Origin of the sequence: Dactylosporangium sp. NPDC000244 (assembly GCF_040300725.1) — a bacterium.
Taxonomy (GTDB): domain Bacteria; phylum Actinomycetota; class Actinomycetes; order Mycobacteriales; family Micromonosporaceae; genus Dactylosporangium.
Map to the genome: position 1 here is coordinate 74,511 of NZ_JBEPEH010000028.1, position 56,261 is coordinate 130,771.

Sequence of the window (56,261 nt, forward strand, 5' to 3'; positions counted from 1 at the left end):
CAGCAGCGACATGCCCGACTGCGTCATCGTGGCGAACTGCCGCGCGAAGACGCTGAGGTCCTTCAGCGTCGTGCGGTCACCGAGGCCGGGGATGCGGATCTCCCGCTTCATCAGCGTGTCGGCGCTGGTGATGGCGAGCGGGGTGAGCCCCTGCTGGCGCAGCGCCTGAGCCGCGGCCAGCTCGTTGGACGCCTCGATCTTGCCCTTGGCGCGCTTCCCGGCGTGGTCGATCGACTGGTACTCGTACGTCTTCGTGGCAACCATGGGTCCGAACCCCTAACGCGCTTTCATTGACGGCCCGCCAGCCGGCGGAACTCCTCGGCCGAGTGGGACAGCTCCAGCGCCGCCTCGTAGGTGATGAGCTGCTGGCGGACCCGTTCGGCCAGGTGCTGGTCGAACGAGAGCATCCCGTCGTTGCCGCTGGACTGCATGAACGAGGGGATCTGGTGGTTCTTGCCCTCGCGGATGAGGTTGCGGATCGCGGGCGTGGCGAACATGATCTCGGTGACGATGGTGCGGCCCTGCCCGTCGGCCCGCGGCGCGAGCGCCTGCGTGACCACCCCCTGCAGGGCGTTGGACAGCTGCGCGCGGATCTGCTGCTGCTGGTGCGGCGGGAAGATGTCGATGACCCGGTCCACGGTCTGCGCCGCGCTCTGCGTGTGCAGGGTGGCCAGCACCAGGTGGCCCGTCTCGGCCGCGGTGAGCGCGGTCGAGGTGGTCTCGAGGTCGCGCAGCTCGCCGACGAGGATGATGTCGGGGTCCTGGCGCAGCGCGTGCTTGAGCGCGAGGGCGAAGGACTGGGTGTCGGCCCCGACCTCGCGCTGGTTGACCAGGCAGCGCTTGTGCTCGTGCAGGAACTCGATCGGGTCCTCGATGGTCACGATGTGCGAGGAGCGCGTGCGGTTGGCCAGGTCCAGGATCGCCGCGAGGGTGGTGGTCTTGCCCGAGCCCGTCGGGCCGGTCACCAGCACCAGCCCGCGGTGCAGGTGCGCGAAGCGGGCCACCTGCTCGGGCACGCCGAGCTGGTCCAGCGGCTTGATGTTGTGCGGGATGGCCCGGAAGGCCGCGCCGAACGAGCCGCGCTGGTTGTAGAGATTCACGCGGAAGCGCGAGACGCCCTCGATGGCGTAGGCGAAGTCCAGCTCCTGCACCTGCAGGAACTGGTGCCACTGCCCCTCGTTCGTGACCGCCGCCCGGGCCAGCATCGCGCAGTCCTCGGGGGTGAGGTCGTCGTAGCCGGGCAGGTACCGCAGCCCGCCGTTGATCCGCACGGTCGGCGGCGCGCCGACGGTGAGGTGCAGGTCGGAGCCGCCGACCCGGACCAGCGAGACGAGCATCGCGTCCAGAGAGGCCCGCTCGTCGGCGGTGGCGGTGCGAATCGGGATCGTCTGGGTCACGGGCGCTCCTCGCGGGTAAGGGACCTCACCAGCCCGATCGGCCGGAGCGGGGCGGAACTTAGACCGCCACCCGCACGACCTCGGGGATGGAGGTCTGCCCCTCGGCCGCCTTCGCCAGGCCGTCCACGCGCAGGTCGAGCAGGCCCTCGCGGTAGGCCACCGCCTGGATCTCGTGCGCCGAGGCGCGGTCGATCGCGAGCTTCTCGATGTCCGGCGTCACCGGCATGACCTCGTGCAGCGCGATCCGGCCGCGGTAGCCGGTGTTGGCGCACGAGCGGCAGCCGACCGGGCGCCACAGCGTCTCCGGCGTGCCGAGCAGGTCGTAGGGCCAGCGGGCGCCGATGAGCTCGGCCTCGTTCGGCGCGTACTCGCTCTTGCACCAGTCGCACAGCCGCCGCGCGAGCCGCTGGGCCAGCACGCAGTCCACCGACGAGCCGACCAGGAACGGCTCGATGCCCATCTCCACGAGCCGGGTGATCGCGCTCGGCGCGTCGTTCGTGTGCAGCGTCGAGAGCACCAGGTGGCCGGTGAGCGCCGCCTCGACCGCCAGCTGCGCGGTGGTGCGGTCGCGGACCTCGCCGATGAGCACCACGTCGGGGTCGGAGCGCAGGATGGCCGGCAGCACCGCCGCGAACGTCAGGCCCGCCTTGGTGTCCACCTGCACCTGGTTGACGCCCGGGAGACGGTACTCGACCGGGTCCTCGACCGTGATGATGTTGACGGTCGGCTTGGAGATCTCGGCCAGGGTCGCGTAGAGCGTCGTCGACTTGCCCGAGCCCGTCGGCCCGGTGACGAGCAGCATCCCGTGCGGCTTGTTGAACGAAATCGAGAAGCGCTCATAGTTGCCCTTGCTGAAGCCGAGCTTGGCCAGCTTCAGGTCCATCCCGCTCGTGTCGAGCACCCGCAGCACGATCTTCTCGCCCCACACGGTCGGCAGGGTCGCGGTGCGCAGGTCGACCGCGCGCTGGTTGATCTCGACGGTGATGCGGCCGTTCTGCGGCACCCGGCGCTCGGTGATGTCGACGTTCGACATGATCTTGAGTCGCGAGATCAGCGCCGACTGCACGTGCTTGGGCACCGTGTCGACCTCGTGCAGGACGCCGTCGATGCGGTACCGCACCCGCATGTTGTGCTCGCCCGGCTCCAGGTGCAGGTCCGAGGCGCGGTTGACGATCGCCTGCTCGAGCAGGGAGTTGACGTACCGCACGATCGGCGCGTCCTCGTTGACCGCGGTGAGGCTCGACACGGCCGGCGTGGCCTCGGCGGCCAGGCTCTCCGCGACCTCGCCGAGGTCGTTCTCCTCGCGCTTGAGCCGGTCGATGATCTTGCGCAGCTCGGAGCGCGCGACGACGACCGGGCGCACCAGGAGCCCCGTCGCGGCCCGGACGTCATCCAGGGCGAGCACGTCACCCGGGTCGGTGATGCCGACGGTGATCTCGGTGTCGTTCAGGGCGATGCCGAGCACCCGGTGCTTGAGCACCAGGGCCATCGGGATCTTGGTCACCGCGGCCGGGTCGATCGGGTGGCCGACCAGGTCGAGGGTCGCGATCCCGTAGGCGTCCGCGGACGCCTCGGTGAGCTGCTCCTCGGTGACGATGTGATCGTTGATGAGCACGGCGCGGATCGAACGGCCGGTGCGCTCGGCCTCCTCGGCCGCGCGGTCGACGGCCTGCGCGTCGGCTCCGCGTTCTTTCAGCGCGTCCAGAAGCGGCCTGAACGTCTGGTACATCTCACCCCCGGGTCACTGCGGGACTTATCGGCGGCAATCCGGGTGACTTTCGGGTTTCACCCCGGGCGCGTGGGCCGCTCTCGTTGACGGGTCCCGGCGCCGTCGTGAGGATGCTTCGCTGTGTCGGTTGCCGTCGTGGAAGAACCCAGAAGCGAATTGCCCGGCAATATCTCTATTTGGCGTGCGCGCTGGCTGCTGATGCGCTATGGCAGCCGCGCGCCGGGGGAGCCGCCGTTCCTCGGCGTGCCCGCCGGCGCCCAGACCGAGCTGCTGGCGCTGGTCGCCGAGGTCGCGGCCCGGGTCGGGGTGGCGCGGCCCGACGCCGTGCTGCTGACCGGCTTCGGGCTGATCCGCTCGTGGGCCAGTCGCCGGCGGCGCCTGCTGCTGGTGGGGCTGCCGCTGCTGCAGTGCCTGACGGTGGACGAGGTGCGGGCGCTGGTCGCGCACGAGCTCGCCGTCGTCAACCATCGCCGCGCCCACCTGGTCGTGCGGCTGCGCATGCTGCACGAGGAGACGGTCGACCCGCTCGCCATGGTTCCGTCGCCGCGGGCCGAGGCGATCGCGCGGGTCACCCGGGACTTCGCGGCCGCGCTGGAGCGCACGGCGGACCAGGCCGCCAGCTCCGCGTCCGGCCTGCACACCGCGGCCCGGGCCGTGGTCAAGGCCGACCTGGCCGCGTTCGAGTTCGCCGACCTGGCCTTCGACGTGGAGGAGCAGGTCTGGCAGCGCACCAGCGCCGGGGTGCAGGACCTGCACGCCGGCTGGCGGGAGGCGGTGCGGTCGGGCGCGGTGGTGGCCACGCTCGACGACGACACCCGCCTCGGGCTCATGGCCCGCCACCCGAGCCTGGCCGGGGCGATCGCGTCACTGTCCCCGGCGCACGTGGCCCTGCGGGTGGCCGACTCGCTGGAGCTGGGCCCGCTGCCGCCCGATCAGGAGCGCGAGCTCGCCCGGCACGTGCTGCGCCGCGACAACGGCCAGTGGGTCACCTTCGCCGCCGCGCCGGGCGCGGACCGGCCGGGCTGGCTGGACCGGCAGGCCCGGGCGGTCACCGAGCAGGTGGCCACGCTGCTGCGCCGCCCGCCGCTCGGGCCGGCCGAGGTCGTCGAGGTGCTGCTGACCCGGCTGGACGAGCTGGTGGCGGCGAACTGGTCGGCCCAGCCCGAGCCGCCCGCCGAGCCCGAGGAGCTCGACGGGACGCCCTCGGCCGTCGTCGTGGCGGAGGCGGCGCTGACGGCGCTCGGCTGGCGGCGGGTGCACCCCGCGGCCGCGGGCGTGCTGGTGAGCCCGGACGGCGAGCAGCACAACCTGACGCTGCTCGTCCGGGCCGCCCTCGACACGCCGGCGGCGCTGGCGGTACTGCTGGAGCTGCTGTCCCGCGATCAGCGCCCGACGTGATCGCGCCACGAGTGGGCGGGGGAGTAGCCGAGGACCTCCCGGGCGCGGCCGATCGCGAGCAGGGTCTCGTGGCCCTCCAGGGCCCTCGTGAGCGGCACGTCCGGGAACACCTCGCGCATGAGCTCGGCCGAGGGCCGGTCCATGATGGTGTCGGCGGCGGCGATGACGTACGACGTCGCGCCCTGCACCCCGGCGGTGAGCGCCAGCCGGCAGGCCGCGGCAACGTCCCGGGCGTCGACGTAGCCCCAGAGGTTCCACTTGCGCGCGTGCGGGTCGGCCCAGTAGCCGGGCACCGCCGCGTAGTCCTCGGGCACGTGCACGTTGGACAGCCGCAGCCCGACGAACGGGATGCCGCTCCAGCCCGAGATCTCCCGCGCGAGGGTCTCGCCCACGACCTTGGACAGCGCGTAGGTCGTGGTCGGCACCGGGAAGTGCTCCTCGTCGACCGGCGCGTAGCGGGGCGGGGTGTCGAAGGGCAGCCCGAGCGTGGTCTCGCTGGAGGACCACACCACCCGCCCGAGCCCGGCCGCCTGCGCCGCCAGGAACACGTTGGCGTTCATGGCGGTGTTGCGGTTGAACGTGACCGCGGGCGGATACATGCCCGGGGCCGGGATGTTGGCCAGGTGTACCACCGCGTCGGCGCCCTGCAGCGCCTCGAACGCCTGCCCGTAGTCGGTCAGGTCGGCCACCAGCAGCGGCACGCCCAGCTCGGGGACGCTCAGGTGGCCGGCCCGGCCCACGGCGTCGGTGGCGAGCACCTCGTGGCCGTGGGCGAGCAGGTCTTCGACGACGACTCGGCCGGTCTTGCCGCTGGCACCGGTGACGACGATCCGTGACATGCCCCGATTGTTACTTCGCGGCTCGCAGCGCCTTGAAGGCGGGGGCCAGCCGGGCCAGCTCGTCGAGGACGGCCTTGGCCGAGGCGTCCAGCGCCGGGTCGCTCACGAACGTCTTCTCGGCGGTCACGTGCACGCGGCTGGGCACCGCGACCTGCGCGTTGATCGCCATCATGCCGAGCATGCTCACCACCGGGCGCAGCGCGATGACGGCGCGGGTGCCGGCCGAGAGCCCGCCGTAGCTCACGAACGCCGCCGGCTTGTCGCGCCACTCGTGCACGAGGTAGTCGATCGCGTTCTTCAGCGGCGCGCTGAAGCTGTGGTTGTACTCCGGCATCACGAACACCACGGCGTCGGCCGCGTCGATCGTCGCGCTCCAGTCCTTGGTGTGCTGCTTGGTGTAGTTGCGCAGCGCCGGGTGGTTCGGCTCGTCGAGCAGGGGCAGGTTCAGCTCGGCGAGGTCGGAGACGTGCACGTCGAAGCCGTTGTGCTGCCCGGCCTCGGCGATGAACCAGTCGGCGACCACCCGGCCCACCCGTCCCGGGCGGGTGCTGGCGACGATGACCTCGAGGCGGGGGCGTGGCTGTGTTGTTGACATGTCATCATCGTGACACTGGTTAGGTGACACGTCAACGACTACACTGTGAGACGTGGCAGACACTGGCGTCCCCCGCTGGCTGGACGAGGACGAGTTCCGGGCCTGGATCGGGTACCGGCGGATGAAGGCGCTGCTCGACCTGCAGATCTCCCGTGAGCTCGCGGCCAACCAGGGGCTCTCCGAGCCCGACTACGACGTGCTGACCAGCCTGTCCGCCGCCGAGGACCGGCGCATCCGGCTCAGCGAGATGGCCGAGCGGATGCTGTGGTCCAAGAGCCGCCTCTCCCACCACGTGACCCGCATGCAGCAGCGCGGCCTGGTCACCCGCAAGGAGTGCCCCTCCGACGGCCGCGGCGCCTTCATCGTGCTCACCGACGCCGGGATGGCGACCCTGCGGGCGGCCGCGCCCGGGCACGTGGCCGCGGTCCGCGAGCACCTCATCGACCTGCTGACCGAGGAGCAGATCCGGGTCCTGGGCGAGGTCGCCGACACCGTCGTGGAGCACCTGCGCTCGCGCGTCTAACTGCTGCTGACCAGATCCGTGCGGGCCGCGAGGAACGTCTGCACGGTGTCGGAGCGCACGGCCTCGAGCAGGGCCAGGGTGGTGTCGTCGAGGGCCTCGGCCCCGGGCTGCTGCGCCGACTCGTGGAACGTGCCGTTGTTCGTCTTCACGGTGAGCAGGTTGTCGCCGCCGATGCCCTGCATCGCGAAGATCCAGTCCTGCAGGTCGATGCCGCCCGAGTCGATGGTCATGGACCGCCCGACCACGTCGAGGACCTGCTTGAGCTTCGCCGGGTCGGTGAGCGTGTCGCGGCTGGCGATCCCGCGGAACAGCGCCTTGATGAACTGCTGCTGGTGGCGCTGACGGTCGTAGTCGCTGTGCGGCAGCGTGTCGCGCTGGCGCACGTAGTCCAGCGCCTGCCACGGCTCCAGGTGCTGGTAGCCGACGTGGTAGGTCTGCGGGGTGACGCCGGGGACCGGGATGAGGTCGGTGCCGCCGGAGGCGTTGAACCGCTGGACGTAGGGGACCCTGGTCTCGCCCTTGGCGTCGTGCCCGATGTGCACCGAGCGGGTCTCCTGGTCGACGTACATGTCCACCCCGCCCAGCACCTGGACGACCTTGGTGAAGCCGGCGAAGTCGACGATCGCGGCGGCGTCGAAGGTGAGGCCCCAGTTCTCCTCGAGGGTCCGGGCCAGCAGTGTCATGCCGTACCTGCGCTGGTCGCGGCCGGTGAGCTTCAGGCCACCGACGGCGAACGCGGCGTTGATCTTGTCGTGGCCGCCGTAGTACTTCGACCGGCCGTTCGTGAACTCGGGGATCCGCACCCACGTGTCGCGGGGGATCGAGATGAGGTAGGCCGAGCGGTGGTCGGCCGGGATGTGCACGACGATGATCGAGTCGGACCGGACCGCCTCCGTGGGGTCCTGGTCCGGGCGGGTGTCGGTGCCGACCAGCAGGATGGTCTTCGCCCCGCTGATGGTGGCGTGGCGGCCCTCCTGTCCGGCCGGGGGGACGATGAGGTCGTCCTGCTGCACGTTGCCGGTGACGTAGCCGATCAGCAGGTCCTTGGCGACGACGGCGCTGCCGGCCAGCAGCATCAGGACCGCGCCGGTTACCAGCAGCGAGCGGGCCCATCGTGGGTCGCGGCGGGTGCGGCGCAGGCCGCTCGCGGGCTTGCGGGGACTCGGTCGTTCCTCGGTCGGGGGCTCCTCGAGTTGCAGCACGCGCTCGTCGGCTCCTGTCCGAGTTCGCCCCGGCGGTCGCCGCCGGCGGCTCGGTCAGCCGCCGACGGCGATCACCGCGGTCACGACGACGAGGACGAGCGCGGCAAGGAAGATCAACATGCCCTGCTCGGCGTCGAAGCGGGTCAGCTTGCGGGTCGTGGTGGGGGTGGGGGTGGTCATCGTCGCCTCCTGGCTGCGGTGGGGTGACTCCTACGCTACGAACACCGCGGACAGGTTTGCTCCCGGGAACGTGCCACTGACCTCGTGGAACGCTTCCTCGGGGTTTAACCGATCCACCCCGGGCGGGGTGACGGTGTCCGGCCGTCCTCGTTGACGTCCGCGATCAGCTCCGGGAACACCTTGCCCACCTTTCGCACCAGATAATCGCCGTAGGTGCCGGTAAATGCGCGCAGATCCTGGCCGTCCCACCGGCGGGGGCCGCCCGTCGCGGTGCGGCCCGGCAGCGGGGGGACCTCGGCGGTGAAGTCCGGGTCGAAGAAGAACGGAAACGACAGGCGCTCGTTGCCGCTGGTGTTGCGCACGCGGTGGGGCGTGGAGCGGTACCAGCCGCCGGTCATCCGGTCGAGCATGTCGCCGATGTTGCACACGAACGTCCCCGGGATCGGCGGCGCGTCGATCCAGCCGTCGTCCCCGTCCGGGCGCCGCACCTGCAGGCCGCCGTTGTCGTCCTGCAGCAGGAGCGTGAGCAGCCCGTAGTCGGTGTGCTCGCCGACGCCCCAGTCGGAGCTGCCGGGCGGGCTGGGCGGGTAGTGGAAGATGCGGAACAGCACCGTGGGGTCCGCGGTGTACCCGGTCGCGAAGTACTCCGCGTCCAGGCCGAGGCTCTGGGCCACTCCGCGCAGCACGGCTTGGGCGGTGCCCGTGAGCGCGTCGATGTAGCGCAGCACCGTCTCGCGCAGCTCGGGCACCCGGGCCGGGAACAGGTTCGCGCCGTGCAGCGGCAGCCGGGCCCGCACCTGGGGGGCGTCGGGGCCGAGCTCGGTGCCGAAGTACAGGCCCTCCTTGCGGTCCGGCACCCCGGAGGTGAGCTCGGCACCGACCGGGAAGAACCCGCGCCAGGCCCGGCCGCCGCGGGCCATGGCGATCTCGAGCTTCTCGGCCTCGGGGAGGGCGAAGAAGGTCCGCGCGGCCGCGTCGAGCCGCGCGATGAGGTCCGGGTCCACGCCGTGGCCGGACACGTAGAAGAAGCCGCTGGCCCGGCAGGCCGCCTCGATCTCGCGGGCGGCGTGATCGTCCCGGCCGTCGCGGGCCAGGCCGGTGATGTCGATGACCGGAAGTGTGTTCACCCGGTCGAGGCTAGGTGTCAACTCCGGTTGACGATCGGGAGTATCGTCAACTAGTGTTGACGCATGACGGAGGCCAATGACCTCGCGGAGGCGGCGGCAAGCGCCGACCCGCGCATCGGGCTGCGGGCGGCGGTCGCGCTGCGGCGCCTCGCCGACGCGCTCGAGGTGCTGCAGGTCGACAACGCGCGCCGGCAGGGCTGGTCGTGGCAGGAGATCGCCGACGCGCTGGACGTGACGCGCCAGGCGGTGCACAAGAAGCACGCCGGCCGGGCCGTGCCGAGGCAGGAGGGGTAGATGTTCGAGCGGTTCACCGACCGGGCCCGCACCGTGGTGCGCCTGGCCAAGACCGAGGCCGACGACCTGGGCCACCCGGTGATCGGCACCGAGCACCTGGTGCTGGCGCTGCTCGCCGAGGAGGGCGGGATCGCCCGCGGCGTGCTCGACGGGGCCGGGATCGTCCACGCCGAGGTGCGCGCGGCGGTCGAGGCCGGGGACGACGCGGCCGCGCTGCGCTCGATCGGCATCGACCTCGCCGCGGTGCGGGCCAGCGTCGAGCAGCGCTTCGGGCCGGGCGCCCTGGAGCGGGCCGAGCCGGCCGAGCGGGGCGGCTTCCTGTTCCGCCGCTCGAAGCTGCCGACCCGGTTCAACAACGGGGCGAAGAAGACCCTGGAGCTGTCGCTGCGGGTGGCGCTGTCGCTGAAGCACAACTACATCGGCACCGAGCACATCCTGCTCGGCGTGCTCAAGGAGGAGCGGGGGAGCGGGGGGCGGCTGCTGCGGGAGCGCGGGTTGTCCTACGACGGCGCCCTCGACCTCGTCCGGGCCGCCCTGCGTGACGCCGCATGACGGTGCTCACCACGCGCGCGCTGAACCGGGCGCTGCTGGCCCGGCAGCTGCTGCTGGAGCGGGCCGCGCTGGCGGTGCCGGACGCGCTGGAGCGGATGGGCGGGCTGCAGGCGCAGTATGCGCCCTCGATGTACATCGGCCTGTGGACCCGGGTCGCGGACCTGGAACGTTCGACGGTGACGCGCCTGCTGGAGGAGCGCGCGGTGGTCCAGGCCACCGTCCTGCGGGGGACGATCCACCTCGTGTCGCGGGCTGACTTCTGGCCCCTCGTGGAGGCCGTGCGGGAGACCCGCTACCCGGTCGATCCGAAGCTGCGGGACGACATCGCCGAGGCGGCCCGGCTCCTGGCCCGCGGCCCGCTGCGGCGCACCGATCTCGGGCCGGGCGTGCGCAAGTTCATCCACCTGTGGCTCGACCTGGTCCGGGTGCCGCCGTCGGGCACCTGGGCGCGGCGCCGGGCCGACGTCTACGGCCTGGCCGAGGACTGGATCGGCCCGTCCGCGATCGGCGAGGGCGAGGCCCGCGAGCACCTGGTGCGCCGCTACCTCGGCGCGTTCGGCCCCGCCCACCGCACCGAGATCGCGACCTGGGCCGGGCTGTCCGCCGACGCGATCACCGCCGTGCTCGGCCGGCTCGAGCTGCGCCGGTTCACCGACGAGCGGGGCCGCGAGCTGGTCGACCTGCCGGAGGCGCCGCTGCCCGATCCCGAGACCCCGGCACCGGTACGGTTCCTGCCGACCTGGGACGCCGCGCTGCTCGTGCACGCGCGGCGGACGCTGATCCTGCCGGAGGAGCACCGCTCGAAGATCTTCCATACGCGGATGCCCCAGTCGATCGGGACGTTCCTGGTCGACGGGCAGGTCGCGGGCACCTGGACGCTGTCCGGTTCCCGCGTCGTGTGGGATCCGTTCGTACCGCTGCCGGCCCGCGTCGCGCGCGAGGTGGAGGCCGAGGCCGAGCTACTGAGCGGCTTCCACGCCTGAGCGGTCCTGCATCTCCCACAGGTGGTCCAGCACGTGCCAGACGAAGCGGCGGGCGGCGTACCGGGCCGTCCACCCCTTCTCGGTGAGCGGCCCGCCGTCGCTGGGGGTGCCCAGGACCTCGATGACGGCGTCGCGCAGCCCGTCCAGCTCGGCCGGCTTGAGCTTGACGCCGATCTTGCGGGCGTACGCGGCCTCGGAGTCGTGCACGTGCCCGACCATCTTGTCCCGGTCGCGGCCGCCGCCCCGCGGGCCCTTGCGCAGCTCCTCGGGGGCCTCGGCGGAGTACGCGTCGAAGGCCTCCCACGCGGCGCGCAGCAGCTTGGTGTGGCGGGCCGCGACCGCCGCGGTGACCGCCCGGCCGTCAGCCTCGGGCCGGCCGTCGGGGGCGCCGAACTCGGTCGTCGCCGTGCCCGGCACCCGCTCGGCCACGCTGAGCCGCGGCGCCGCGGGGAACGTGAACCCGGCGGCGGTGGCGATGGGGGCGTAGCGGGCGCCGTACGCGCGCAGTGCCTCGATCGCGTCCTGCTCGCTCTTGCCGAACCGTCCCCAGCCGGGCCAGTCGAGGCTCCCGGCGAAGACCTTCTTCATGCCCGTCTCAAGGTAGATCTCGGCCATGCTGTGACCTTAAGCCGCTTTTCTCGTTGATGTACGGCCCCGTACCTAGGATGGTTCATATGCCTGAGCTTGTGAATCATCTTCGCGAGGCCCTGCTCGCCGGCGATGTCGAGACCACGCGCGACTCCAACCACGGCAACGCGGCCGCCTTCGCCGAGGGCCGCGAGGGCTATCTCTTCGGTCTCCCCCCGCTCAAGGCGTGGACCCTCGCCGAGGTCCTCGCGGTCATGGCCGAGCGGGTGGGCATCGACCCCGACCCCGAGCGTTCGACCGGCACCGACGTCATCGATCCGCACAAGACCGCCCGCGCGCTCGAGCGCATGCGGGACCGGCTGCGCCAGGCCGCGCAGCGACGGGAGCGCGTGATCGTCGCCACCGGGCACCCGGCCGGGATCATCGAGGTCCACCTGGCCGTCGCCGCGGCGCTGCGGGCGGCCGGGTGCGAGCTGCTCCAGCCGGCGCCGGGCGCGCCGTTCGCGTCGCCGGGGCACTACATGGGGCGGGAGCTGCCGCTGGCGGTGCGGTACATCGGCGGGGTCGCCGTCGCCGCCGAGCGCGGGATCGCGCTCTGGCACACCCACTCGCCGGACGGCATGCGGGCCATGCTGGCCGAGCTCGACCGGCTCGGCGAGGCGCCCCCGGACCTCGTCGTCGCCGATCACGGGTTCGCCGGGGCGGCCGCCGCGGCCGGGCTCGACGTGGTGTCGTTCGCCGACAGCAACGACCCGGCGCTGTTCATCGGCGAGGCCGAGGGCCGCGTCTCGGTGACCGTGCCCATCGACGACAACGTCCAGCCGTACCACTACTGGCCCGTGAGCGAGTTCCTGCTCGACGGGATCATCGGCGTAAAAGTATGACTCGGGTGCTATGAGGTAAATCGCCCGTGAATCTTGTGTGGGTTCCTTCCCGATGAAAGCATCGGTCACGGCCGATATTTATCGGCTCCGATATAGGGGAGGCTCACGTGAGACCCACCAAGACCTCATCCAGGCTGCTCGCGGCGATCGCCGCCGGTCTGGCCGCCGGTGCCGTGATCACGCCGTCCGCTGCCCTCGCGGCCGCCGACCAGACGGCGCTCGCCGCGAAGTCGACCGATGCCCTGGTCGCCCAGCTGGGCACCCGCACCGCGGGCTCCTACTACGACGCCGGCCTCGGCAAGATGGTCGTCACGGTCACCGACGCGTCGACCGCGGCGACCGTCGAGGCGAGCGGTGCCGTGGCGCGCAAGGTCACGCACAGCGGGGCGGAGCTGGCGAAGATCACCTCGACGCTCGACGCCAAGGCCTCGATCCCCGGCACCGCCTGGGCCGTCGACCCGGTCGCCAACCAGGTCATCGTGTCGATCGACCCGACCGTCCCGGCCGCGCACGTCAAGACCCTCGAGACCCTCGTGGCGAGCCTCGGCAGCGGCGCGCGCATCGAGCGCCTCGGCGCCGCGCTGAAGCCGACCATCTCGGGCGGCCAGGCCATCTACACCGGCGGCGCCCGCTGCTCGCTCGGCTTCAACGTGGTCAGCGGCAGCACGTACTACTTCCTCACCGCCGGGCACTGCACGAACATCGGCGCGACGTGGACCACCAGCAGCGGGTCGGTGCTCGGCACGCGCTCCGGCACGAGCTTCCCGGGCAACGACTACGGCATCGTGAAGTACGCCGCGGGCGTGACCCACGCGGGCAACGTGTCGCTCGGCGGCAGCTCCTACCAGGAGATCACCACCGCGGCCAACGCGTTCGTGGGCGAGTCGGTGCGCCGCAGCGGCAGCACGACCGGCGTGCGCAGCGGCTCGGTCACGCAGCTCAACGCGACCGTCACGTACTCCGAGGGCCGGGTCTCGGGCCTCATCCGCACCACGGTGTGCGCGGAGCCGGGCGACTCGGGCGGCTCGCTGTTCGACGGGACCAAGGCGATCGGTCTGACGTCGGGGGGCAGCGGCAACTGCACCAGCGGCGGGGTGACGTACTTCCAGCCGGTCACCGAGCCGCTCAGCGTGTACGGCGTGAGCATCTACTGACGTGGTCTTCTTGCGGGGCCGGGCGCGAATCGCCCGGCCCCGCTTTTGCTCGCTGGTTGATATGTCGGGCGCTTCGCGCCACGACATATCCGCATTTTTCGCCCGACGGGCCATTCGCCGCTCTTGACCGGATCTCGCGGCGCGCTTTTTGTCGTACCCGGATGGCACAGTTAGGGCATGCGCGTGGGGGTGCTCGGGCCGCTGTCGGTCGAGATCGACGGCCGGCCGGTCGAGGTCGGCGGAGCCCGGCTGCGCACCCTGCTCGCCCGTCTGGCCCTGGAGCCGGGCCGGTTCGTGAGCGTCGAGCGGCTGGTCGAGGCCTTGTGGCCGGACGGCCCGGTGCCGGCCGACCCCGCCAACGCCGTGCAGTCGCTGGTCTCCCGGCTGCGCAAGGCCCTGGGCAACCCGCCGGAGCTGGAGTCGGGCCCGCGCGGATATCGGCTCGACGTCGACCCCACCGCCGTCGACGCCGTGCGCTTCGAGCGGCTCGTCGCCGAGGGCCGCCGGGCGCTGCGGGCCGACGAGCGGGCGGCCGCCACCCGGCTGCTGCGCGAGGCCCTCGCCCTGTGGCGCGGCCCGGCCCTGGCCGACCTCGGCCCCGGCGAGACCGACGCGGTCACGGCCCGTTGGGCGGAGCTGCGGCTGACCGCGACCGAGGACCTCGTCGAGGCCTCCGGCTTCGCATCCCCCGACACGGCGTCTCCAGACTCCGCGGGTTCCGGCTCCGCGGATTCCGGCTCCGCGGATTCGGATTTCGGGGCGTCTGGTCACCCGGCGTCCGGCGACCCCGGCCCGGACGCGAGCGGTCGCGCCGCCGTCATCGCCTGGCTGCAGGAGCTCGTCGTCGCCCACCCGCTGCGCGAGCGGCTCGTCGCCCTGCTCGTGCGGGCCCTGCACGCCGACGGCCGCCCGGCCGAGGCTCTGGCCGCGTTCGAGGACTGCCGCGCCCGCCTCGCCGACCAGCTCGGCGCCGACCCGTCGCCCGAGCTGCGCGACGCCCACGTCGCCGTCCTGCGCGACGGCGCCCGCCCGGCCCGCGGCGGCAACCTGCGCGCGGCGCTGACCAGCTTCGTCGGCCGCACCGGCGAGGTGGAACGGCTCGCCGCCCAGGTCGCCGACAGCCGCCTCGTCACGCTGGTCGGCCCCGGCGGCGCGGGCAAGACGCGCCTCGCCACCACGGTCGCCGGCGAGCTGGCCCGGCAGCTGCCCGACGGCGCCTGGCTGGTCGAGCTGGCCCCGGTCGCCGAGGCCGCCGAGGTCCCGGTGGTGATCCTGCGCACCCTGGTCGCCGGGGGCCTGGTCCAGCCCGAGGCGGCCCGCCGCCCCCGCCGCGGCGACATCGTCGGCCAGCTCGCCGAGGCGCTGGCCCTGCCCGGGGTCCTGCTCGTCCTCGACAACTGCGAGCACGTCATCGACGCCGCCGCGGCCCTGAGCGAGGAGCTGCTGGGCCGCTGCCCGAAGCTGCGCATCCTGGCCACCAGCCGTGAGCCACTGGGCATCCTCGGCGAGACCCTCTTCCCGGTCGGCCCGCTGCCCCTGCCGGCCGCGGCCACCCCGGAGTCGGCGGTGGCGTCCCCGGCCGTGCAACTCCTGCGCGATCGGGCGGCGGCGGTGCGCCCCGGCTTCGAGGTGACGCCGGGCAACGCGGCCGCCGTGGTCGAGATCTGCCGCCGCCTGGACGGGCTGCCCCTGGCCATCGAGCTGGCCGCGGCCCGGCTGCGCTCCTTCACCCCGGAGCAGGTCGCGGCCCGCCTGGACGACCGCTTCCGCCTGCTCACCGGCGGCAGCCGCACCGCCCTGCCCCGCCACCGCACCCTGCACGCCGTGGTCGCCTGGAGCTGGGACCTGCTGGGCGAGGAGGAGCGCACCTTCGCCGAGGCGGTGGCGGTGTTCCCGGCGACCTTCGACGCCGACGCGGCCGCGGCCGTCAGCGCCGCCCTGGCTCCCGGCGGCGCTGCCGGTGCCGGTCCCGAGGACCTGTTGCACGCGCTCGTCGACCGGTCGCTGCTGCAGATCGCGCCCGGAGCCGGCCCCCTGCGGTATCGCATGCTCGAGACGATCCGCGAGTTCGCGATCGAGGAGCTCGGGCGGCGGGGCACGGCCGAGGCGGTGCGGTCCGAGCACGCCCGCTACTTCCTGGAGCTGATGGAGCGGGCCGAGCCGCACCTGCGCACCGGCGCGCAGCTCGAGTGGCTCGATCGGCTGCGGCCGGAGCAGACCAATGTGCACGCCGCCGTCGGATACCTGTGCGAGTCGCGCGACACGGCCCGCGCGTTCCGGCTCGGGGCGGCCAGCGGGTGGTTCTGGACGTTCGAGGACAACCACGCGGAGTCGGCGCTGTGGCTGCGGCGCATCCTCGCCGCGGGGGAGCGCGACCCCGGCGCGGTGCCGCCCGACCTGCGGCTCGTGGTGCGCTCGATGCACCTGGTCAACAGCGGCTTCGCGGGGGACTTCCAGTTCGACCGGGCGGAGCTGGACGACCTGATCGCCGAGTCCTTGGCGGTGCCGCCCGGCGGGCACCCGTTCGTCGAGCTCGTCGCGCCGGTGGTGTCGCTGTTCCGCGACGACAGCGAGCACGGCACCGCGCTCGTGCGCTCCCGCCTCGCCCGCCCGGTCGACCCGTGGGCGCGCGGCATGCTGCACTCGGTGCTCGGCCACCTGCGCGAGAACGACGGCGACATCGACGGCATGCTGCACGAGCTCACCGCCTCCGCGGCCGCGTTCCGCGAGATCGGCGAGCGCTGGGGCCTGGCGATGACGCTGGCCTCGCTCGCCGACGCGCGCACCCGCCGCGGCGACTTCGCCGCCGCCGCCGCGCACTTCGAGGAGTCGATCGAGCTGCACCGCCGCCTCGGCATCCGCTCCAGCGAGGCCTACCTGCTCGTCAGCCGCGCGGCCCTGCACCGGCACACCGAGGGGCTGGAGGTGGCCCGGGCCCGGCTGCGCGACTTCGTCGAGGACACCGGCCAGTCGGCCCGGGACGTGTCCCACGCGATGCTGGAGCTGGGGCACCTGGCCCGCGCCGAGGGCGACCTGGTCGAGGCGGAGCGGCTCTACCAGGAGGCCTGGCGGCTGCAGGTGGGATTGCCGCTGGTGGCACCGCAGTACAAGGCCATCGTCATCACCGCCCGGGCCGAGATCGACCTCGCCCGCGGAGAACCCGGCCTGGCCCGCGTCCGCCTCGCCGAGGCGATGCGGCTCGCGCTCGGTGCCCACGACATGCCCGTGATCGGCAAGGTCGCGATCGGGGTGGCCGGCCTGGCGCAGGCCTGCGGCGACCCCGCGCGCGCCGCGGCGACGCTGGGGGCCGCGCAGCGGCTGGCCGGCACCCGCGACGCGTCCAACGCGGACTGGACCGCCCGCCTGACGGCACTGCGTGCGGCGCTGGGCGACGACGCGTTCGAGGCGGCCGTGGCCGGCGGCCTGAGCATGCCCCGGGCCGAGGCCCTGGCGCTGGTCGATCCCGAGTCGCTGCCGGCCTGACACGGCTTCGGCCCGCGGCATACCCCCGCCGCGGGCCGAAGCATCCGACTACGGCACCCGACTACGGCACCCGGCTACGCCTTGCGGCGGTAGGCGCGCACCGCCAGCGGCGCGAACACCGCCAGAATCGCCACGGACCAGATCAGCGTCTTGACGACCGGTCCGGCCACGGCGCCCTGCCCGACCATCAGCCCGCGGGCCGCCTGCATGGCGTCCGCGACCGGATTGACCTTCACCCACGCCTGCAGCCAGCCCGGCAGCGTGTCGGTCGGCACGAGCACGTTCGTCCCGAAGGTCAGCGGGAACATGATCACGAAGCCGAGGCCCTGCACCGCGCCGGGCTCGCGCACGATCATGCCCAGCAGGACGAACATCCAGCTGAAGCAGAACGCCATGAACATGACGAGCAGGCAGGCGGCGAGCGCCTCGGGGAACGAGGTGGTGATCCGGAAGCCGAGCAGGTAGCCGACCCCGATCATCACCCCGATCGACACCACGAAGCGGATCATGTCGCCGATGACGCCGCCGATGAGCGGGGCCGAGCGGCCGATGGGCAGGCTCCGGAAGCGGTCGAAGACGCCCGTCTTGATGTCGGTGTTGAGGCTCACGCCCGTGGGCGCCGACGCGAAGAGCACGTTCTGCACCATGAGCGCCGGCAGCAGGAACTGCATGTACTCGTGGCGGTCGCCGGCGATGGCGCCGCCGAGGAGGTACACGAACAGGACGATGAAGATGATCGGCTGCAGGGTGACGTCCAGCAGCTGCTCCGGCTGGCGCATCGTCTTGATCAGGCTGCGGCGGGCCATCACCAGGCTGTGCCGCACGAGGCCGAACGGGCGCGCCGGGACGGCCGCGATGAACGGGGTGTCCTCGCCGGACTTCGCCTGCGTGGTCGTGGTCGTCACGCCGCCACCTCCTGCCGCTCGCGGGTGAGTGTGAAGAAGACCTCGTCGAGGCTGGGCAGGTGCAGCGACAGCTCGATGACGCCGATGCCGGCCTCGTCCAGCCGTCGTACCACCGCCGTCATGGCACTGTCGTCCGCGACCGGCACCGAGAGCACCCCGCGCCCGTGCGACTCCGGCTGGTTGCCCGACACGGTGGCGAGGATCGTCGACACCGTGTCCAGGTGCGCCGGGTCGGCCGGGCGGACGCTGATGGTCTGGCCGCCCACGATGTGCTTGAGCTGCGCGGGCGTGCCGTGGGCGATGACCTTGCCGTGGTTGATCACGGAGATCTCGTCGGCGAGCGCGTCGGCCTCCTCGAGGTACTGCGTCGTCAGCAGTACCGTCGTGCCCTCCCGCACCTGGGCGCGCACCATGTTCCAGACGTCCTCGCGCTTGGCCGGGTCCAGGCCGGTCGTGGGCTCGTCGAGGTACACGATCGCCGGCCGCCCGACCAGGCTCGCGGCGAGGTCGAGGCGCCGCCGCATGCCGCCCGAGTACGTCTTGGCCGGCCGGTCCGCCGCCTCGCTGAGGTCGAACTCGGCCAGCAGGCTCTTCGCCCGCGCCTTGGCCTCCTTGGCCCGCAGGTCGAGCAGCTGCCCGATCATGACCAGGTTCTCGGTGCCGGTCAGGTCCTCGTCGACCGAGGCGAACTGGCCGGTCAGGCCGCTGATGCGGCGCACCTGGGCCGGGTTGCGCTGCACGTCGTACCCGCCGACGACCGCCCGGCCCGCGTCCGGGCGCAGCAGCGTGGCCAGGATGCGCACCGCCGTGGTCTTCCCGGCGCCGTTGGGCCCGAGGACTCCCAGCACCGTCCCGGACTCCGCGGCCAGGTCCACCCCGGCCAGCGCGGTGGTCTTGCCGAAGCGCTTGACCAGGCCGGTTGCCTGGAAAGCGAGACTCATGACTCGTTCCCCCTGTGGAATGTCTCGTCTGACCCGTGCAGCGTGCACCGGGACGCTGTCAAACCGCGCACATCCGCCTGACATTCGCTGACAGCGCCGAATATCACGCGATTCCCGTATGTTGGACATCGGTTGACGCTCGCCTGGCGCCCTCGGCACCATCGGCAGTATGGCGCTGTTGACCCGACGACTGGTCATTGACCTCGTTCGGCACGCCGGCGCCCGCTGTTCCCGCTAGAGCCCCGCTCGCGGAAGACCCCCACCCGTTCCGGTCATTGCGGCCCGCGGCTGCGGCCACGAGGGCTCAATGTCTGCTTTAATTCCTATCTAGTACGTCCGATTACTGGAGAACCGCATGCCTGTCGTCACCACGGTCGCCCGCGCGACCGATCTCCTGTCGATCGCCCAGGGCCACGCCGCCGACCCGGACGAGTGGGCCTTCGCGCCCCGCTTCGACCCCGTGCAGCGCTGGTACGGCCGCCTCGCCGTCGCCGGCGACCACGAGGTCTGGCTGCTGACCTGGCTGCCGGGCCAGGGCACCGACCTGCACGACCACGGCGGCTCGGCCGGCGCGTTCACCGTCGTCTCCGGCGAGGTCGTCGAGCAGACGGTGCAGGGCGGCCGGCTCGTGAGCTCCGCGTACGGGCCGCGGGAGGGGCACCGCTTCGGCGCGCACTTCGTGCACCGCATCGTGAACGCGAGCGACAAGCCGGCCGTGACCGTGCACGCGTACGGCCCGGCGCTCGCCGCCATGACCCGCTACCGCCTGCACGACGGCCGCCTGTCCGTCGAGTCCGTCACGAGCGCCGGGGCCGACTGGTGAGCGCGGCCGTCGCCGCCGGTCGCGGGATCGACGTGATCCTCGCCGAGGCCCGCTCCCGCCTCGACCGCCTCGACGCCGATCAGGCCCGGCTGGCGTTCGCCGAGGGTGCCGTACTGGTGGACATCCGCCCGGCCGCGCAGCGCGCCCGCGAGGGCGAGATCCCGGGGGCGCTGATCATCGAGCGCAACGTGCTCGAATGGCGGTTCGACCCGCGCAGCGACGCGCGGCTGGACATCGCCGACCGCTACGACCTGCCGGTGGTCGTGTTCTGCTCCGAGGGCTACACGTCGTCGCTGGCCGCGGCGGCCCTGCAGGACCTGGGGCTGCACCGGGCGACCGACCTGGACGGCGGCTTCCAGGCCTGGAAGGCGGCGGGGCACCCGGTGAGCGGCACTACGCTGGTGGGGTGAAGCTCAAGCTCGATCTCCACGACATCTTCAACCGCGGCACCGACATCGACAAGGCGCTGCGCGGGATCATCGACGAGGCGGTGGCCAAGCGGGCCACCCTCGTCGAGATCATTCCGGGGAAGGGGTCCGGGCAGCTCAAGAAGCGGGTGCTGCGGTTCCTGGACCAGCGGGAGATCAAGGCGCTGTATCACCGGGTGGAGAAGGACTCGGACAACTTCGGGCGGCTGTTCGTGCACTTCCGGTGGAACGAGTCTCAGGGCCGTCGACGCTGACGGCGCTCTGTTGACGGGCGTTTTTTTGCCGGTTCAGAACGCGTCGGCGTCGTCGGCCAGGTGGCAGACGGCGACCAGACGCAGGACCGTCCAGTCGGCGTCGGCCCAGTTGACGGTCTCCGGGGTGGGCAGCGGCCGGCCGTGGCGCTGGTGCACGGCGATGACCGAGCGCGCGTACGCGGCCAGCGACAGCGGCCCGACCGGCTTCCCGGCGGCGGTCAGGCTCTCCCGGACGGCCGCGGCGTGCTGGTCGACCTTGGCGAGCAGGAACGGCTGGGCGAGGGCCTCCACGAGCCCGTCGACGCCGACCATGGCCATGACCTGGTCGAGGTAGAAGCGGGCGTCGAGCTCGGCGGTGGCCAGGTAGCCGGCGTCGAACTCGACGGCGGCGGCAGGGGTGAGTTCGTTGTTCATGGACGATGACGCTAGGCAGTCCGCGGGCCGATTTGGTCGTCAACAACCGAGCGGCACCCGTTCATGAACCGGAGCACTCCGTTCGGGCGACATCACGCTATGCACTCGACCTGAACGGCCCCGGCGAAACTGTCGGACCCTGCGTGCAGAATGTGGGCACCCCTGCACCGCTCCTGGAGGACGAGACCCGTGCCCGACGACACCCCACCCCCTGCCTCACCCCCTTCCGCACCGCCTTCGGCCTTCGGGGAGGTGCCGCGGCGGCCCGTGGTCGCGGCCGTGGTGCTGGTGGTGCTCGCGCTGGTCGCGGCCCTGGGGATCGCCGACGTCCAGCCGCCCTCCGCCCGGCCGGCCTCGATCGCGGCGGGCGAGTTCTCCGCGGCGCGGGCGTTCGAGCACGTGGGGCGCATGGGGCAGGAGGTGCACGTCACCGGGAGCCCGGCCGCCGACCGGGTGCGGCAGTACATCATCGACACGCTGACCGGCTACGGGCTCAAGCCCGAGGTGCAGGACACGGTCGGGGTCAACGCGGGCAAGTTCGGCGACGGCGGCATGGCCCACGTGCGCAACGTCGTCGCGGTGCTGCCCGGGACCGGCTCCACCGGGCAGGTCGTCCTCATGGCCCACTACGACTCGGTGCAGGTCAGCTTCGGCGCCAACGACGATGGCGCGGGCACCAGCACGCTGCTCGAGGTGGCGCGGGCGCTCACCCAGGGCGGCGGGGCGAAGCCGCGCAACGACATCGTGTTCGTGTTCACCGACGCCGAGGAGGCGTGCCTCTGCGGCGCCGAGGCGTTCGTGAGCCGGCACCCGCTCGGCCAGCGGCAGTCGGTCGTGCTCAACTTCGAGGCGCGCGGCAGCAGCGGCCCGGCGGTGATGTTCCAGACCTCCGAGGGCAACGCCGACCTGATCGACGTCTACGCGCGCACGCCCCATCCGGTCGGCACGAGCCTGGCCGTCGAGGTCTACCGGCTGCTGTCCAACGACACCGACTTCACCCCGTTCCTGGCGCAGACCCGGTTCACGGGGCTCAACACGGCGTACATCGACGGCTCCTCGGTCTACCACAGCCCGTTCGACCGGCCCTCCACCATGAACCGCGCCAGCCTGCAGCACCACGGCGACAACGCCCTGGCGCTGGCCCGCGAGTTCGGCCGGGCCGACCTGCCGCCGCTCATGCGGCCCGCGAGCGGCGACGCCGTGTATTTCCCGTTCGCCGGCCTCCTGGTCCGCTACCCGGCCGCCCTGACGTGGCCGCTGGCGATCCTGGCCCTGCTCGCGGTCGCCGCGCTGACGCTGCTGGCCCGCCGCCGCGGCCTGACCTCGGTGCCGAGGACCCTGGCGGGGCTCGGGCTCGCCCTGGTGCCGCTGATCGCCGTCGCGGTCGCCGCCCAGCTGCTGTGGACGGTGCTCGTCGCGATCCGGCCCGGCTACGGCGAGCTGCTGGACCCGGCCCGGCCGACCTGGTTCCGCTTCGGCGTCGTCGCGCTGGCGGCAGCCGTGCTCCTGGGGTGGTATGCGCTCAGCCGCCGCCGCATCGGGCCGGTCCCGCTGGCCACGGGCGCGCTCGGGCTGCTGGCGGTGCTGGGCGCCCTGTTCGCCGCGGCCATTCCCGGCGGCTCCTACCTGGTGGCCGTTCCGGCGCTGGTGGGGTCGGTGGCGGGCATTGCGGCGCTGTACGCCCGCCATCCGCTGGTGAAGGTGGGCCTGCTCACGCTGGGGGCGGCGGTGGCGACCCTGGTGCTGGCGCCCACCGTGGCCCTGTTCTTCCCGGCGCTCGGCCTGGCCACGGGCGCGGCCCCGGCCCTGTTCGCGATGCTGCTCGGCCTGGCCGCGCTGCCCGCCGTCGAGCCCCTGTTCCGCGCGACGACCGCGCCCCGGCACCGCCGCCTCGGCTCGGCCCCGGCGGTGGCGGCCCTGGTCGTCGCGCTCGTGTGCACCACGACGGGCATGGTCGCCGACAACTGGGACGAGGGCCATCCGGAGCCGACGCACCTCATGTACGCCCTGGACCGCGACACCGGCACCGCCGAGTGGGTGAGCCTGGAGCAGTCCCCGGGCGCGTGGACCAGCGCCTACGTGCACGGCCACCAGCAGCTCAACCGCCAGTTCCCGGTCCTGCCCGCGGGCGAGCTGTCGGTCGGCCCGGCCGAGGCCGCGAACCTGCCGGCCCCCGAGGCGACGATCCTGTCCGACGAGACCGCGGGCGACCGGCGCACCCTGCACCTGCGCATCGCCTCCAAGCGCGACGTGCGCTTCCTGTCCTTCTACGGCGAGGTCGGCGACCACCGCGTGGTCTCGGCGACGGTCGAGGGCCGGTCCGCCACGACGTACATCGAGGACCAGGACCGCTTCGGCGTCGTCTTCCACGGCCCTCCGACGGCCGGCTTGGACGTGACGCTGGTGCTGAGCGGCACCGGCGCGTACAAGCTGCGCCTGGTGGACGGCAGCGACGGCCTGACGAGCCTGCCGGGCTTCACGCCCCGCCCGCCGACGGTGGGCGTCTTCGGCAGCCACTCGAGCGAGCTCCTGGCGGTGGCGGCCACCCAGACGCTGTGACAGCCCCGCCCCGCCGCCCGCCCGCGCCGGGAAGCCGCGTACCGCCAACGACCGCGGGTGTCACGGGCGGGGCTCGTCCGTGGGGTTGAGGTGGGTGCCGTCGGCGCCCGCTGGTGTCCGGGCGTCGCCGGGCGCGGTTGGCGGGTTCCTTGCGGGCGGCGTTCGGCGGTGGGTGAGGTGTGTGTGCCGTCGGCGGCCGTCGGGTCGCGGATGGCGCCCGGCGTGGGCGGCTGCATGCCGAACTCGCGGCGTGGGCGTGGAGGGCGATCGGGCTGTGTGCGGCCTTTGTTACGGCGGTGATCTCGGGCGGCGGCGCCGAAGGCGGGTCTGGGTCGCCGATGCCGACGCACGCCAGGATGACGAGTCCGGCGGCCGGCAAAGCGAAGCGTCGCGGCTCGGGCGGCTACGTGCCGAACTCGCGGCGGTGGGCCAGGAAGGCGATCGGGCAGTAGGCGGCCACCGTTGCCGAGGTGATCCCTAGCAACAGGGTCCAGGACGGGTCCCGGGCGCCGATCCCGACGCACGCGAGGACGACGAGTCCGGCGGCCGGCATCGCGAAGAGCCACGGCTCGGGCAACCCCAGGCGATGAGCGATCAGCGGGCCCAGGACAGCGAGGACGACCGGCGCCAGCGCCATGATCACCAGCGCCCGCTCCAGGCCGGGCAGCACCGGCAGATCGTCACCACTGCGCGAAGGCGAGGGCGCCGTCGTCGCGAGCCGGGCCGGCCCCACGGTCGCGGCGAGCGTGATGACGACGGCCGAGATGCCGGTGACGAGCCCCCGCCAGAGCGCTCCGGCCATGCTCATGTCAGCTGATGATCTGGAAGGCCCACGGCCACTGACCGTAGCTCGTCGTGTTGACGCCGTGCTGGAGCGAGCCCTGGAACTCGTCCTGACCCTCGACGATCTTGATGACCACGCGGCCGCCGTCCTGCAGGGAGATGCGGCCGTCGTGGACGGCGGCGGTGCAGACCGAGGAGTCCGTGGTGTAGGGGCTGGAGCCCCACACCGTGCCGATGAAGCCGTCCTTCGGGCAGTTGTAGGCGACCGTCGTGCCCGGTTTCTCGTCGTAGTCCGAGGCCTTCGCCGCCCAGTCGACGTTGTCGCGGGTGATGTCCGCCTGGACCTCGGAGCTGCCGCCCGAGCCCGAGCCGGACGTGGAACCGTCGCCGCCGTCGCTCATGAGCTTGCTGATGCCGTAGGCGCCGCCGCCGAGGATCAGCAGCACGACCACCGCCGCGGCGATCAGGACGCCGGTGCGCCTCTTCTTGGGGGGCTGCACAGGGGCGGGCGGGGGCGCGGGGGTGCGGGCGTGCACCGGAGGCGCGGAAACCGGCGGCGTCGGCACGGGAGAGGCCGTGGGGGGCGCGGAAACCGGGGGCGCGGAAATCGGCGATGCGGAGAATGGCGACACGGAAATCGGCGACACGGGAGAGACCGGGGCCGCCGCCGAGAAGGCGGCCGGGGAGATCGGTGCCACCGGGACCGCCGCGCGCGCGGTGGCCGGCGGTGCGGCCGTGGGTGGCGGTGCGGCCGTGGGCGGCGTGAAAGCGGGGGTCGTGAAGCTCGCCGAAGCGCCGACCGCGCCCTGCGCCACCACGAGCTCCGGCTGCTCCACGACCGTCGGCGCGATCTCGAGCGCCTGGTGCAGCAGCGTCGCGACCAGCGGAATCCGGCTCCCGCCGCCGACCAGGAAGACGCCCTGCACCTGGGCCGGGGTCAGGCCCGCGGCGGCGATGGCCGCGCGGGTCGCGGTCACCGTCGCGGTGAGGATGGGGCGGGCCAGCTGCTCGAACTGGTCACGGCCGAGCGGGACGTCGGACTCGAGGGACGGCACGTGGATCATGGTCGAGGAGGTGCGGGAGAGCATCTCCTTCGCCGAGCGGACGTCGTCCCAGAGCATGCGGTGCGAGCGGCGCTCGGCGCTCGTCGCGGGGTGGGTCACGCGCTGCCAGGCCTGCGGGTCGCGGCCGGCGTGCACCGCGCCGAGGAAGCCCACGATGGCCGCGTCGATGTCGAGGCCGCCGGACGTGGCCAGGCCCTCGGCGGACAGCACGTCGAAGGTGCCGCCGCCGTGGCGGACCACGGACGCGTCGAAGGTGCCGGCGCCGAGGTCGTAGACGACGAAGGCCCCGCCCGGCTTCGCGCCGCCCATGGAGAAGAAGACCTGCGCGGCGGCGACCGGCTCGGGCACCAGGGTGACGGCCCCGAGCCCGGCGCGCTGTGCGGCGGCGAGCAGCACGCCGCGGCGGGTCTGCGCCCAGGCCGCCGGGCACGTGATGGTCGCGGGGCCGAGCGTGCCGCCGGAGACCCGCCGCGCCTCGCCGGCCACGCGGGCCAGGACGGCGGCGATGAGGTCCACGGTCGCGACCTCGTGCTCGCCCAGCAGGACGGCCGGTTCGTCGATGCGTCGCTTGGGATTCGGCTCGTACCGCTCCGGGCTGATCCGCGCCGCGTGCACCGCGTCGCGCCCGGTGAGCAGGCCCTGCTGCGCGTCGGCATAGACCGACGAGGGCAGCGTCGGCGACCCGTCGAACAGCAGCGGCCGGACGTGCCCGTCGGGCCAGGCCAGCATCGCCACGGTGCTCGAGGTGCCGAAGTCGACCCCGAGCCGGTGCCCTCGCGCATCCACGCAGCCAATATACGGGCTGGTGAGCAGGGTGTTATCGGCTCAACGGGTCCGGTTTCCGCGCTTGACGGGCGCATCGACATCCGTTAGACCGGCAGGGGTACACATCGTCAATTGTCTATGGAGGACAACGTGGTCCGATCGCTCGTCGCCCTGGTGGTGCTCGCCGCCGCCGTCGGTGCGACCGTCGCCGTCCCTTCGGCTTCCGCGGCGGCGCATGCCACGGCGGCCACCGGCCCCTGCGGGTACACCGCGACCCCCGACGACCCGCCCGCGCGCCCGATCTCGCTGCCGCCCGACCCGCGGCCCACCCCCGCCCGCGGGACCGTCACCGTCACGCTGTTCACCAACCTCGGCCCGATCCCGCTGACCCTCGACCGCGCCGAGGCGCCCTGCACGGTGCAGAGCTTCCTGCACCTCACCCGCCACGGCTTCTACAACCGCACCGTGTGCCACCGCCTCACCACGTACGCGACGCTCAAGGTCCTGCAGTGCGGCGACCCGACGGGCACCGGCGAGGGCGGCCCCGGGTACCGCTACAAGGACGAGCTCCCCACGAACCTGCCCCCGGCCCCGACCGACCCGACGGGCGCGCGGAAGGTCTACGCCCGCGGCGTGCTCGCCATGGCCAACGCCGGCCCGGACACCAACGGCAGCCAGTTCTTCCTGGTCTTCGCCGACTCGGCGCTGCGCCCGAACTACACGATCTTCGGCTCGGTCCGCCCGCTCGGCCTGCACACGCTGGACCGCATCGCCGCCGGCGGCGTCGCCCCCACGGACGACGACCCGGCCCCGGTGGACGGCGCCCCGGCCCGGCGCACGGAGATCATCCTGGCCCTGTAGAGCCGGAGGCGATCCGGGCCGCCCGGCCGGCGGCCCGGAATCGCCGGCCTACTTGGCGGCGCCGAGGGTGTCCAGGGCGGCCGCCGCGCCCGGGTGCAGGGGCACCGGGTCGGTCTTGCGGACCGTCTCCAGCGTGATCCCCTTCGCCGCCGGGTTCGCCTTGGCCAGCTCCTCGCGCTTCTCCACCAGGGTCCTGGTCAGCACGCAGGCCAGGCCCGCGTCCATGTCCGAGCGGACCAGCAGCACGTTGGGCACCACGATCGTCTTGACGTCGGCCGCGGTCCGGTACGTCGCCGCCGGAATCGTCCCCGCCTGGTAGGCCGGGCTCACCTGCCGCATCTTCGGCAGCAGCGCGTCGATGTCGAGGAACCGCACCTTGTCGCCCGCCGTGGTGAACAGGTCGGTGACGCCCGACGTGGGCAGGCCGCCGGACCAGAAGAAGCCGTCGACGGTGGCCGCCTTCATGCCGTCGGTCGTCTTGGCCAGGTCGAGGCGCTGCGGCTGGATGTCCTTGTCGGGGTCGAGGCCCGCGGCCTTGAGCAGGCGCTGGGCGATCACCTCGGTCCCGGACTTCGGCGAGCCGGTCGAGATGCGCTTGCCCCGCATGTCGGCGATCGAGTTGATGCCGGCGTCGGCGCGCACCACGACGTGGGTGGAGTTGTCGTAGATGCGGCCCAGCGCGGCGATCCGTACCGGCTTGCCGAACGAGCCGGTGCCCTGCACCGCGTCGGCCGCGGTGTCGAAGAGCGAGAACGCGACCTGGTAGTCGCCCTTGTCCAGGCTCTGGATGTTGCCGACCGACGCCTGCGTCTCGGCCGCGGTCGCCTTCACCTTGTTGCCCGTCGCCTTGGTGACCTGCTCGGCGAACGCGTTGCCGACGACGTAGTACACGCCGGTGGTGTTGCCGGTCGCGATCGAGATGCGGGTGTCGGTCTTGACGGTGCAGTCGGCCGCGGCCCCCGCCGCCGCGCTCTCAGAGGTCCCCGCGGGCGTCTGCCGGCCCCCGCAGCCGGCCACCCCCATCAGCAGCACTGCCGTCGCGCACAACGCGTTCAGGGTTCGCGGCAAGGTCAGGGTTCGCACGTGAGCTCCTTCGCGGTGAGAGAAACACGAGCAGCCCCGCCAGCGCGAGCAGCACCACGCCGGCGGCGACGGTCCACAGGTCGAGCCACAGCAGCGCGCCGGCGGCCAGTCCGGCGAGCACTCGCGGTACCACGGAAGCCACCCCGATGCCGGTGAACCACCCGCCGGCGGCGACGGACAGGGCCAGCACCCCCACGGCCGAGGCGGCCAGCGCGAACGTGACCCGGTCCCAGCCGCCGATGCCGAGCAGCCCCTGCCCGGCCGGGGTCACCACGAAGGCGATCGGGACCAGGTAGGCCGGCAGCGCGTACCGCAGCGTCTGCCACATCGTCGGGAACACCCGCCCGCCGGTGACCGCGGCCGCCGCCACGGACGCGAGCGCGGTCGGCGGGGTCGCCTCCGACAGCACCGCGAAGTAGAAGATGAACATCGCGGTCGCGGGCTCGGAGATGCCGAGGTCGAGCAGCGCCTGGCCGAGGATGACCCAGCCGATGATGAACGACGCGGTGACCGGGATGGCCAGCCCGAGCAGCGTCATCGCGATCGCGGCGAAGACCGCGGTGAGCGCGACGACCGCGGTGTGGCCGGTCGCGAGGGCCTGCGCCCAGCCGACCATGAGGCTCGACAGCTGCGGCCCGAGCCCGGTCTTCGTGGTGCTCGCGGTGATGACCCCGGCCGCGGCGCACACGGCGACGACCGGGAGCACCCCGCGGATGCCGGCGGCGAGCGCCTCGACGAGCCGCCGCGGGGTGAGCCGGTGCCGCCGGTCCAGCACCGACAGCACGGCCGCGAGCAGGGTCGCCCACACCACCGCCTGGGTCGCGGAGCGGCCGAGCGCGAGCAGCACGATGATCACGATGAGGGACAGGAAGTGGTACCCGAACCGCAGCAGCAGCGATCCCGCGGCCGGCACCCGCAGGTGCACGGCCCGGGCCCCGAAGCGGCGCGCGTCGATCTCGACGGAGAGCAGGATGCCCAGGTAGTACAGGATCGTCGGCACCGTGGCCCAGCCGAGCACCTTGAGGTAGGACACGTCCAGGTACTCGGCGATGATGAACGCCGCGGCCCCCAGCGTCGGCGGGGAGAGGATGGCACCCACCCCGGCCGCGGCGAGCATCCCGCCCGCGCGCTCGGCGGGGTAGCCGGCCCGGCGCAGGATGGGCCAGGTGACCGCGCCGATGCTCACGGTCGTCGCGGCGCCGGAGCCGGATACGGTACCGAGCAGAAAGCCCGACGCCACCGCCGTGCGCCCGGCCGCGCTGCGGGAGCGCCGGAACGCGGCCACGGACAGCTCGACGAAGAACGCGCCGGCCCCGGAGAGGTCGAGCACGGCGCCGTAGATCGTGAACAGCACGATGTAGGAGGCCGCGACGTCGAGCGGGGTGCCGTAGAACCCGCTCGGCGAGTTGTAGAGCGCGTCGACGATCTGGTCGAAGTCCAGCCCCGCGTGCGCGATCTCCCAGCCCTGGGGCAGCAGGCCGCCGTAGTAGTCGTACGCCAGGAACAGCGCGCACACGACCGGCAGCACCCAGCCCGTGGTGCGCCGGCACGCCTCGACCACGAGCACCAGCAGGGCCGCGCCCATCACCACGTCGAGGGGTTCGAGCAGTCCCTGGCGGTCGAGGAAGCCGTCGTAGCCGTGCTGGAAGGGCAGCACCGGGTACAGGCACGTGACGAGCGCGACGGCGGCGAGGACCCAGTCCCCGGCGGTCGGGCCCCCGCCGAGGACCGGGCCGTCCTGTGGTGCCGCGTCGGCGTGACGTCTGCGGAACCGGATACCCGACGGGTAGAGGACGAACACCAGCGGCAGGACGAGGCCGAGGAAGATGACGAGGTAGTACTGGCTGCCCTGGGCGAGCGGCCGGAACACCTGCCGCAGCACGAGCAGCGCCGCGAGCGCGGCGACCGCGGTGACCCCGACGTCCACCGGGCCGGTGATCCGCCGTCCCGGCTTCTCCTCCTCGAACTGCGCGGCGAGCTCCCGGACCCCGGCATCCTCCATGACGGAGGCGTCGACGGCCTCCTCACGTGGGCCTTCCGTGACCGCGGACTCGTCCGGCATGCGCCGGAGAATACGCGTGTTCATCTATATTCGTAATGCTCTAAGTCTTGGGATTTGGTAGCGAATGTGCAACAACGCGGCATGATGTTGCGCGTGTACGAGTTGGACGTCGTAGCGCCCGACAGCCTGGGCCGGTTCGTGTACCGCTGGTACGGCCCCCCGGACCGCCCGCCCGCCGGCCCCGCCCGGCCCGGCGTCCCCGAGGCCCTGGCCGAGTGGCACCGCCTGCAGGCGCGCTACACCTACCCGCTGAGCCGCGACCACGAGATGCTCCCGCCGGGCGGCCCCCGCTTCTGGCAGGGCGCCACCGACTGGTACGCCTACGACGCCGACGCCCACCGGGCCGGCGACCCGGACCCCGAGGTCATCGAGAACGACGAGGTGCGCACCGGCCTGCCGCTGTCGCGGTTCCTGGTCTACGCCGCCGTCTACGAGGCCACCTACGCCCCGCTGCACGGCCTGGTCCTCATGTCCCCGCCCGCCGGGGCGGTCCGCGCGGTGCAGCTGCGCCTCCGCGAGCTCGACGACGGCCTGTGGCAGTGGCCGGACCCGCAGGTGCGCTACTTCGGCGACGACGACCTGCTGGCCCACCTCGGCCCGGACCGCATCGTGGTCGCCGCCCGCCACCGCGACGCGCTCGGCCGCTTCGACGGCCTCTCCCTGCCCTGGAACTGGGACTCGAGAACGCTGTAGAAGAGAGTGCTGTAAAGCCTGCAATACCGACATGTCGGGCACTTCGTGCCGCGACATGTCGGACTTATCGCCTGTCGGGGTATAAATGCGATAAGTCGTGGCGCGGAGCGCCCGATTTATCGAAAAACCCCGAGATCAGGCCACGTGCACCAGCATGGCGCACACGTCCTCGTCCTCGGGGACGTTCAGCACCGTCATGAGGTGCGACACCACCGCGTCGAAGTCGGCCAGGTCCACGCTCTCCCCGGCGCGGCGCACGAGGTCCAGGCCGCCGCCCCGGCGCCGGGACACCGTGGCGTTCAGGCCGGTGTAGAAGAGCACGCGGTCGCCGGGGGCGAGGGTGACGGCCGCGTCCGAGTACCGCATCTGGTCGACCTCGCCCAGCGGCAGCCCCAGCGGGCCCGAGAGCACGGTGCCCGCCCCGGCCGCGTCGTAGCGGATCGGGGCGACCTGCCCGGCCGCGGCCCAGCGCAGCTCGCGCGTGCCCGGGGAGTAGCGGGCCACGATGAGGCAGGCCGTGTGCTCCACCTCCATCGCGCACAGCATGCCGTTCACCGCGGTCAGGATGTCCCCGGGCGACATGTCCAGCGTCGCGTAGGCCCGCACCGCGTAGCGCAGCCGCGCCGCCGTCGTCATCGAGGACAGCCCGCGCTCGTCGACGTCGCCGAGCACCAGGATCGTGCCGTCGCCGGGGACCGGGGTGGCGTCGTACCAGTCCCCGTCGATCGTCCCGACCCGCTCGGGGGAGCGGCACCGGCCGCAGATCTCGACGCCCTCCAGGTGCCCGAGCTCGGAGTCGGTCGGCAGCAGCGCCTTCTGCAGCGCCTCGGCCGCGCGGCGCTCGTCGGCGAGCCGGTGCCGCTGAGCGGCCAGGGCCTCCTCGGCGCGGCGCAGCCGGGCCTCGATCGCGCGCTCCTCGGTGACGTCCTGCACCGTGCCGCGCACCGCGATGACGTTGCCGGTCTCGTCGTGGATCGCCTCGGCGGTCAGCCGGAGCCGGCGGCCGTTGACGCGCCCGGCCCCGCGAATCTCGGCCAGCAGCTGCTTGCCCTCGACGATGGTGCGCCGCACCGCGTCCTGCACGGCGAGCAGGTCGTCGGGGTGCACGCTCGCGGTGAGCTCGTCGACCGGGATGCGGCTCGTGTCCGTGCCGCGCCCGCCGGCCTGGCCGCGGTGGAAGAGCCGGACGAGCTCGGGGGAGCAGCGCGGCTCGGGGTCGCGCAGCTCCCAGCAGAACGAGCCGATGCCGGCGATGCGCTCGGCCTGCAGCAGCTGGTCGTAGAGCAGGTCGGCCTCGGTGGCGACCCGCCACACCGCGAACACCCGGTCCCACAGGCGCACCGCGTGCACCGACAGCGTCTGCGGCCCGGGCACGCCGTCGGTGCGCGGGTCGGCCCGCAGCCCCTCGAGGCGGCGGGGCTGGCCGTCCTGCAGCACGCGCGCGAACTCGGGCAGCAGCGTCGAGCTGCCCAGCGCCGGATACGCGGCCAGCAGCGTCGCCTCGTCGGGGTCCACCCGCGCCCCGGAGAAGATCTGCCGCGCCAGACCGTTGGCGTACTCCACCCGGAAGTCGACGAGCTGCCCGTCCTCGTGCACCGGGGAGAGCAGCGCGCCCGGGTCGTGCAGCGCGTCGACGACGGTCGGCAGCCACACCTGGGCCGGGGCCGCCTGCCCGCTCTCCTCGCCGGCGACGTGGAACCAGGCGCTGGCGATCTCGTCGCCGATGAGCGTGTCGACCTGGCGGGCCACCGGCTCGAGCAGCGCGGCCACGTAGCGGCGCAGCTCCTCGGCCTCGGGCAGCGCGTCGGCCCAGGTCATGAGGATGCCGCCGATGACCCGCTCGCCGGAGATCAGCGGGGACGCGAGCAGCGTCTCGCCGGAGAACGGCTGCTCGCCGAGCACGGGGAAGCGCCGCCGGGCGCCGGGCTCGGGGGCCAGCCACAGCGTCTCCACCTCGTGCGCGGCGACGACCAGCGGCACCCCCGGGTCAGGGGGAATGCGCGACCAGCGGCTGCGCACCTCGCCCGGCACCCCGAACGTGCCCACGCCGCGCTGGGCGCCGTCCGGGTCGAGCAGGGTCAGCAGCACCGCGGTGGGCGCCGGCCACGCGGTCGGGGCGGTGCCGAGCACGTCGCAGATCTCGTCGTAGCTGCGGGCGGCCGCGATCCGGGCGCTCAGGAGCTGGTGCTGGGACTGCAGCGCCTCGACCTCGGGGGTCCGGCTCGAGCGTTTTCTGGGGGAGGCGGGGACGACGTCCGGCTTGACCGAGGCCGGGGCCGAGCTCCGCGAGCGGGCCACGTGCTGGCGCAGCTCGTCGTCGATGAGATTCACCACATCCGGCGCGTTCGGGTCCGGCGACGTGGTGCCCACGATCGCCGCGGCGACCTCGATGAGCTTGATGTTGGTGCGCTGGCTGAGCCGCACGAGCTGGTCGAAGCCCTGGTCCGGGGTCACCCCGAGCCGCTCCACGAGCACACCCTTGGCCTGCTCGATGACCGCGCGGTTCCGCATGGCGGTGCGCACCCCGGTCAGCTCGGCCCGCAGCTTCGCGACCAGCGCGGCGAGCGCCTCCGCCGGCTCCGCGCTGCTGCCCTCTCCGGGGGCCCTGTCGGCCATGCCTCCGCCTCTCCTGTCCATGCTTCCGCGGCGGGCCGGCTGCGGCTCGCCCGTTGATGTTTACCACCATCCGGCCCGGGTAGGGGCGTTGGCAGGTCAGCGCAGCCGGTTCGGTGGAGGTCGCAGAGTTGAGGATTGCCCTGGTCTCCGCCCAGGCCAGCCCGCTCGGGCTGGGCGGACCGACGGCGGGAGGCCGGCACACTCACGTGGCGGCCCTGGCCAAGGCCCTCGGCGCGCTGTCGCACGAGGTGACCGTGTACGTGCGCCACGAGGACAAGAGCCTGCCCAAGACCGTCCCGTTCGCGCCCGGCGTCACGATCGAGCACGTGCCCGGCGGCCCCGTGCAGCCGCTGCCGGCCGACGACCAGCTCCCCCTCATGGGGGACTTCGGCCGGGCGCTGGCCGACCGGTGGAAATCCGGCGGGCCGGACGGCGGACCGGATGTCGTGCACGCGCACTACTGGCTCTCCGGCCTCGCCGCGCTCACCGCCACCGCGGACGTGCGCCGGCCGGTGGTGGTCACCTTCCACGGCCTCGCCGCGGCCGAGCGCCGCCACCTGCCCGTCGACCACAACGCCGGACCGGGCCCCCGGGCGGGCATGGAGCGCACGCTGGGCTCCCTCGCCGACCGGGTGGTGGCCCAGAGCGAGGACGAGGTCGCCGACCTCGGCCGCATGGGCATCCGGCGCGCCACGACCGTCATCGTCCCGCCCGGCGTCGACCCTGAAACCTTCACGCCGTCCGGCCCGGCGGCCGACCATCGCCGCCCCGGGCTGCGCCGCATCCTCACCGTCGGCCCGCTCGTGCCGCGCAAGGGCTTCGGCGACCTCGTCGAGGCGCTGCGCCGCGTGCCGGGGGCCGAGCTGGTGATCGTCGGCGGCCCCGACCCGGCCCGCCCGCCCCGCGACATCGACGCCGATCCCGAGGCCCGCCGGCTGTTGCAGCTGGCCGACACCCACGGCGTCGCCGACCGGGTCCGCATCGTCGGCGCGGTCAGCCAGGAGGACCTGGCCGGCTGGTACCGCTCCGCCGACGTCCTGGCCTGCGCCCCCTGGTACGAGCCGTCGGGCCTGACCCCGCTGGAGGCGATGTCCTGCGGCGTGCCGGTGGTCGCCTACGAGGTCGGCGGCATCGGCGAGAGCGTCATCGACAACGTCACCGGCGTGCTCGTCCCGCCCCGCGACCCCAACGCGCTGGCCGGCGCCCTGCGGGCCCTGCTCGGCGACGAGGTGCGCCGGATGAGCTTCGCCAGCGCCGCGATCGACCGCGTCCGCTCCCGCTACACCTGGGAGCGCACCGCGACGGAGCTGGAGCGGGTGTACCGCACCGTGACCGGCGTCACCGAGGCCGCCGACGAGTCCGGCTCCGACGCCGGCTCGGACGAGGACGAACTCTCCGAGGTCTCCTGACCACGTTCGGTGGTGTGCGTCTTGCCCGGGGGCCGGGCGGCGCGGTAATTTGAACGAACCGTATCTGCATCCGTCGCTGGATTCGCCTCCAGTGCCGGATGGCCTCGGCGGATCGTCAAATCAGCCGCGATCCAGTCGCCGCGGGCCGTGCCGGGCGCTCGAGACCAGGGCGTCGTCTGGCCGAACTCATGCCGCGAGACCGCTGTGCGGTGCTCTGCGGCACGGTAGGCAGGGGACCCCTCATGACCATCACCCGCGCACCCGGCCGCCCACCCGTCCGCGCACCCGGTCGCAGCCCAGGCAAGGACGCCGAGACGGCCGCCCAGGCCCTGATCACCGTGCTCGCCGACCTCCCGGCCGGCAGTCCCGACCGGCCCCGCGTCCGGGCCCGCCTCATCGAGCTGTACCTGCCGCTGGCCGAGTACCTGGCCCGGCGCTTCCGCAACCGCGGCGAGCCGCTCGACGACCTCACCCAGGTCGCGGGCCTCGGCCTGATCAAGGCCGTGGACGGCTTCGACCCGACGCGCGGGGCGCCGTTCCCCAGCTACGCGATCCCGATGATCGTCGGCGAGCTCAAGCGCCACTTCCGCGACAAGGGCTGGGACGTGCGCGTCCCGCGCCGGCTGCAGGAGCTGCGCCTGGAGATCAGCAAGGTCTCCGGCGAGCTGGCCCAGGAGCTCGGCCGCTCGCCGACCGTCGCCGACCTCGCCGGCCGCCTCGGGATCAGCGAGGAGGAGGTCATCGAGGGGCTGGAGTCCGGGCACGCGTACCGCACCCTGTCGATCAACGCCCCGGCCGGCGGCGACGGCGGCGCGGCCGAGCTCGCCGACCTCCTCGGCGGGGCGGACCGGGCCCTGGAGGCGGTCGACGACCGCGAGTCGCTGCGGCCGCTCATCGCCCGGCTGCCCGAGCGCGAGCAGCAGATCATCGCCATGCGGTTCGTCGGCAACCTGACGCAGACGCAGATCGCCGCCCGGCTCGGGATCTCCCAGATGCACGTGTCGCGGCTGCTGACCCACGCCCTGACGTTCCTGCGCGGGGAGCTGGTCGAGCCCCTGTGAATCTGGCCCTGTGAATCTGGCCCTGTGAATCTGGCCCTGTGCGTCAGGCCGGGGCGAGCACCGACGAGAGCTGGTACACGTTGTAGGCCTGCCGGATCACCGGGTGGGCCACGTTGCGCACGGGCACCCCGCCCGGCGTCGTGCCGCGCTCCGAGCCCGCGTGCGCGTGGCCGTGCACGGCCAGCCCGACGCCGGGCGTGCCGTCGATGGCCTGCGCCAGGTGGTACGAGCCCAGGAACGGGTAGATCTCCAGGGGCTCGCCCAGCAGCGTCTCCGGCACGGGGGAGTAGTGCGTCAGAGCGATGCGCACGTCGCAGTCCAGCGCGGCCAGGCTCTCGCCGAAGCGCGCCGCGAGCTCGCGGCCGTGGCTGGTGAACGCCTTCATCTCCGGCTCGCCGAACTCGCTCGCGCAGGCGCCCGCGAAGCCGCCGCCGAAGCCCTTGGTCCCGGCGACGCCGATGCGCACGCCGCGGCACTCCACCACGGTGCCGGAGCATTCCAGGACGATCAGGCCGGCGTCGCGCAGTACCGCCGCCACCGCCTCCTGCTCGTCGGAGTGGTAGTCGTGGTTGCCGAGGATCGCGACCACCGGCACGGGCAGCCCGCCGAACTCGCGGGCCACGCACACCGCCTCGGCCTCGGTGCCGTGCCGGGTCAGGTCGCCGGCCAGCAGCAGCAGGTCGGCCTTCGCGCCGAGGTGCTCCAGCGCCGGCCGGTAGCGGCCCACGACGTCGGCATCCAGGTGCACGTCGCCGACCGCCGCCACGCGAACAGTGCCGTCATCGGTCTGCGCCACGCCGCCGCCTCCGCTCACAGTTCCTCCACCTCTTCCGGCTCGTGGACCCGGGTCAAGCCGATGTTGCACTGCACCGGCAGGTCCGGGAACGCCTCGGCGACCACCCGGCAGATCGTGTCGCGGCGCTCGGCGCTCTCCACCTCGCCGACGAGCGCGATGCCGGAGTCGGTGCGCACGAAGCGGATCCCCTGCTCGGTGATCCGTTCGTCCTCGGCGAGCAGGTGCTGCAGCTCGCCCTCGACGTACTGGTCCGTTGCCATCGTGTTCCCCCTTAGACGGCCGCCGCCAGCGCGTTGGCCTCGGCCATCGACATCACACCGAGGCGGTCGATCAAGAACAGAAAAGCATGGGCGTAGGGCGAGTGGGCGGTTTCCCGGTAGACCCGGGGCCAGTCGATCTGCTCCCGCAGCGAGCGCGCCACCGGCAGCCCGCGCGCGAAGTCGCAGTAGTGCGCCGACCACGTGAGCACCTTGTGGATCATCAGCTCGGTCGCCGAGAGGACCGGCATGTGGCAGGCGTTGACCGCGATGACGTCGGTGTCCTGGAAGGTCGCGTCGGTCACCGGCCGCTGCACCGGGCAGAAGATGAAGTCGATCAGGAGGTCGCCCTGCTCCGTGTCGTCCCAGGCCTTCACCAGCCAGCCCTCGGGGGGCACCTCGCCGCGGAAGCCGACCTCGGCCAGCGAGGCGAGCACCCGCCCGGCGTCCTCCTCCTTGATGAGGAAGTCGATGTCGTGGTCGACGGATTCGCCGCCGCGCGCGTACACCGCGAAGCTGCCAGCCAGGCAGAAGGGGATGCCCGCGTCCTTGAGGTGGAACGCGGCCTTCTTGAGCGTGGCGATCAGCGGCTGCCTGTCCTCGGAAACTGCCATGCATGACGGCTTACCCGCCGCGTCATTCCGTCACACGCACCGAATTCGCCAGCAGATCGCCCAGCCGCGCCAGCTCCCCGGCCGGGCAGGCCTGGGCGAGCCGCGGGAAGATCTCGGTCTCCTCTTCCTGCATGTGCTGGCGCACGGCGTCGAAGCCGTCCGCGGTGAGCGAGCGGAACGAGGCGTGCTCGGAGTCCTCGTACTCCGCGATGTCCGGCCCGGCCGGCAGGTGCTCGCGCAGGGCCGGGTGCAGGAAGCGCGTCTCGGCGTCGATGTGGCACCGCAGCGCCTCCTCGGCGGCGGCCACGGCCTCGCGGCGCCCCTGCGGGGTGGGGGCCGTCTCGGCGTCGGCGAAGAGCGACTCCAGCCGGCGGTGCTCGGCCGTCAGGAGCTCGAGGAGATCCGCCGACATGGTGCAGGCGTACCCAGACCGGGCATGCGCTAACCCCGCCCTACCGATGATGTTGGTACATGTGTTCGAATAGTGGACCATGGAGCGCAGAAAGCACTGGTGGAACGGCACCTGGGGCCGGCTGGCCCGCCGCGACGTCTACCTCTTCGAGGACGCCGGCATCTGGTGGGTCGAGTCGCGGGAGGGCGGCGCGGACGGGCGCTGCCGTCGCTACGAGTTCGCCGACGAGGACGGCGCGATGAACTGCGTCTCCGGCCTGCTGGCTCAGCCGGGCAACTGGCGCGAGCTGCAATAGGCGCAACGATTCGTCATTTCGCTGCCGTACTGCACAACAAAACTGCGCCATCAAGCACCGGATCGCAATGGTTCGTCGTCCGGACGGGTCGTAGGTTGTGACCATGAGTCGTCGCTACCTCATGTGCCGCCCGACGTACTTCGCGGTGGACTACGCGATCAACCCGTGGATGGACCCGACCCAGCCGGTCGACGCCGGCCGGGCGGTCGAGCAGTGGACGACCCTCTACGAGCTGTACCTGTCGCTCGGCCACACCGTCGAGCTCATCGACCCGGTCCCCGGCCTGCCCGACATGGTCTTCGCCGCCAACGGCGCGACCGTGGTGGACGGCCGGGTCTACGGCGCGCAGTTCCGCCACCCGGAGCGCGCCGACGAGGGCCCGGCCTACCTGGAGTGGTTCGCCCGCAACGGCTTCGACGTGCACCCGGCCAAGAGCGTCAACGAGGGCGAGGGCGACCTGCTGCTGGCCGGCGAGCGCATCCTGGCCGGCACCGGGCTGCGCACCGAGCACGCCGCGCACGCCGAGGCGCAGGAGCTCTTCGGCCGCCCGGTGCTGACCCTGCAGCTCGTCGACCCGCGCTACTACCACCTCGACACCGCGCTCACCGTGCTGTCGCAGGACACCATCGCGTACTACCCGGGCGCGTTCTCCGCGGGCAGCCAGGCGGTCCTGCGCCGGCTGTACCCCGACGCCGTGCTCGCGACCGCCGAGGACGCCGCCGTGCTGGGCCTCAACGCGGTCAGCGACGGCCACCGGGTCGTCCTGCCATCCGCCGCCGTCCGCCTGGCCGGGGAGCTAGCGTCGAAAGGGTTCCAGCCGGTCCCCGTCGACGTCTCCGAGCTGCACAAGGCCGGCGGCGGCCCGAAGTGCTGCACCCTGGAGGTCCGCGCATGACCAGCGTCGTCAATCGCACCAGCGTCGACAATCGCGACAGCGTCGACAGTCGCACCGGCGTCGACAGTCGCACCGCATCGGCAGTTGAGGCGGCGGAACAGCACACCGCGCACAACTACCACCCGCTGCCGGTCGTCATCGCCGAGGCCGAGGGCGCCTGGGTCACCGACGTCGACGGGCGCCGCTACCTCGACTGCCTCGCCGGCTACTCCGCGCTGAACTTCGGCCACCGCCACCCCGGCCTCGTCGCCGCCGCCCGCGAGCAGCTCGACCGGGTCACGCTCACGAGCCGCGCCTTCCTGCACGACCAGTTCGGCCCGTTCTGCGCCGACCTGGCCCGGCTCACCGGCAAGGAGCTGGTGCTGCCGATGAACAGCGGGGCCGAGGCCGTGGAGACCGCGATCAAGGTGTCGCGCAAGTGGGGGTACAAGGTCAAGGGCGTCCCCGACGGCCGGGCCACCATCATCGTGGCCGACGGCAACTTCCACGGCCGGACCACGACCATCGTGAGCTTCTCGACCGACCCCGAGGCCCGGGCCGACTACGGGCCCTACACGCCCGGCTTCGTCGTGGTGCCCTACGGCGACCTCGACGCGCTCGCGGCCGCGATCGACGACACCACCGTGGCCGTGCTCCTGGAGCCGATCCAGGGCGAGGCGGGGGTTCTGGTACCGCCGCGCGGCTACCTGCCCGGCGTGCGCCGGCTGTGCACCGAGCGCGGGGTGCTCTTCGTCGCCGACGAGATCCAGTCCGGCCTCGGCCGCACCGGGGCCACGTTCGCGTGCGACGACGAGTCCGTGGTGCCGGACATGTACATCCTGGGCAAGGCCCTCGGCGGCGGCATCGTGCCGGTGTCGGCGGTCGCGGCGAACGCCGACATCCTCGGCGTGCTGCGGCCGGGCGAGCACGGCTCCACGTTCGGCGGCAACCCGCTCGCGTGCGCCGTGGCCCGGGCCGTCATCGCCCTGCTGGAGACCGGCGAGCCCCAGGCCCGCGCCCGCGAGGTCGGCGCCCACCTGCACCGGCGGCTGAACGCGCTCGTCGGCCACGGCCTGACCGCGGTGCGCGGCCGGGGCCTGTGGGCGGGCATCGACATCGACCCCGCGCTCATGACGGGCCGCGAGGCGAGCGAGCGCCTCATGGCCCGCGGCGTGCTGGCCAAGGACACCCACGGCTCGACGCTGCGCCTCGCGCCGCCGCTGGTGGTCACCGAGGCCGACATCGACCTCGCCGTGGACGCCCTGGCCGAGGTGCTCAAGGGCTCAGCGGCGCAGTAACCGGTTGAACCAGCCCGAACGCTGCTCGGGCACCGCCGGGGGCGCCTCCATCACCAGCACGTCCGGGGATGCGGGGCGCACCGGCGGGACGACCGCCGGCATCGGGCGCGGGCGGGGCAGCGGCGGGCGTTCGCCGTGCACGACCGGGCACCGGGCGGCCGCGGGCGGGGTGATCGGGGAGCGTCCCCGCCGGCCGAGCTCGCGGGCCTCCGCGTCCAGGTAGAACGCGGGGCGCTGGTCGGCCTCGGGGTAGTACCGGTGAAAGACGCCGAGCGTCGAGGAGCTCAGCGGCGGCACGACCCACGACCAGTCGGCCGGGGTCGGGCGGCCGCCGCGCTCCTCGCTCGCGATGTGGGCCAGGAACCGCTCCGACTCGGTGTGGTGGTCGCTGATGCGCGCGCCCGCCTGGTCGAAGGACCACAGCACCGCGCGGTTGAGCTCGACGAGCGCGCGGTCCTTCCACAGCGAGCGCTCGGTCGACGTGTCCAGGCCCATGCGCGCGGCGACGAGCGGCAGCAGGTTGTACCGGTCGTGGTCGGCGAGGTTGCGGGCGCCGATCTCGGTCCCGAGGTACCAGCCGTTGAACGGGGCGAGCGGGTAGTCCACCCCGCCGATGGTCAGGCGCATGTTCGCGATCGCCGGGATGGCGTGCCAGCGCAGCCCCAGCTCGGCGAACCAGCGCAGCTCCGGGTGCTCGATCGGCACCTCCCACACCGCGTCCTCGGGCAGCTCGCGCAGCGTGACCGAGCCGTCGGGGGCCTCGATCGCCAGCGGCAGCACGTCGAAGGGGTTGTCGGGCTTGCCGTGCCAGCCGTACTGCCGCAGCGTCTCGGTGAACTGCGTGTACTGCGGGTCGCCGACGACGGTGCCGTCCGGGTGGCGGTGCCCGGCGTAGCGGATCAGCTGGTCGTTCCACAGCCGCACGGCCGGCCGGCCCGGGATGTGCTGGGCGAAGACGGAGATCATCGGGCGGATCACGTGCCGCTCGCGCTGCCCGGCCAGGCGCAGGTGCCGGACGAGCTCATCGGCGACCTCGCCGGGCGTGGTCACCTTGCGCAGGTCGCGCACGACGAGGCTGCGCCAGTAGAGCCGGCCGATGCAGCGGCTCGCGTTGCGCCAGGCGACCCGGGCGCCGAAGACGAGCTCGGCGTACGTGTGCACGTACGTGCCGGTCTCGGCGATCTCGTCGCGGACCCGGGCCAGGCGCTCACGCCCGTTCCCCCCGGGCTGTTCGTGGTGGAAGAGAGCCAGAAAGTCCTCGGCCTCGGCGGGATCCACGGGGGCGTGGTCGTCCCAGGGCCGTCCCTGCGTGTCGCGGTATCCGGGCACGCTCACGCGCAACCTCCAACGCGGATGTTCCAGTGCGGGTGGCAAGGAGGACATCGTGTAAGCGCGCGGAAGGTCGAGGTCGCACACGGTGTGCGGCCGGCATCGCAGCGTCAGCTATTGCAAGTTGCAGAAAATGCGAGGGGAGCGCCGCCGGTTCCGGCGGCGCTCCCCTCTCGGCCCCCACCCCACTAACCGGAGGCCACCCGGCGCAGCCGGGCCAGGTAGGTCTGCGCCACGACCACCAGCGCGATGAACGCCCCGCTGATGACCGTCTGCCAGGCCGACGTGACGGTGCCGATCTGGTTGATGATGTTCTGGATCACCTGGAGCAGCAGCACGCCGGCGATGGTGCCGCCGAGGGTGCCCGCGCCGCCGGTCAGCAGCGTGCCGCCGACGACCACCGCGGCGATCGCGTCGAGCTCCATGCCGGTGCCCAGCACCGTGACGCCGGAGCCGAGGCGGGCCGCGTTGATGGTGCCCGCGAGCCCGGCCAGGAGGCCGGAGAGCACGTAGACCCGCACCTGGGTGCTGCGGATCTTCACGCCCATCAGGCGGGCCGCGTCCTCGCTGCCGCCGATGGCGTAGACGGACTGGCCGAAGCGGCTGCGGTACAGCAGCAGCATCCCGGCCGCGAAGAGCACCACGACTCCGAAGACCGGGTACCCGATCCCGCCCAGCTCGCCCGTGCCGAAGTGCTTGAAGGAGTCCGTCTTCACCAGGTAGGTGTCGGCCCCCTGGTCGGACAGGGCGAGCATCAGCCCGCGGGCCCCGAGCAGCCCGGCGAGCGTGACGATGAAGGGCGCCAGCCGCGCGTAGGCGATGATGAGCCCCTGCACCAGCCCGAACACCCCGCAGACGGCCAGCGGGAGCGCGAAGGCGGCCCAGGTGCCGAACTGCGACGCCCAGGCGGCCAGCACCCCGCCCAGCACGTACAGCGACCCGACGGACAGGTCGATGCCGCCGCTGATGATCACGAAGGTCATGCCGAGCGCGATGAGCGCGGGCGGCGCGGTGGAGATGAGCACCGTGCCGAGGTTGTCGAAGGTGCGGAAGCTGTCCCACGTGACGACGCCGACGACGATCACGAGCACGAGCACGGCGAGCGCGCCCTGGCGCTGCACCAGCTCGACGATCCGCTCGGTGCGCATCGAGGCGGCCTCGGCCCGGGCCGCCTTGGCCGGGGGCGTGACCACGGTCTGGCTCATCGGGTCCTCCGTTCGCGGGCCGCGTACACGGCGACCAGGATGATGACCGCCTGCACCATCTGCGCGGTCGAGTCGCGCAGGTTGTTGGCGATCATCGTCGCGGTCAGCAGCTGCATGAGCAGCGCGCCGGCCACGGTGCCGAGCACGCGCACCTTGCCGCCGGTCAGCGGGGTGCCGCCGACGACCACCGCGGTGATCGCGGAGAGCTCGATGAGCAGGCCGATCCGCGACGCGTCGGCCGAGCCGATCCGGGCCACCTGGATGACGCCGGCGATCGAGGCGAGGATCGCGCTGATGACGTAGACCGTCACCAGCACCCGGCGCACCGGGACGCCGGCCAGCACCGCGGCCGGGCGGTTGTCGCCGATGGCCAGCAGCCGCCGGCCGAAGACCGTCCGGCGCACCACGAAGCCGACCACGACGGCCAGCGCCGCGGCGATCCACACGGTGTAGGGCACGTAGAAGAACTGCCCCGTGCCGATCTCGATGAAGTTCTGGTCGTGGATGTCCTTGTAGCGCCCGCTGGACAGCACGAGCGCGATGCCCCGGCCCGCCACCAGCATCGCCAGCGTCGCCACGATCGGCTGGAGGCCGACGAAGGCCACCAGCCCGCCGTTGACCAGGCCGATGACCAGCCCGCCGACGAGCGCGAGGACGATCGCCGGGACGGGGCCGTAGCCGAGGTACAGCGGGATGATCGCGGCCCCGAGGGCCATCACGGACCCGACCGACAGGTCGATGCCCTCGGTGCCGATGACCAGCGCCATGCCCAGCGCCACGATCACCACGGGGGTGACCTGGACGAGCTGGATGCGCAGGTTCGACCACTCGAGGAAGTTGTCGGTGTAGACGATGTTGAACAGCACCAGCACGAGCAGGGCCACGTACACGCCGTACACCGGCAGCAGCCGGCGCCAGCGGGACAGGTCGAGCTTGTTGACAGCCGTCGTGTCGGTCATGACGACGCCACCGCGATCACGTTCATCAAATGCTCCGTCGTCACTTCCTCGCCGCGCAGCATCCCCACCACGGCGCCATCACGCAGGACCACGACCCGGTCGGAGCCCTCGATGAGCTCCTCGGCGTCGGAGGACACCAGCACCACCCCGAGGCCCTCGGACGCCAGCTCGTCGATGAGCGCCTGCACCTCGGCCTTCGCGCCCACGTCGATGCCGCGGGTCGGCTCGTCCAGCAGCAGCACCTTCGGGCCGGTCGCCAGCAGCCGGGCCAGCAGCACCTTCTGCTGGTTGCCGCCGGAGAGGTCGCCGACCCGCTGGTGCGGGCTGGACGCCTTGATCCGCAGGCGCTTCATGAACGTGTCGACGATCTCGTCGATCTTCCGCTCGGAGACGACGCCGGCGGTGGCGAGCCGGGGCAGGATCGCCAGGGCGATGTTCTCCCGCACCGACAGCCCCAGCGCGATGCCCTCGGCCTTGCGGTCCTCGGGCTGCACGGCGATGCCGGCCTTCAGCGCGCTCACCGGGGTCGGGCGGCGCAGCGGCCGGCCGCCGACCTCGACCGTCCCGCTGTCCAGCGGCAGCGCGCCGGCCACCGCCTTGATGGTCTCGCTGCGCCCGGCGCCGAGCAGGCCGCCGAGCCCCACGACCTCGCCCGGCCGGACCTCGAAGCTGACCCCGGCGAGGTGGTGGCGGCTGTTGAGGTCGGTGGCCCGCAGCACCGGCTGGCCGCCGGCGGCGTCGTGCTCGCCGGCGAAGCTGGTGAACGAGCGCTCGGCCGAGACCGGGCGGCCCAGCATGTGCGAGACGAGCTGGACGCGCTCGAGGTCGGCCAGCTTGCCCGCGTGGACGAGCTTGCCGTCGCGCAGGATCGTGACGCTGTCGCAGATGCGGTACAGCTCGTCGAGGCGGTGGCTCACGTAGATGATGCCGACGCCGCGCTCGTGCAGCCGGTGGATGACGCCGAAGAGCGTCTCCACCTCGCGGGGCTCGAGCGAGGAGGTCGGCTCGTCCATCACGACGACCTTGGCGTCGACCATGACGGCCCGGGCCAGCGCGACCATCTGCTGCGCGCCGAGGGGCATGAGGCCCAGCGGGCGGCGCACGTCGGAGGTGATGCCGTAGCCGGAGAGGATCTCGGCCGCCTCGCGGTTCATCCGGGCGACGTCGACCAGGCCGAGGCGGTTGCGCGGCTCGCGGGTCAGGAAGAGGTTGCGCGCCACGCTCATGAGCGGGACGAGGTTGACCTCCTGGTAGATGGTGGAGATCCCGGCCGCCTGGGCGTCCAGCGGGCCGCCGAAGGAGACCGGCTCGCCCTGGTAGCGCACCTCGCCGCCGTCCGGGCGGTACACGCCGGTGAGGACCTTGATCAGGGTGGACTTGCCGGCGCCGTTCTCGCCGACGAGCGCGTGCACCTCGCCCGCGTTCAGCGTGAACGAGACGTCGTCGAGCGCGCGCACGCCCGGGAACTGCTTGCTGACCCCGGTGACTTCCAACAGGGACATGTTGCCTCTCTTCACGCGTCGAACCCCGGCCCGCGCCAGGCGAAGGGCCTGGCGCGGACCGGGGTTACCAGGCCTAGTAGGACAGACCGATGTCGGACGACGCGTTGGTGGAGTCGTACTCGCGGTCGGAGATGATGATGTTCTCCGGGATCGCGTCGCCGTTGAAGAACTTCTCAGCGGTGGAGAAGGCCAGCGGGCCGAAGCGCGGGTTGGACTCGATGACCGAGTAGATCCAGCCGTCGACGATGCCCTGGACCGCGCCCTTGGTGCCGTCGATCGTCACGATCTTGACGTCGCCGGCCTTCTTGCTGGCGCCCTTGAGGGCGGTCACCGCGCCGAGAGCCATCTCGTCGTTCTCGGCGTAGATGCCGTTGACGTTCGGGTTGGCCTGCAGCAGCTGCTCGGCCGTCTTCTGGCCCTCCTCGCGGGAGAAGTTGCCGGTCTGCTCGAAGACGATCTTGATGCCCGGGGCGACCTTGGCCATCTCGTCCTTGAAGCCGCTGGTGCGCAGCGTGGTGACGTTGTTGCCCGGCGCGCCGAGCAGGATCGCGACCGTGCCGGTGTTGTTGAGGGCCTTGGCCATCTTGTCGGCGGCCCGCTTGCCCTGCTCCGCGAAGTCCGACCCGATGAAGGTCAGGTAGTTGGTGCAGCTCTTCGCGTTGATCTTCCGGTCGATCGTGATGATCGGAATCTTCTTCGCCGAGGCCTTGGCGAACACCGAGTCCCAGCCGTCGGAGTTCAGCGGCGCGACGATCAGCAGCTGCACGCCCTGGTCGATCAGGGTGCTCACGTCGGTGATCTGCTTGTCGAACTTCGAGTCGGCGTTGGTCGTCTTGAGGTTGGCCTCGGGGATGCCCAGCTTCTTCGCCTCGTCCTTGATGGACTGGGTCTCGGCGATGCGGAACGGGTTGGCCTCCTTCTCCGACTGGGAGAAGCCCACCTGGGCCGTCTTCAGGTCGATCTTGGTGCCGCCGAACTGCTGCAGCGTGCAGCTGGCGCCGGAGGCGTCGGCCGACTTGGTGGCCTGCGCGGCGGCGGAGGCGTTCGCCGACGTGCCGGACCCGGCGTTGTCGTCCTCGGACTTCGCACAGCCGGTCATCAGCAGGGCCGCGGCGCTGAGCACGGCCAGAGCGGGCCGCCAGTGGCCACGCATATTGATCATGGTGCAACTCCCTTGAGCGAGGGATCGACTGGGGTGTCTGTGCGGGACCTCATCGAGGTGTATCGCATTCACTCATCCTCAAACTTTTTCTGTCAAGACTTTCCACCCACCCGCCCAAAACCAAACACCAACTGTCACATGACCGAGACCCCATCGATGCCTTCCCGACATCGATGGGGGACCTTGTGCGGAGATGGGGAGCGGCGTACAACAATATTCAACATATTCGATCTCGTACTGCCTGGGAGCTGCGATGATCCGATCTTCCGGGGCGCTGCAACGCGCCCTGACCGCCGCCGCCACGACCCTCGGGCTGGCCCTCGCGGCGTCCGTCCCCGTCCTGGTGACCGTCACATCGCCGGCTTCGGCCACCGCCACGCCGCAGCCGGGCCCCCTCACCGCCCCCGTGATGGGGTGGAACAGCTGGAACCGGTTCGGCTGCAACATCGACGAAAATCTGATCAAGGCGACCGCCGACGCCATGGTCAGCACCGGCCTGCGCGACGCCGGGTACACCTACGTCGACATCGACGACTGCTGGATGGCGAGCACCCGCGACGCCCAGGGACGCCTGCAGCCCGACCCCACCCGCTTCCCGGGCGGCATCGCGGCCATCGCGACCTACGTGCACGCCCGCGGCCTCAAGCTCGGCATCTACTCCTCGGCCGGCACCGCCACCTGCCAGGGACTGCCCGCGAGCCTCGACCACGAGACCACCGACGCCCAGACGTGGGCCTCCTGGGGCGTGGACCTGCTCAAGTACGACAACTGCAACAACCAGGGCCGCCCCGCCTACGACCGCTACAAGGCGATGGGCGACGCGCTGAAGGCCACCGGACGGCAGATCGTTTACAGCATCTGCAACTGGGGCGACGACCAGCCGTGGGTCTTCGGCCCCAACGTCGGGGGCAGCTCCTGGCGCACCACCGGCGACATCAACGCCAGCTGGGGCAGCATCACCTCGCTCCTGGACCAGCAGGCCGGGCTGGAGCCGTTCGCGCGCAAGGGCTTCTACAACGACCCCGACATGCTCGAGGTCGGCAACGGCTCGCTCACCCAGGACGAGAACGTCGCCCACTTCTCGCTCTGGTCGCTGCTGTCCGCGCCGCTGCTGCTCGGCAACGACCTGCGCTCGGTCAGCGCCACGACCCTCGGCGTGCTGCGCAACGCCGACGTCATCGCCGTGAACCGGGACTGGGGCGGCTCCCAGGGCCGCCGCATCGCCGACTCGGGCGACCAGGAGGTCTGGGCCAAGCCGATGAGCGACGGGTCGGTCGCCGTGGTCCTGTTCAACCGCGGCGGGGCCACCGCGACCGTCTCGACGAGCGCGGCGGCCCTCGGACTCGCCGGCTCCAGTTCGTACGCCACCAAGAACCTCTGGACCGGCGCGACCGGCACCACCACGGGCGCGCTCAGCGCCTCGGTGCCCTCCCACGGCGTCGCCATGTTCCGGGTCACCCGCGCGGGCTCCCTGTCCGGGGCGCCCGCGGCCGGCACCTACCAGGTCAGCGACATGACGTGGGCCGCGTCCAGCAACGGCTGGGGCCCGGTCGAGCGCGACCGTGCCAACGGCGAACAGGCGGCCGGCGACGGCGGGACGCTCAACATCGGCGGCACCACGTTCGCCAAGGGCCTCGGCGTGCACGCGGACTCGGCCGTCCAGGTGTACCTGGGCCGGGCCTGCCGCACCTTCACCGCGCAGGTCGGGGTCGACAACGAGACGGGCACCGCGGGCTCGGTGCGCTTCGCGGTCTACGGCGACGGCCGCCTGCTGGGCTACTCCGGCGTGAAGACCGGCGGCCAGGCACCCACCCGCCTGACCGTGTCGACGGGCGGCTACCTGAACCTGGAGCTGCGCGTCACGGACGCCCGCACGAACGGCATCACGAGCGACCACGCGGACTGGGGGAGCCCGACCCTGGTCTGCGGCGGCACCGGCTCGGGTTCGGCCGTCAGCGACCGCACCTGGGGCGCGACCAGCAACGGCTGGGGCCAGCCGGAGCGGGACATGTCCAACGGGGAGCAGGCGGCCGCGGACGGCAGCGTCATCACCGTCGGCGGCGTGTCCTACCCCAAGGGGGTCGGCGCCCACGCGGCGAGCGACATCACCGTGCCATCCGCGGGCTGCACCCGGTTCACCGCCGTCGGCGGCCTGGACGCCGAGGTGGGCACGAGTTCGACGGGCGTGACGTTCTCGGTGCTGGGCGACGGCACGACGCTGTACACGAGCCCGACGGTGACGGCCGGCGCGCCGGTCGCCATCGACGTGGACGTCACCGGCCGCTCCAACGTCCGCCTGGTCCTGGGCGGCGCGGGCAGCATCGACTACGACCACGCCGACTGGGCCGACGCGCGCCTGGTCTGCTAACGGATCTTGTGGGTCCCCTCCGCCGGGGTGACCACGAAGGCGTCGGGGGGCGCGAAGCCGGCATCGGCGAACGCCCCCCGCACCGCCGCCTCGACCGCCTCGCAGCGCTCGGCGTCCACGAGGGCCAGCACGCACCCGCCGAACCCGCCGCCGGTCATCCGGGCGCCGTACGCGCCCGCGGCCAGGGCCGCGGAGACGACGGTGTCGACCTCGGGCACGGTGATCTCGTAGTCGTCGCGCATGGACTCGTGCGAGGCGGTCATCAGCGGCCCGATCGGCCGGGCATCGCCCGCGCGCAGCGCCTCCACGGTGTCGAGCACCCGCTGGTCCTCGGTCACCACGTGCCGCACGCGCCGGCGCATCACCTCGTCGTCGAGCCGCGCGAGGGCCGCCTCCAGGCCGGCCGGCTCCACGTCCCGCAGCGCCGTCACGTCGAGGATCTTCGCGGCCTCCTCGCAGCTGCGCCGGCGGGCCGCGTACTCGCCCGACACGTGCGCGTGCGGGGCCCGGCTGTCCACCACGAGGATCGCCAGCCCCTGCGCCGCCAGGTCGAACGGCACCTGCTCGGTGGCCAGCGACCGGCAGTCCAGGAACAGCGCGTGGCCCTCGCGGCACAGCGTCGAGGCCGACTGGTCCATGATGCCGGTCGGGGCCCCCACGTACTCGTTCTCGGCCCGCTGGACCAGCCGCGGCCGCACCGCCATCGGCACGTCCAGCCCCGCCAGGTCCACCAGCACGGCCATCACCGCGCACCCCAGCGCGGCCGACGAGGACAGCCCGGCCCCGAACGGCACGTCGGACGCGATCGCCAGGGACGCGCCCGGGACATCGTGGCCGGCCTCGCGCAGGGCCCACACGACCCCGGCGATGTACGCGCCCCAGCCCTCGACCTTGTCGTCGGGGCCGAACGTCACCGTCTCGCCGGTCTGCTCCGACGACACCGTCCAGGACTCGCCACCGGTACGGCGGCCGCCGACGACGGTCAGGTGCGGCAGGGCGAAGGGCAGCACGTAGCCGTCGTTGTAGTCGGTGTGCTCGCCGATGAGATTGACCCGGCCCGGGCTCGCCCACACGGCGTCCCAGGGACCTTCCGGCAGTCTCTGCAGGGCCGTACTCACAGGACGACCTCCCGCAGCATCTGGGCGGCCTGCTCGGGCCGCACGTCGTTGACGAACACGCCCATCGCCGACTCGGAGCCGGCCAGGTACTTGAGCTTGCCCGGCGCCCGCCGGGTGCTGAACAGCTGCAGGTGCAGGTAGGCCAGGTCGCGCGCGACGCGCACGGGGGCCTGGTGCCACGCGGCGATGTAGGGCATCTTCAGCCCGAACATCCCGTCCAGGCGGCGCAGCACCTCGAGGTACAGCGGGCCGAACGCGTCGCGCTCCTCGGTCGTGAGCGCGGGGATGTCGGCGACCCGGCGGTTGGGGTACAGGTGGATCTCGAAGGGCCAGCGGGCCGTCGCGGGCACGAACGCGGTCCACAGCTCGTTGCCGGCCACGATCCGCGTCCCGGCCGCCCGCTCGGCGGCGAGCACGTCGGCGAAGAGGTTGCTCGACCCGCCGCTGCGCTCCCGGTGCTCGCGCGCCGAGCGCAGCATGCGGCGGGTGCGGGGGGTGACGAAGGGGTACGCGTAGATCTGCCCGTGCGGGTGGAAGAGCGTGACACCGATCTCCTCGCCGCGGTTCTCGAAGCAGAAGACCTGCTCGATGTCGTCGCGGGTGGACAGGTCGGCGGTGCGGTCGGCCCACGCCTCCATCACGGTGCGCACCCGGGCGGGCGTCAGCGCGGCGAACGAGGCGTTGTGGTCGGAGGTGAAGCAGACCACCTCGCAGCGCCCGGCGGCCGGGCGGGTCGGCACGAGCCCGGGCAGGATGTCGCCCTGCGCCGGCCCGACGCGGTGGCTGAACGACGGGAAGCGGTTCTCGAAGACCACCACGTCGTACTCGGGCGCGGGGATCTCGCTCGGCCGCTGCGGCGTCGAGGGGCACAGCGGGCACTGGTCGGTCGGCGGCAGGAACGTGCGGCCCTGGCGGTGCGCGGCGATCGCGACCCACTCGTCGAGGATCGGGTCGTGCCGCATCTCCGACGCCGGTGGGGGCGGCGGGAGGTCCCGTTGGTCGACGGCGTCCCGGGACGCGTCGTCGCGCTCATCGAAGTAGATGAGCTCCCGGCCGTCGGCGAGGTGGGTGACCGTTCGCTTCACTCGTTCTCCAGGGTTAACCGTTCGGATCCACGACGATGAGCTCACCGACGCGCTCGGCGAGCTGCACGCGCGCCTCCGCGGCCAGCCCGATGTCGGTGATGAGGATGTCCGCCTCGTCGAGCGGGGTGATGGTCGCGATGCCCACCATTTCCCACTTGGTGTGGTCGGCGAGCACCACGAGCCGGCGCGCGGCGGCGACGAGCAGGCGGTTTGTGCCGGCCTCCATGAGGTTCGGGGTGGTGAAGCCGGTCCGCGGGCTCATCCCGTGCACGCCGAGGAACAGCACGTCCACGTTGAGCGAGCCGATCGCGGCCTCGGCGACGGGGCCCGCGAGGGCGTCCGAGGGGGTGCGGATCCCGCCGGTGAGCACGACCGTCTGGTCCGGGCGCCCGGCGTGGTACAGGGTGTCGGCGACCGGGATCGAGTTGGTGACGATGGTCAGTCCCGGGACATCGACGAGGTGCGCGGCGAGCGCGGCGGTGGTGGTGCCCGCCGAGAGCGCGACCGCGGTGTGCGGCTCGATCAGCTTGGCGGCCCGCTCGGCGATCGACGCCTTCTCGTTGCGCTGGCGCACCGACTTGGCGTCGAAGCCGGGCTCCTCGGTGGAGCCGGGCCCGGCGATGGTGGCCCCGCCGTGCACCTTGTCCACGAGTCCGCGGTCGGCCAGCGCCTCGAGGTCGCGCCGGATGGTCATGTCGGAGACGCCGAACTGGCGGACCAGCTGGCTCACGCGCACGCCACCGTGGCGGCGGACCAGATCGAGGATGGCCGCCTGCCGTTGCTGTGCGAGCATCACGCCGTTCCCTTCGCAGGCGCAGCGGGGGTGTGCACGGCTGCGCGAGTGACCGGACCCACAACGGGTTCCACCGCAGACGTTACGACTCCCGCACGTCGGCGCGCCCCGGTGGCCCGGTCGAAGTCCTCGGCCGCTCGCATGGCGTACAGCTTCGAACCTAGACGACCAGAAGTCAACAAACTCGAACAGGGAAGTGTGGGTGACACCCCCCGCGCGGGTCCCTCGGGCTGCCAATGTGCGTCGATGGGCTTTCCGGACATAGCAGCATCGATCTCGGCAAATCACTCCTGATCATCGGCCGAGATCCATTGACAATGTCCGGTTGTTCGAGGACTGTCGCCGTACTGGAGGTTCTCGTTTGGTTCTGTGCCTTGCTGAGGAGGAAGCGACGAACCTCTCCCGCCGCAGAGCCCGGAAGTGCGCTCAGAAGTCCCTGGTGCCCACCGTCGTGAGGCGCTGGGTCGCCCGGGACAGGGCCACGTACAGCGTCCGGAAACCGGTCGACGCCTCGTCGCGGATGTCGGCCGGCTCCACCACGAGCACCCCGTCGTACTCCATGCCCTTCGAGTCCAGCGCCCCGACCGTCTGCAGCCGCTGCCCGTCGAGCCCGTCGAGCCACGCGGCGATCTCCGCGCGCCGGGCCGTCGGGGTGATCACGCCGACCGTGCCCTCGACCTGCTCGAGCAGGGCCGCCGCGGCCGAGCGCGCCGCCGCCGCGAGGTCCGCGGCCGCCGCGAGGGTCTCGACCGGCTCGATGCCGGAGGAGCGTACGGCCGTCGGCAGCTCGATGTCCGGCTGGGCCGCGCGGATGACCCGGGCCGCGACCGCGAAGATCTCGGCCGAGTTGCGGTAGTTCGTGGTCAGGGTGAACAGGGAGCGGCGGCGCGTGCCGACGGCCGCCTCCATCGCCTTCTGCGACTCCGCGGCGTCGGCCCACGCGGCCTGGGCCGGGTCGCCCACGATCGTCCAGGTGGCGTGCGGGCCGCGGCGGCCGATCATGCGCCACTGCATGGGGGAGACGTCCTGCGACTCGTCGACGATGACGTGCGCGTAGTCGCGGTAGTCGTCCGGGCGTTCGAGCGCCTGCTCGCGGGCGGCCGCCATGCGCTGGGAGATCGTGGCGACCTCGCGCACGCCCTCGGCCACGTGGAACGGGTCGCGGGCGGCGCGCTTGCGCACCGGGGGATCGCCGAGGTACTCGTGCAGCTCGTCCAGCAGCGCCACGTCCTCGACCGAGAGCGACTCGGGGTCGATGGCCGCCGCCAGGGTCGCGATCTCGCGGTTGCTCAGCATCCCGTTCGCCCACCGCTGCAGCCGCTGGCGGTCGGCCAGCCAGCCGAGCACCTCGGCGGGGCGCAGCACCGGCCACCAGCCGCGCATGAACTGCCCGAACTCGGGCCGCTCGGCGATGTCCGAGGCGAACTCGGCCCGCTGCTGCTGCCGGCCCGACGGGAGCAGCTGCACGCTCTGGCGCCACAGCGCGTCCAGCACGTGCCCGGCGGCCTTGGCCCGGGCGGCGTTGCGCTTCACGCCGAGGTTGAGCACCGTGCGGCGCAGCTCGTCCAGGGCGGGCTTGTCGAGGGTGAGCAGCTCACCCCGGTACAAAATCCGGATCTTGTCGGGTGAACCCGGCACCGGGCCCCGCGCGGCGCGCCCGAGCACCCGCTGCATGCGCAGCGAGCCCTTGACCGCCGCGACCTCGGGCGGCTCGTGCCGGGTCGCCTGCACGCCCTCGACGAGCTGGCCCAGCGAGCGCAGGGAGGCCGTGTCCTCGCCGAGCGACGGCAGCACCCGCGACACGTAGCCGACGAACACGTCCGAGGGGCCGACGACGAGCACGCCGCCGCTCTCGTACCGGTTGCGGTCGGCGTAGAGCAGGTAGGCGGCCCGGTGCAGCGCGACGGCGGTCTTGCCGGTGCCGGGCCCGCCCCGCACGATCGTGATCCCGGAGGCGGGGGAGCGGATCGCGTCGTCCTGCTCGCGCTGGATGGTCGCGACGATGTCCTTCATGCCCCGGCCGGTGGCCCGCGACAGGTTCGCCAGCAGCGCGCCGTCCCCGATCACGGGCAGGTCGGCGGGGGCCGCGGCCGGATCGAGCAGGTCGTCCTCGATCGAGACGACCTTTTCGTTGGTACTGCGGATGCTGCGCCGCCGCACCACGCCCATCCGGTCGGCGGGCGTGGCCCGGTAGAACGGCGCCGCCGCGGGCGCCCGCCAGTCGACGACCAGCGACTCGTACTCCTCGTCGCGCAGCCCCAGCCGCCCGATGTAGCGCACCTCGCCGTCCGGCACCGCGGGCTCGACGGCCGCGGCGTCCGCGCCGGAGACCCCGTCGGGCCCGAGGTCGAGCCGGCCGAAGACCAGCCCGTCGTGCTCGCTCTCCAGGGCCCGCCGGCGCCGGGCCGCGTGATACACCATAGCGTCCCGCTCGACCAGGGCGCCGAAGTTGCCGACCCTGGCCAGGCTGTATCCGGCCTTCTCCACCTCGGCCGCGGACACACGCAGCTGGTCCAGCCGCACGTAGACCCGGTCGAGATAAGCCTGCTCAGCGGCGATCTCCGAGTCGCGAACCGCGTCGCTCAACGCACTACTCCTGCCGCCCGGCGAAAAACAACCCCAAAAGCTTACTCGCGAGTCGGGGACGTTTCGATCACGGCGTGGCCGTCGGCTTCGTGCCGGGCCTGGGTCACGGCGTGCCCGCAGGCTCCTTCTCGGCCTCCGCGCGCAGGGCCGCGGCCTCCTTGGCCGCCTTGCGACGCAGGTAGAAGGTGGTGGCGAGCCCGGCGACGACGGCCAGCGCGAGCGCCACCCACGAGAAGTCCTTGAGCCACTTCTCGGCGACCCGGCCCAGCGAGTAGATCGCGAACACGGTGCCGAACGACCAGACTATGCCGCCGGTGGCGTTGGCGATGAGGAACTTGCCATACGGCACCTTGAGCGCACCCGCGAGCGGCCCGGCGAGGATGCGCAGCAGAGCGATGAACCGGCCGAAGAAGACCGCCCACACGCCCCAGCGCTGGAACGCCCGCTCGGCCTTGGCCAGGTGCGGGGGGCCGAAGTGCTTCGGGAAGCGCCGGCCGAAGCGCTCCAGCAGGGCGCGCCCGCCCCGCCGGCCGATCAGATATCCGATGCTGTCGCCGACGATCGCGCCCGCCGCGGCGGCGGAGGCGACGAGCCACGGGTTCACCGAGGTGGACACGGACAGCAGTGAGGCGGTCACGAGCGCGATCTCGCCGGGCAGCGGCACACCCATGCTCTCGACGCCGATCACGGCCCCGACCAGCAGGTAGACCCAGATCGGGGAGAGTGTGCCCATCCACACCTCAATGTGATGCACCGGCCGACCCTCCCCTTGAGACTTCCGTTCCCGCCCAGGGTCTCATAGTTTCCTGAGCGTGGGCTGTCTGGTGTACGGCGCGAACGGCTACAGCGGTACCCTGCTGGCCCGCCTCGCGGTGGCCCGGGGTGAGCGTCCGGTGCTGGCCGGCCGCTCGCAGGCCCCGGTGCGCGCGCTCGCGGAGGAGCTCGGCCTGCCGTGGCGCGCCGGCCCGCCGTCCCGCGAGCTCCTCGAGGGCGTCGACGCCGTGGTGAACTGCGCCGGCCCGTTCGCCGCGACCGCCCGCCCGATGGTGGCGGCGTGCCTCGCCGCCGGGGTGCACTACCTCGACATCACCGGCGAGCTGGACGTGTTCGCCTGGATGTTCGCCCAGGACGAGGCCGCACGCGCGGCGGGTGTCGCAATGATCACCGGGGCCGGGTTCGACGTGGTGCCGACCGACTGCCTCGCCGCGCTGCTCGCCGCCGAGCTGCCCGGGGCGGTCGCCCTGGAGCTGGCCTTCTCGGCGCCCGGGGGACTGTCCCGCGGCACCGCCCGCACCGCGCTGGCCGAGATGGGCTCCGGCGCCCTGCGGCGCGCCGGCGGGGAGCTGGTCGCGACCCGCTTCGGCCGGCCCTCGCGCTCGGTGCCGTTCCCGTCGGGGCCCCGCCGGGTCGGCGCGACCCGCTGGGGCGACCTGGTCACGGCCTGGCATTCGACCGGTATTCCCGACATCACCGTCTACATGCCCCTCCCGCCGGGTGCGGTGCTCGCCCCGCTGTTCGCGTTCCCGCCGCTGCGGCGGGCGGCGCAGGCCCTGGTCCGCCCGGGCGGCCCGGCCGCGTCCGTGCGCGAGTCGAGCGGCTGCGAGGCGTGGGCCGAGGTCCGCGACGCCGCGGGGGCCACCCGCGCGGCGACGCTGACCGGCCCGAACGCCTACGCGCTGACGGCCGACGCGTCCCTGCGCGCCGTCCAGAGGGTGATGGCCGGCGAGGTGGTTCCCGGCGTGCACACGCCCTCGTCCGCGCTCGGCGCCGGCTTCGTCCGGACGCTCGACGGGGTGAGCGTCACCCTGACTTGAGGGCCTTGACAGCCTTGACGGCCTTGACGGCCGCGCGCTGGCGCGGGGTGCGCCGGCTCCGGGGCCCGGCGCGGCGGATCACGGAGACGATCGCGTCCGTCACGGAGTCCGGGCGCTCGATCGGCAGCATGTGCCCGGCCTCGTC

Annotated in this window: 53 protein-coding genes (2 of these 53 cut by a window edge); 21 read left to right on the forward strand and 32 right to left on the reverse strand. The window is 72.8% G+C overall.

The features are described 5' to 3' along the window. The 3 genes in view from ABT369_RS35310 to ABT369_RS35320 are tightly spaced (at most 58 nt apart) and all read right to left on the reverse strand, a layout consistent with a single transcriptional unit that may run on beyond the window. On the reverse strand, window positions 1–264 hold the start of the coding sequence (locus ABT369_RS35310; protein WP_350618665.1) for a type II secretion system F family protein. Its footprint begins 969 nt before the window's first position; only the first 264 of its 1,233 coding nucleotides appear in the window; the start codon lies at window positions 262–264; its stop codon lies off the left edge, out of view. A gap of 23 nt (window positions 265–287) precedes the next feature. Further along, entirely contained in the window at window positions 288–1,397 is a 1,110-nt protein-coding gene (locus tag ABT369_RS35315; RefSeq protein WP_497980809.1) for a type IV pilus twitching motility protein PilT, read from the reverse strand. Between the two features lie 58 nt (window positions 1,398–1,455). Continuing rightward, window positions 1,456–3,126 carry a GspE/PulE family protein gene (locus ABT369_RS35320; protein WP_350618667.1) on the reverse strand — a complete coding sequence of 557 codons (1,671 nt, stop codon included), beginning with the start codon at window positions 3,124–3,126 and terminating at the stop codon, window positions 1,456–1,458. Window positions 3,127–3,324: 198 nt separating this feature from the next. Between ABT369_RS35320 and ABT369_RS35325 the strand changes: the two genes are divergently transcribed. Beyond that, window positions 3,325–4,524 carry a hypothetical protein gene (locus ABT369_RS35325; RefSeq protein ID WP_350618669.1) on the forward strand — a complete coding sequence of 400 codons (1,200 nt, stop codon included), beginning with the start codon at window positions 3,325–3,327 and terminating at the stop codon, window positions 4,522–4,524. Here the strand turns inward: ABT369_RS35325 and ABT369_RS35330 are convergent. Both ABT369_RS35330 and ABT369_RS35335 read right to left on the reverse strand, forming a co-directional pair. Next, window positions 4,509–5,363, reverse strand: a complete 855-nt coding sequence (locus ABT369_RS35330; protein WP_350618671.1) for an NAD-dependent epimerase/dehydratase family protein — start codon at window positions 5,361–5,363, stop codon at window positions 4,509–4,511. The genes ABT369_RS35325 and ABT369_RS35330 overlap by 16 nt on opposite strands. A gap of 10 nt (window positions 5,364–5,373) precedes the next feature. Continuing rightward, complete coding sequence (locus tag ABT369_RS35335) at window positions 5,374–5,958, reverse strand: NADPH-dependent FMN reductase (RefSeq protein WP_350618673.1); 585 nt, start codon at window positions 5,956–5,958, stop codon at window positions 5,374–5,376. Between the two features lie 52 nt (window positions 5,959–6,010). On the opposite strand from ABT369_RS35335, the gene ABT369_RS35340 reads away from it, so the two are divergent. Further along, window positions 6,011–6,481, forward strand: coding sequence for a MarR family winged helix-turn-helix transcriptional regulator (locus ABT369_RS35340; RefSeq protein WP_350618675.1), 471 nt, complete (start codon window positions 6,011–6,013; stop codon window positions 6,479–6,481). On the opposite strand, the gene ABT369_RS35345 is transcribed toward ABT369_RS35340, so the two are convergent. The 3 genes from ABT369_RS35345 to ABT369_RS35355 all read right to left on the reverse strand — a co-directional run bounded on the left by ABT369_RS35345 (window position 6,478) and on the right by ABT369_RS35355 (window position 8,990). Then, window positions 6,478–7,683, reverse strand: coding sequence for an LCP family protein (locus ABT369_RS35345; protein WP_350618677.1), 1,206 nt, complete (start codon window positions 7,681–7,683; stop codon window positions 6,478–6,480). The two genes, ABT369_RS35340 and ABT369_RS35345, sit on opposite strands and share 4 nt — an antisense overlap. Before the next feature lie 54 nt (window positions 7,684–7,737). Continuing rightward, window positions 7,738–7,863 carry a hypothetical protein gene (locus ABT369_RS35350; protein WP_350618679.1) on the reverse strand — a complete coding sequence of 42 codons (126 nt, stop codon included), beginning with the start codon at window positions 7,861–7,863 and terminating at the stop codon, window positions 7,738–7,740. A 104-nt stretch (window positions 7,864–7,967) separates the two neighbouring features. Beyond that, on the reverse strand, window positions 7,968–8,990 hold the full coding sequence (locus tag ABT369_RS35355; protein ID WP_350618681.1) for an isopenicillin N synthase family dioxygenase: 1,023 nt from the start codon (window positions 8,988–8,990) through the stop codon (window positions 7,968–7,970). A gap of 63 nt (window positions 8,991–9,053) precedes the next feature. Between ABT369_RS35355 and ABT369_RS35360 the strand changes: the two genes are divergently transcribed. From ABT369_RS35360 to ABT369_RS35370, 3 genes are read left to right on the forward strand one after another with little or no spacing between them, the layout of a single operon-like run. Then, complete coding sequence (locus ABT369_RS35360) at window positions 9,054–9,284, forward strand: helix-turn-helix domain-containing protein (protein WP_350618683.1); 231 nt, start codon at window positions 9,054–9,056, stop codon at window positions 9,282–9,284. After that, entirely contained in the window at window positions 9,285–9,836 is a 552-nt protein-coding gene (locus ABT369_RS35365; protein ID WP_350618685.1) for a Clp protease N-terminal domain-containing protein, read from the forward strand. After that, entirely contained in the window at window positions 9,833–10,819 is a 987-nt protein-coding gene (locus ABT369_RS35370; RefSeq protein WP_350618687.1) for a winged helix DNA-binding domain-containing protein, read from the forward strand. The genes ABT369_RS35365 and ABT369_RS35370 overlap by 4 nt, the downstream gene beginning before the upstream one ends. On the opposite strand, the gene ABT369_RS35375 is transcribed toward ABT369_RS35370, so the two are convergent. After that, complete coding sequence (locus ABT369_RS35375) at window positions 10,796–11,434, reverse strand: hypothetical protein (RefSeq protein WP_350618689.1); 639 nt, start codon at window positions 11,432–11,434, stop codon at window positions 10,796–10,798. The genes ABT369_RS35370 and ABT369_RS35375 overlap by 24 nt on opposite strands. A gap of 59 nt (window positions 11,435–11,493) precedes the next feature. On the opposite strand from ABT369_RS35375, the gene ABT369_RS35380 reads away from it, so the two are divergent. The 3 genes from ABT369_RS35380 to ABT369_RS35390 all read left to right on the forward strand — a co-directional run bounded on the left by ABT369_RS35380 (window position 11,494) and on the right by ABT369_RS35390 (window position 16,928). Next, a complete protein-coding gene (locus ABT369_RS35380) occupies window positions 11,494–12,291 on the forward strand; it encodes a phosphatase (RefSeq protein ID WP_350618691.1) in 798 nt (265 codons plus the stop codon). A 107-nt stretch (window positions 12,292–12,398) separates the two neighbouring features. After that, window positions 12,399–13,445, forward strand: coding sequence for a S1 family peptidase (locus ABT369_RS35385; protein ID WP_350618693.1), 1,047 nt, complete (start codon window positions 12,399–12,401; stop codon window positions 13,443–13,445). A 177-nt stretch (window positions 13,446–13,622) separates the two neighbouring features. Next, a complete protein-coding gene (locus ABT369_RS35390) occupies window positions 13,623–16,928 on the forward strand; it encodes an AfsR/SARP family transcriptional regulator (RefSeq protein WP_350618695.1) in 3,306 nt (1,101 codons plus the stop codon). Between the two features lie 74 nt (window positions 16,929–17,002). On the opposite strand, the gene ABT369_RS35395 is transcribed toward ABT369_RS35390, so the two are convergent. Beyond that, entirely contained in the window at window positions 17,003–17,833 is an 831-nt protein-coding gene (locus ABT369_RS35395) for an ABC transporter permease (protein ID WP_350618697.1), read from the reverse strand. After that, entirely contained in the window at window positions 17,830–18,774 is a 945-nt protein-coding gene (locus tag ABT369_RS35400; RefSeq protein WP_350618699.1) for an ATP-binding cassette domain-containing protein, read from the reverse strand. Before ABT369_RS35400 ends, ABT369_RS35395 begins: the two co-directional genes overlap by 4 nt. Window positions 18,775–19,129: 355 nt before the next feature. Here ABT369_RS35400 and ABT369_RS35405 point away from each other — a divergent pair, with 355 nt between their 5' ends. From ABT369_RS35405 to ABT369_RS35415, 3 genes are read left to right on the forward strand one after another with little or no spacing between them, the layout of a single operon-like run. Next, window positions 19,130–19,597 carry a cysteine dioxygenase gene (locus ABT369_RS35405; protein WP_350618701.1) on the forward strand — a complete coding sequence of 156 codons (468 nt, stop codon included), beginning with the start codon at window positions 19,130–19,132 and terminating at the stop codon, window positions 19,595–19,597. After that, entirely contained in the window at window positions 19,591–20,007 is a 417-nt protein-coding gene (locus tag ABT369_RS35410; RefSeq protein ID WP_350618825.1) for a rhodanese-like domain-containing protein, read from the forward strand. Before ABT369_RS35405 ends, ABT369_RS35410 begins: the two co-directional genes overlap by 7 nt. Next, entirely contained in the window at window positions 20,004–20,279 is a 276-nt protein-coding gene (locus ABT369_RS35415) for a Smr/MutS family protein (protein WP_350618703.1), read from the forward strand. Before ABT369_RS35410 ends, ABT369_RS35415 begins: the two co-directional genes overlap by 4 nt. Window positions 20,280–20,312: 33 nt before the next feature. Here ABT369_RS35415 and ABT369_RS35420 read toward each other — a convergent pair whose 3' ends face one another. Then, window positions 20,313–20,693 carry a DUF6401 family natural product biosynthesis protein gene (locus tag ABT369_RS35420; protein ID WP_350618705.1) on the reverse strand — a complete coding sequence of 127 codons (381 nt, stop codon included), beginning with the start codon at window positions 20,691–20,693 and terminating at the stop codon, window positions 20,313–20,315. A 267-nt stretch (window positions 20,694–20,960) separates the two neighbouring features. Between ABT369_RS35420 and ABT369_RS35425 the strand changes: the two genes are divergently transcribed. Then, a complete protein-coding gene (locus ABT369_RS35425) occupies window positions 20,961–23,252 on the forward strand; it encodes a M28 family peptidase (protein ID WP_350618707.1) in 2,292 nt (763 codons plus the stop codon). Window positions 23,253–23,655: 403 nt separating this feature from the next. Here the strand turns inward: ABT369_RS35425 and ABT369_RS35430 are convergent, their stop codons facing one another. Continuing rightward, window positions 23,656–24,060 (reverse strand): hypothetical protein, encoded by a 405-nt coding sequence (locus ABT369_RS35430; protein ID WP_350618709.1) that lies wholly within the window; start codon window positions 24,058–24,060, stop codon window positions 23,656–23,658. Window position 24,061: 1 nt separating this feature from the next. Beyond that, entirely contained in the window at window positions 24,062–25,885 is a 1,824-nt protein-coding gene (locus ABT369_RS35435; protein WP_350618711.1) for an Hsp70 family protein, read from the reverse strand. 117 nt (window positions 25,886–26,002) lie between these two features. On the opposite strand from ABT369_RS35435, the gene ABT369_RS35440 reads away from it, so the two are divergent. After that, window positions 26,003–26,725, forward strand: coding sequence for a peptidylprolyl isomerase (locus ABT369_RS35440; protein WP_502891857.1), 723 nt, complete (start codon window positions 26,003–26,005; stop codon window positions 26,723–26,725). Window positions 26,726–26,773: 48 nt separating this feature from the next. Here the strand turns inward: ABT369_RS35440 and ABT369_RS35445 are convergent, their stop codons facing one another. Together ABT369_RS35445 and ABT369_RS35450 are read right to left on the reverse strand one after the other, a co-directional pair. After that, window positions 26,774–27,808 carry a TAXI family TRAP transporter solute-binding subunit gene (locus ABT369_RS35445; RefSeq protein ID WP_350618715.1) on the reverse strand — a complete coding sequence of 345 codons (1,035 nt, stop codon included), beginning with the start codon at window positions 27,806–27,808 and terminating at the stop codon, window positions 26,774–26,776. Further along, window positions 27,699–29,870, reverse strand: coding sequence for a TRAP transporter permease (locus ABT369_RS35450; protein WP_350618717.1), 2,172 nt, complete (start codon window positions 29,868–29,870; stop codon window positions 27,699–27,701). The genes ABT369_RS35445 and ABT369_RS35450 overlap by 110 nt, the downstream gene beginning before the upstream one ends. 93 nt (window positions 29,871–29,963) lie before the next feature. Here ABT369_RS35450 and ABT369_RS35455 point away from each other — a divergent pair, with 93 nt between their 5' ends. Beyond that, window positions 29,964–30,563 (forward strand): hypothetical protein, encoded by a 600-nt coding sequence (locus ABT369_RS35455; protein ID WP_350618719.1) that lies wholly within the window; start codon window positions 29,964–29,966, stop codon window positions 30,561–30,563. Window positions 30,564–30,698: 135 nt separating this feature from the next. Here ABT369_RS35455 and ABT369_RS35460 read toward each other — a convergent pair whose 3' ends face one another. After that, the gene (locus tag ABT369_RS35460; RefSeq protein ID WP_350618721.1) at window positions 30,699–33,179 is read right to left on the reverse strand and encodes a SpoIIE family protein phosphatase; all 2,481 of its coding nucleotides are present in this window, start codon (window positions 33,177–33,179) and stop codon (window positions 30,699–30,701) included. Between the two features lie 128 nt (window positions 33,180–33,307). Between ABT369_RS35460 and ABT369_RS35465 the strand changes: the two genes are divergently transcribed. Continuing rightward, the gene (locus ABT369_RS35465) at window positions 33,308–34,588 is read left to right on the forward strand and encodes a glycosyltransferase (protein WP_350618723.1); all 1,281 of its coding nucleotides are present in this window, start codon (window positions 33,308–33,310) and stop codon (window positions 34,586–34,588) included. A 242-nt stretch (window positions 34,589–34,830) separates the two neighbouring features. Continuing rightward, the gene (locus ABT369_RS35470) at window positions 34,831–35,649 is read left to right on the forward strand and encodes an RNA polymerase sigma factor SigF (RefSeq protein WP_350618725.1); all 819 of its coding nucleotides are present in this window, start codon (window positions 34,831–34,833) and stop codon (window positions 35,647–35,649) included. A gap of 43 nt (window positions 35,650–35,692) precedes the next feature. On the opposite strand, the gene ABT369_RS35475 is transcribed toward ABT369_RS35470, so the two are convergent. Genes ABT369_RS35475 through ABT369_RS35490 form a run of 4 tightly spaced genes read right to left on the reverse strand, consistent with a single transcriptional unit; the run spans window position 35,693 to window position 37,728 of the window. Then, a complete protein-coding gene (locus tag ABT369_RS35475; protein ID WP_350618727.1) occupies window positions 35,693–36,445 on the reverse strand; it encodes a metallophosphoesterase family protein in 753 nt (250 codons plus the stop codon). A gap of 14 nt (window positions 36,446–36,459) precedes the next feature. Continuing rightward, window positions 36,460–36,705 (reverse strand): hypothetical protein, encoded by a 246-nt coding sequence (locus ABT369_RS35480; protein WP_350618729.1) that lies wholly within the window; start codon window positions 36,703–36,705, stop codon window positions 36,460–36,462. An 11-nt stretch (window positions 36,706–36,716) separates the two neighbouring features. Beyond that, on the reverse strand, window positions 36,717–37,316 hold the full coding sequence (locus tag ABT369_RS35485; protein WP_350618731.1) for a nucleotidyltransferase family protein: 600 nt from the start codon (window positions 37,314–37,316) through the stop codon (window positions 36,717–36,719). Between the two features lie 22 nt (window positions 37,317–37,338). Continuing rightward, on the reverse strand, window positions 37,339–37,728 hold the full coding sequence (locus tag ABT369_RS35490; protein ID WP_350618733.1) for a hemerythrin domain-containing protein: 390 nt from the start codon (window positions 37,726–37,728) through the stop codon (window positions 37,339–37,341). 79 nt (window positions 37,729–37,807) lie between these two features. Here ABT369_RS35490 and ABT369_RS35495 point away from each other — a divergent pair, with 79 nt between their 5' ends. The 3 genes from ABT369_RS35495 (at window position 37,808) to rocD (ending at window position 40,195) form a co-directional block, all read left to right on the forward strand. Further along, window positions 37,808–38,023, forward strand: coding sequence for a hypothetical protein (locus ABT369_RS35495; RefSeq protein ID WP_350618735.1), 216 nt, complete (start codon window positions 37,808–37,810; stop codon window positions 38,021–38,023). A 103-nt stretch (window positions 38,024–38,126) separates the two neighbouring features. Continuing rightward, a complete protein-coding gene (ddaH, locus tag ABT369_RS35500) occupies window positions 38,127–38,918 on the forward strand; it encodes a dimethylargininase (protein ID WP_350618737.1) in 792 nt (263 codons plus the stop codon). After that, a complete protein-coding gene (gene rocD / locus ABT369_RS35505; RefSeq protein WP_350618739.1) occupies window positions 38,915–40,195 on the forward strand; it encodes an ornithine--oxo-acid transaminase in 1,281 nt (426 codons plus the stop codon). Before ddaH ends, rocD begins: the two co-directional genes overlap by 4 nt. On the opposite strand, the gene ABT369_RS35510 is transcribed toward rocD, so the two are convergent. The 5 genes from ABT369_RS35510 to ABT369_RS35530 all read right to left on the reverse strand — a co-directional run bounded on the left by ABT369_RS35510 (window position 40,181) and on the right by ABT369_RS35530 (window position 46,352). After that, window positions 40,181–41,530, reverse strand: a complete 1,350-nt coding sequence (locus tag ABT369_RS35510; protein ID WP_350618741.1) for a nitric oxide synthase oxygenase — start codon at window positions 41,528–41,530, stop codon at window positions 40,181–40,183. The genes rocD and ABT369_RS35510 overlap by 15 nt on opposite strands. A gap of 182 nt (window positions 41,531–41,712) precedes the next feature. After that, window positions 41,713–42,729 (reverse strand): ABC transporter permease, encoded by a 1,017-nt coding sequence (locus ABT369_RS35515; RefSeq protein WP_350618743.1) that lies wholly within the window; start codon window positions 42,727–42,729, stop codon window positions 41,713–41,715. Beyond that, window positions 42,726–43,688, reverse strand: a complete 963-nt coding sequence (locus ABT369_RS35520; RefSeq protein ID WP_350618745.1) for an ABC transporter permease — start codon at window positions 43,686–43,688, stop codon at window positions 42,726–42,728. Before ABT369_RS35520 ends, ABT369_RS35515 begins: the two co-directional genes overlap by 4 nt. After that, window positions 43,685–45,190, reverse strand: a complete 1,506-nt coding sequence (locus tag ABT369_RS35525; RefSeq protein ID WP_350618747.1) for a sugar ABC transporter ATP-binding protein — start codon at window positions 45,188–45,190, stop codon at window positions 43,685–43,687. The genes ABT369_RS35520 and ABT369_RS35525 overlap by 4 nt, the downstream gene beginning before the upstream one ends. Before the next feature lie 73 nt (window positions 45,191–45,263). After that, a complete protein-coding gene (locus ABT369_RS35530; RefSeq protein WP_350618749.1) occupies window positions 45,264–46,352 on the reverse strand; it encodes an ABC transporter substrate-binding protein in 1,089 nt (362 codons plus the stop codon). A gap of 253 nt (window positions 46,353–46,605) precedes the next feature. On the opposite strand from ABT369_RS35530, the gene ABT369_RS35535 reads away from it, so the two are divergent. Next, window positions 46,606–48,720, forward strand: coding sequence for an NPCBM/NEW2 domain-containing protein (locus tag ABT369_RS35535; RefSeq protein ID WP_350618751.1), 2,115 nt, complete (start codon window positions 46,606–46,608; stop codon window positions 48,718–48,720). Here ABT369_RS35535 and galK read toward each other — a convergent pair. From galK to ABT369_RS35560, 5 genes are all read right to left on the reverse strand, one after another. Next, entirely contained in the window at window positions 48,717–49,838 is a 1,122-nt protein-coding gene (gene galK, locus ABT369_RS35540; protein WP_350618752.1) for a galactokinase, read from the reverse strand. The genes ABT369_RS35535 and galK overlap by 4 nt on opposite strands. Further along, window positions 49,835–50,923: a galactose-1-phosphate uridylyltransferase gene (gene galT, locus ABT369_RS35545; protein ID WP_350618754.1), complete on the reverse strand. Its 1,089-nt coding sequence runs from the start codon at window positions 50,921–50,923 to the stop codon at window positions 49,835–49,837. The genes galK and galT overlap by 4 nt, the downstream gene beginning before the upstream one ends. Window positions 50,924–50,936: 13 nt before the next feature. Beyond that, a complete protein-coding gene (locus ABT369_RS35550) occupies window positions 50,937–51,716 on the reverse strand; it encodes a DeoR/GlpR family DNA-binding transcription regulator (RefSeq protein WP_350618756.1) in 780 nt (259 codons plus the stop codon). 426 nt (window positions 51,717–52,142) lie between these two features. Continuing rightward, on the reverse strand, window positions 52,143–54,302 hold the full coding sequence (locus ABT369_RS35555) for a HelD family protein (RefSeq protein ID WP_350618758.1): 2,160 nt from the start codon (window positions 54,300–54,302) through the stop codon (window positions 52,143–52,145). A gap of 103 nt (window positions 54,303–54,405) precedes the next feature. Next, a complete protein-coding gene (locus ABT369_RS35560; RefSeq protein ID WP_350618760.1) occupies window positions 54,406–55,056 on the reverse strand; it encodes a DedA family protein in 651 nt (216 codons plus the stop codon). A 58-nt stretch (window positions 55,057–55,114) separates the two neighbouring features. On the opposite strand from ABT369_RS35560, the gene ABT369_RS35565 reads away from it, so the two are divergent. Next, window positions 55,115–56,116 carry a saccharopine dehydrogenase family protein gene (locus ABT369_RS35565; protein ID WP_350618762.1) on the forward strand — a complete coding sequence of 334 codons (1,002 nt, stop codon included), beginning with the start codon at window positions 55,115–55,117 and terminating at the stop codon, window positions 56,114–56,116. Here the strand turns inward: ABT369_RS35565 and ABT369_RS35570 are convergent. Continuing rightward, on the reverse strand, window positions 56,103–56,261 hold the end of the coding sequence (locus ABT369_RS35570) for an alpha/beta fold hydrolase (RefSeq protein ID WP_350618764.1). 831 nt of this gene lie beyond the right edge of the window; 159 of the gene's 990 nt are visible here — the last part of the coding sequence; its start codon lies off the right edge, out of view; its stop codon occupies window positions 56,103–56,105. The two genes, ABT369_RS35565 and ABT369_RS35570, sit on opposite strands and share 14 nt — an antisense overlap.

What these genes read in the sequence shown, in the direction of transcription:
- ABT369_RS35320 (WP_350618667.1), bottom strand. Translation starts at nt 3,126, where the DNA reads ATGTACCAGACGTTCAGGCCGCTTCTGGACGCGCTGAAAGAACGCGGA.
- ABT369_RS35325 (WP_350618669.1), top strand. Translation starts at nt 3,325, where the DNA reads ATGCGCTATGGCAGCCGCGCGCCGGGGGAGCCGCCGTTCCTCGGCGTG.
- ABT369_RS35330 (WP_350618671.1), bottom strand. Translation starts at nt 5,363, where the DNA reads ATGTCACGGATCGTCGTCACCGGTGCCAGCGGCAAGACCGGCCGAGTC.
- ABT369_RS35335 (WP_350618673.1), bottom strand. Translation starts at nt 5,958, where the DNA reads ATGTCAACAACACAGCCACGCCCCCGCCTCGAGGTCATCGTCGCCAGC.
- ABT369_RS35350 (WP_350618679.1), bottom strand. Translation starts at nt 7,863, where the DNA reads ATGACCACCCCCACCCCCACCACGACCCGCAAGCTGACCCGCTTCGAC.
- ABT369_RS35360 (WP_350618683.1), top strand. Translation starts at nt 9,054, where the DNA reads ATGACGGAGGCCAATGACCTCGCGGAGGCGGCGGCAAGCGCCGACCCG.
- ABT369_RS35365 (WP_350618685.1), top strand. Translation starts at nt 9,285, where the DNA reads ATGTTCGAGCGGTTCACCGACCGGGCCCGCACCGTGGTGCGCCTGGCC.
- ABT369_RS35370 (WP_350618687.1), top strand. Translation starts at nt 9,833, where the DNA reads ATGACGGTGCTCACCACGCGCGCGCTGAACCGGGCGCTGCTGGCCCGG.
- ABT369_RS35375 (WP_350618689.1), bottom strand. Translation starts at nt 11,434, where the DNA reads ATGGCCGAGATCTACCTTGAGACGGGCATGAAGAAGGTCTTCGCCGGG.
- ABT369_RS35380 (WP_350618691.1), top strand. Translation starts at nt 11,494, where the DNA reads ATGCCTGAGCTTGTGAATCATCTTCGCGAGGCCCTGCTCGCCGGCGAT.
- ABT369_RS35390 (WP_350618695.1), top strand. Translation starts at nt 13,623, where the DNA reads ATGCGCGTGGGGGTGCTCGGGCCGCTGTCGGTCGAGATCGACGGCCGG.
- ABT369_RS35400 (WP_350618699.1), bottom strand. Translation starts at nt 18,774, where the DNA reads ATGAGTCTCGCTTTCCAGGCAACCGGCCTGGTCAAGCGCTTCGGCAAG.
- ABT369_RS35405 (WP_350618701.1), top strand. Translation starts at nt 19,130, where the DNA reads ATGCCTGTCGTCACCACGGTCGCCCGCGCGACCGATCTCCTGTCGATC.
- ABT369_RS35420 (WP_350618705.1), bottom strand. Translation starts at nt 20,693, where the DNA reads ATGAACAACGAACTCACCCCTGCCGCCGCCGTCGAGTTCGACGCCGGC.
- ABT369_RS35430 (WP_350618709.1), bottom strand. Translation starts at nt 24,060, where the DNA reads ATGAGCATGGCCGGAGCGCTCTGGCGGGGGCTCGTCACCGGCATCTCG.
- ABT369_RS35440 (WP_502891857.1), top strand. Translation starts at nt 26,003, where the DNA reads ATGGAGGACAACGTGGTCCGATCGCTCGTCGCCCTGGTGGTGCTCGCC.
- ABT369_RS35450 (WP_350618717.1), bottom strand. Translation starts at nt 29,870, where the DNA reads ATGCCGGACGAGTCCGCGGTCACGGAAGGCCCACGTGAGGAGGCCGTC.
- ABT369_RS35460 (WP_350618721.1), bottom strand. Translation starts at nt 33,179, where the DNA reads ATGGCCGACAGGGCCCCCGGAGAGGGCAGCAGCGCGGAGCCGGCGGAG.
- ABT369_RS35470 (WP_350618725.1), top strand. Translation starts at nt 34,831, where the DNA reads ATGACCATCACCCGCGCACCCGGCCGCCCACCCGTCCGCGCACCCGGT.
- ABT369_RS35480 (WP_350618729.1), bottom strand. Translation starts at nt 36,705, where the DNA reads ATGGCAACGGACCAGTACGTCGAGGGCGAGCTGCAGCACCTGCTCGCC.
- ABT369_RS35485 (WP_350618731.1), bottom strand. Translation starts at nt 37,316, where the DNA reads ATGGCAGTTTCCGAGGACAGGCAGCCGCTGATCGCCACGCTCAAGAAG.
- ABT369_RS35490 (WP_350618733.1), bottom strand. Translation starts at nt 37,728, where the DNA reads ATGTCGGCGGATCTCCTCGAGCTCCTGACGGCCGAGCACCGCCGGCTG.
- ABT369_RS35495 (WP_350618735.1), top strand. Translation starts at nt 37,808, where the DNA reads ATGGAGCGCAGAAAGCACTGGTGGAACGGCACCTGGGGCCGGCTGGCC.
- ddaH (WP_350618737.1), top strand. Translation starts at nt 38,127, where the DNA reads ATGAGTCGTCGCTACCTCATGTGCCGCCCGACGTACTTCGCGGTGGAC.
- rocD (WP_350618739.1), top strand. Translation starts at nt 38,915, where the DNA reads ATGACCAGCGTCGTCAATCGCACCAGCGTCGACAATCGCGACAGCGTC.
- ABT369_RS35515 (WP_350618743.1), bottom strand. Translation starts at nt 42,729, where the DNA reads ATGAGCCAGACCGTGGTCACGCCCCCGGCCAAGGCGGCCCGGGCCGAG.
- ABT369_RS35520 (WP_350618745.1), bottom strand. Translation starts at nt 43,688, where the DNA reads ATGACCGACACGACGGCTGTCAACAAGCTCGACCTGTCCCGCTGGCGC.
- ABT369_RS35525 (WP_350618747.1), bottom strand. Translation starts at nt 45,190, where the DNA reads ATGTCCCTGTTGGAAGTCACCGGGGTCAGCAAGCAGTTCCCGGGCGTG.
- ABT369_RS35530 (WP_350618749.1), bottom strand. Translation starts at nt 46,352, where the DNA reads ATGATCAATATGCGTGGCCACTGGCGGCCCGCTCTGGCCGTGCTCAGC.
- ABT369_RS35535 (WP_350618751.1), top strand. Translation starts at nt 46,606, where the DNA reads ATGATCCGATCTTCCGGGGCGCTGCAACGCGCCCTGACCGCCGCCGCC.
- ABT369_RS35550 (WP_350618756.1), bottom strand. Translation starts at nt 51,716, where the DNA reads ATGCTCGCACAGCAACGGCAGGCGGCCATCCTCGATCTGGTCCGCCGC.